The 57,671-nt window shown below is 34.8% G+C and carries 44 protein-coding genes and 1 tRNA gene (2 of these 45 running past the window's edge); 22 read left to right on the top strand and 23 right to left on the bottom strand.

Features of this window, described 5'->3' with window-relative positions:
* The 5 genes in view from BLV35_RS04030 to BLV35_RS04050 are tightly spaced (at most 44 nt apart) and all read right to left on the bottom strand, a layout consistent with a single transcriptional unit that may run on beyond the window.
* Nucleotides 1-448, bottom strand: the beginning of a protein-coding gene (locus tag BLV35_RS04030) for a mannitol dehydrogenase family protein (protein ID WP_091085128.1). The gene continues 1,049 nt to the left of window position 1, outside the view; only the first 448 of its 1,497 coding nucleotides appear in the window; its start codon is at nt 446-448; its stop codon lies beyond the left edge, outside the window.
* A 5-nt stretch (nt 449-453) separates the two neighbouring features.
* Entirely contained in the window at nt 454-1,425 is a 972-nt protein-coding gene (locus BLV35_RS04035) for an ABC transporter permease (protein WP_091085131.1), read from the bottom strand.
* A gap of 27 nt (nt 1,426-1,452) precedes the next feature.
* Entirely contained in the window at nt 1,453-2,970 is a 1,518-nt protein-coding gene (locus BLV35_RS04040; protein WP_091085133.1) for a sugar ABC transporter ATP-binding protein, read from the bottom strand.
* A 44-nt stretch (nt 2,971-3,014) separates the two neighbouring features.
* On the bottom strand, nt 3,015-4,064 hold the full coding sequence (locus BLV35_RS04045; RefSeq protein ID WP_091085136.1) for a substrate-binding domain-containing protein: 1,050 nt from the start codon (nt 4,062-4,064) through the stop codon (nt 3,015-3,017).
* A gap of 39 nt (nt 4,065-4,103) precedes the next feature.
* Nucleotides 4,104-4,985, bottom strand: a complete 882-nt coding sequence (locus tag BLV35_RS04050) for a hypothetical protein (RefSeq protein WP_176980568.1) — start codon at nt 4,983-4,985, stop codon at nt 4,104-4,106.
* Between the two features lie 500 nt (nt 4,986-5,485).
* Between BLV35_RS04050 and BLV35_RS04055 the strand changes: the two genes are divergently transcribed.
* Both BLV35_RS04055 and BLV35_RS04060 read left to right on the top strand, forming a co-directional pair.
* A complete protein-coding gene (locus tag BLV35_RS04055; protein ID WP_245712008.1) occupies nt 5,486-6,214 on the top strand; it encodes a DsbA family oxidoreductase in 729 nt (242 codons plus the stop codon).
* Between the two features lie 405 nt (nt 6,215-6,619).
* A complete protein-coding gene (locus BLV35_RS04060) occupies nt 6,620-7,522 on the top strand; it encodes a Gfo/Idh/MocA family protein (protein WP_317040158.1) in 903 nt (300 codons plus the stop codon).
* Nucleotides 7,523-7,666: 144 nt separating this feature from the next.
* On the opposite strand, the gene BLV35_RS04065 is transcribed toward BLV35_RS04060, so the two are convergent.
* Entirely contained in the window at nt 7,667-8,260 is a 594-nt protein-coding gene (locus tag BLV35_RS04065) for a T9SS type A sorting domain-containing protein (protein WP_143031832.1), read from the bottom strand.
* A gap of 187 nt (nt 8,261-8,447) precedes the next feature.
* Between BLV35_RS04065 and BLV35_RS04070 the strand changes: the two genes are divergently transcribed.
* The gene (locus BLV35_RS04070; protein WP_091085143.1) at nt 8,448-9,320 is read left to right on the top strand and encodes an AraC family transcriptional regulator; all 873 of its coding nucleotides are present in this window, start codon (nt 8,448-8,450) and stop codon (nt 9,318-9,320) included.
* Nucleotides 9,321-9,439: 119 nt separating this feature from the next.
* Here the strand turns inward: BLV35_RS04070 and BLV35_RS04075 are convergent.
* Nucleotides 9,440-9,519, bottom strand: a tRNA-Leu gene (locus BLV35_RS04075).
* A gap of 219 nt (nt 9,520-9,738) precedes the next feature.
* On the opposite strand from BLV35_RS04075, the gene BLV35_RS04080 reads away from it, so the two are divergent.
* The 3 genes from BLV35_RS04080 to pth all read left to right on the top strand — a co-directional run bounded on the left by BLV35_RS04080 (nt 9,739) and on the right by pth (nt 12,333).
* Nucleotides 9,739-10,680 carry a ribose-phosphate pyrophosphokinase gene (locus BLV35_RS04080; RefSeq protein ID WP_091085145.1) on the top strand — a complete coding sequence of 314 codons (942 nt, stop codon included), beginning with the start codon at nt 9,739-9,741 and terminating at the stop codon, nt 10,678-10,680.
* Between the two features lie 42 nt (nt 10,681-10,722).
* A complete protein-coding gene (locus BLV35_RS04085; protein ID WP_091085148.1) occupies nt 10,723-11,337 on the top strand; it encodes a 50S ribosomal protein L25/general stress protein Ctc in 615 nt (204 codons plus the stop codon).
* Nucleotides 11,338-11,658: 321 nt separating this feature from the next.
* Nucleotides 11,659-12,333 carry an aminoacyl-tRNA hydrolase gene (gene pth, locus BLV35_RS04090; protein WP_091085150.1) on the top strand — a complete coding sequence of 225 codons (675 nt, stop codon included), beginning with the start codon at nt 11,659-11,661 and terminating at the stop codon, nt 12,331-12,333.
* Between the two features lie 55 nt (nt 12,334-12,388).
* On the opposite strand, the gene BLV35_RS04095 is transcribed toward pth, so the two are convergent.
* Nucleotides 12,389-15,067: a zinc-dependent metalloprotease gene (locus tag BLV35_RS04095; protein ID WP_091085153.1), complete on the bottom strand. Its 2,679-nt coding sequence runs from the start codon at nt 15,065-15,067 to the stop codon at nt 12,389-12,391.
* 150 nt (nt 15,068-15,217) lie between these two features.
* On the opposite strand from BLV35_RS04095, the gene BLV35_RS04100 reads away from it, so the two are divergent.
* The 4 genes from BLV35_RS04100 (at nt 15,218) to bioB (ending at nt 18,432) form a co-directional block, all read left to right on the top strand.
* Nucleotides 15,218-16,150, top strand: coding sequence for a bifunctional riboflavin kinase/FAD synthetase (locus tag BLV35_RS04100; RefSeq protein ID WP_091085155.1), 933 nt, complete (start codon nt 15,218-15,220; stop codon nt 16,148-16,150).
* Between the two features lie 115 nt (nt 16,151-16,265).
* The gene (locus BLV35_RS04105) at nt 16,266-16,703 is read left to right on the top strand and encodes a hypothetical protein (RefSeq protein ID WP_091085780.1); all 438 of its coding nucleotides are present in this window, start codon (nt 16,266-16,268) and stop codon (nt 16,701-16,703) included.
* A 105-nt stretch (nt 16,704-16,808) separates the two neighbouring features.
* Entirely contained in the window at nt 16,809-17,246 is a 438-nt protein-coding gene (locus tag BLV35_RS04110; RefSeq protein WP_091085158.1) for a hypothetical protein, read from the top strand.
* Nucleotides 17,247-17,346: 100 nt separating this feature from the next.
* Nucleotides 17,347-18,432: a biotin synthase BioB gene (gene bioB, locus BLV35_RS04115; protein WP_091085161.1), complete on the top strand. Its 1,086-nt coding sequence runs from the start codon at nt 17,347-17,349 to the stop codon at nt 18,430-18,432.
* 72 nt (nt 18,433-18,504) lie between these two features.
* Here bioB and BLV35_RS04120 read toward each other — a convergent pair whose 3' ends face one another.
* Both BLV35_RS04120 and BLV35_RS04125 read right to left on the bottom strand, forming a co-directional pair.
* A complete protein-coding gene (locus BLV35_RS04120; protein WP_091085165.1) occupies nt 18,505-23,601 on the bottom strand; it encodes a PA14 domain-containing protein in 5,097 nt (1,698 codons plus the stop codon).
* Nucleotides 23,602-23,903: 302 nt separating this feature from the next.
* A complete protein-coding gene (locus tag BLV35_RS04125) occupies nt 23,904-27,752 on the bottom strand; it encodes a T9SS sorting signal type C domain-containing protein (RefSeq protein ID WP_091085168.1) in 3,849 nt (1,282 codons plus the stop codon).
* A gap of 288 nt (nt 27,753-28,040) precedes the next feature.
* Here BLV35_RS04125 and BLV35_RS04130 point away from each other — a divergent pair, with 288 nt between their 5' ends.
* The gene (locus BLV35_RS04130; RefSeq protein WP_091085172.1) at nt 28,041-28,511 is read left to right on the top strand and encodes a regulatory protein RecX; all 471 of its coding nucleotides are present in this window, start codon (nt 28,041-28,043) and stop codon (nt 28,509-28,511) included.
* A 44-nt stretch (nt 28,512-28,555) separates the two neighbouring features.
* On the opposite strand, the gene BLV35_RS04135 is transcribed toward BLV35_RS04130, so the two are convergent.
* Together BLV35_RS04135 and BLV35_RS04140 are read right to left on the bottom strand one after the other, a co-directional pair.
* Nucleotides 28,556-29,707: an aminotransferase class I/II-fold pyridoxal phosphate-dependent enzyme gene (locus BLV35_RS04135; protein WP_091085176.1), complete on the bottom strand. Its 1,152-nt coding sequence runs from the start codon at nt 29,705-29,707 to the stop codon at nt 28,556-28,558.
* Between the two features lie 60 nt (nt 29,708-29,767).
* Entirely contained in the window at nt 29,768-31,588 is a 1,821-nt protein-coding gene (locus tag BLV35_RS04140) for a TonB-dependent receptor plug domain-containing protein (RefSeq protein WP_091085180.1), read from the bottom strand.
* A gap of 77 nt (nt 31,589-31,665) precedes the next feature.
* Here BLV35_RS04140 and BLV35_RS04145 point away from each other — a divergent pair, with 77 nt between their 5' ends.
* The gene (locus tag BLV35_RS04145; RefSeq protein WP_091085184.1) at nt 31,666-33,162 is read left to right on the top strand and encodes an aminotransferase-like domain-containing protein; all 1,497 of its coding nucleotides are present in this window, start codon (nt 31,666-31,668) and stop codon (nt 33,160-33,162) included.
* 134 nt (nt 33,163-33,296) lie between these two features.
* Here the strand turns inward: BLV35_RS04145 and BLV35_RS04150 are convergent, their stop codons facing one another.
* Complete coding sequence (locus tag BLV35_RS04150) at nt 33,297-33,836, bottom strand: aminotransferase class I/II-fold pyridoxal phosphate-dependent enzyme (protein ID WP_317040160.1); 540 nt, start codon at nt 33,834-33,836, stop codon at nt 33,297-33,299.
* Between the two features lie 227 nt (nt 33,837-34,063).
* Between BLV35_RS04150 and BLV35_RS04155 the strand changes: the two genes are divergently transcribed.
* The 3 genes from BLV35_RS04155 (at nt 34,064) to BLV35_RS04165 (ending at nt 35,326) form a co-directional block, all read left to right on the top strand.
* Entirely contained in the window at nt 34,064-34,576 is a 513-nt protein-coding gene (locus BLV35_RS04155) for a DUF2975 domain-containing protein (protein WP_091085186.1), read from the top strand.
* A 61-nt stretch (nt 34,577-34,637) separates the two neighbouring features.
* Entirely contained in the window at nt 34,638-35,111 is a 474-nt protein-coding gene (locus BLV35_RS04160; RefSeq protein WP_091085189.1) for a DUF2975 domain-containing protein, read from the top strand.
* 2 nt (nt 35,112-35,113) lie between these two features.
* Nucleotides 35,114-35,326 carry a helix-turn-helix domain-containing protein gene (locus tag BLV35_RS04165; protein ID WP_091085192.1) on the top strand — a complete coding sequence of 71 codons (213 nt, stop codon included), beginning with the start codon at nt 35,114-35,116 and terminating at the stop codon, nt 35,324-35,326.
* A gap of 301 nt (nt 35,327-35,627) precedes the next feature.
* On the opposite strand, the gene BLV35_RS04170 is transcribed toward BLV35_RS04165, so the two are convergent.
* From BLV35_RS04170 to BLV35_RS04200, 7 genes are all read right to left on the bottom strand, one after another.
* Nucleotides 35,628-35,909 carry a FoF1 ATP synthase subunit delta/epsilon gene (locus BLV35_RS04170; RefSeq protein ID WP_091085194.1) on the bottom strand — a complete coding sequence of 94 codons (282 nt, stop codon included), beginning with the start codon at nt 35,907-35,909 and terminating at the stop codon, nt 35,628-35,630.
* 78 nt (nt 35,910-35,987) lie between these two features.
* The gene (atpD, locus tag BLV35_RS04175; protein WP_073204939.1) at nt 35,988-37,499 is read right to left on the bottom strand and encodes a F0F1 ATP synthase subunit beta; all 1,512 of its coding nucleotides are present in this window, start codon (nt 37,497-37,499) and stop codon (nt 35,988-35,990) included.
* Between the two features lie 245 nt (nt 37,500-37,744).
* Nucleotides 37,745-39,271, bottom strand: coding sequence for an SGNH/GDSL hydrolase family protein (locus tag BLV35_RS04180; protein WP_091085197.1), 1,527 nt, complete (start codon nt 39,269-39,271; stop codon nt 37,745-37,747).
* A gap of 31 nt (nt 39,272-39,302) precedes the next feature.
* Nucleotides 39,303-42,128 carry a TonB-dependent receptor gene (locus BLV35_RS04185; protein WP_091085199.1) on the bottom strand — a complete coding sequence of 942 codons (2,826 nt, stop codon included), beginning with the start codon at nt 42,126-42,128 and terminating at the stop codon, nt 39,303-39,305.
* A 296-nt stretch (nt 42,129-42,424) separates the two neighbouring features.
* Nucleotides 42,425-44,272 (bottom strand): glutamine--fructose-6-phosphate transaminase (isomerizing), encoded by a 1,848-nt coding sequence (gene glmS / locus BLV35_RS04190; RefSeq protein WP_091085202.1) that lies wholly within the window; start codon nt 44,270-44,272, stop codon nt 42,425-42,427.
* Nucleotides 44,273-44,279: 7 nt separating this feature from the next.
* Entirely contained in the window at nt 44,280-45,842 is a 1,563-nt protein-coding gene (locus BLV35_RS04195) for a BamH family beta-barrel-assembly machinery protein (RefSeq protein WP_091085204.1), read from the bottom strand.
* A gap of 16 nt (nt 45,843-45,858) precedes the next feature.
* On the bottom strand, nt 45,859-46,671 hold the full coding sequence (locus BLV35_RS04200; protein ID WP_091085210.1) for a glycogen/starch synthase: 813 nt from the start codon (nt 46,669-46,671) through the stop codon (nt 45,859-45,861).
* A gap of 78 nt (nt 46,672-46,749) precedes the next feature.
* On the opposite strand from BLV35_RS04200, the gene panC reads away from it, so the two are divergent.
* The 6 genes from panC (at nt 46,750) to BLV35_RS04230 (ending at nt 53,559) form a co-directional block, all read left to right on the top strand.
* A complete protein-coding gene (gene panC / locus BLV35_RS04205) occupies nt 46,750-47,628 on the top strand; it encodes a pantoate--beta-alanine ligase (RefSeq protein ID WP_091085213.1) in 879 nt (292 codons plus the stop codon).
* Nucleotides 47,629-47,642: 14 nt separating this feature from the next.
* The gene (gene panD / locus BLV35_RS04210) at nt 47,643-47,993 is read left to right on the top strand and encodes an aspartate 1-decarboxylase (protein WP_091085215.1); all 351 of its coding nucleotides are present in this window, start codon (nt 47,643-47,645) and stop codon (nt 47,991-47,993) included.
* A 192-nt stretch (nt 47,994-48,185) separates the two neighbouring features.
* A complete protein-coding gene (locus BLV35_RS04215; protein WP_091085218.1) occupies nt 48,186-49,328 on the top strand; it encodes an alpha/beta hydrolase in 1,143 nt (380 codons plus the stop codon).
* Entirely contained in the window at nt 49,328-50,689 is a 1,362-nt protein-coding gene (radA, locus tag BLV35_RS04220; RefSeq protein WP_091085221.1) for a DNA repair protein RadA, read from the top strand. Before BLV35_RS04215 ends, radA begins: the two co-directional genes overlap by 1 nt.
* Before the next feature lie 292 nt (nt 50,690-50,981).
* Nucleotides 50,982-51,395 carry a hypothetical protein gene (locus BLV35_RS04225; RefSeq protein WP_091085223.1) on the top strand — a complete coding sequence of 138 codons (414 nt, stop codon included), beginning with the start codon at nt 50,982-50,984 and terminating at the stop codon, nt 51,393-51,395.
* A gap of 202 nt (nt 51,396-51,597) precedes the next feature.
* The gene (locus BLV35_RS04230; RefSeq protein WP_091085226.1) at nt 51,598-53,559 is read left to right on the top strand and encodes a transglycosylase domain-containing protein; all 1,962 of its coding nucleotides are present in this window, start codon (nt 51,598-51,600) and stop codon (nt 53,557-53,559) included.
* An 82-nt stretch (nt 53,560-53,641) separates the two neighbouring features.
* On the opposite strand, the gene BLV35_RS04235 is transcribed toward BLV35_RS04230, so the two are convergent.
* The 3 genes from BLV35_RS04235 to BLV35_RS04245 form a co-directional block, all read right to left on the bottom strand.
* Nucleotides 53,642-54,682: an aldo/keto reductase gene (locus BLV35_RS04235; protein ID WP_091085229.1), complete on the bottom strand. Its 1,041-nt coding sequence runs from the start codon at nt 54,680-54,682 to the stop codon at nt 53,642-53,644.
* A gap of 170 nt (nt 54,683-54,852) precedes the next feature.
* Nucleotides 54,853-55,794, bottom strand: a complete 942-nt coding sequence (locus tag BLV35_RS04240) for an OmpA/MotB family protein (RefSeq protein WP_091085231.1) — start codon at nt 55,792-55,794, stop codon at nt 54,853-54,855.
* Nucleotides 55,795-55,834: 40 nt separating this feature from the next.
* A complete protein-coding gene (locus BLV35_RS04245) occupies nt 55,835-56,599 on the bottom strand; it encodes an exodeoxyribonuclease III (protein ID WP_091085233.1) in 765 nt (254 codons plus the stop codon).
* 137 nt (nt 56,600-56,736) lie between these two features.
* Here BLV35_RS04245 and BLV35_RS04250 point away from each other — a divergent pair, with 137 nt between their 5' ends.
* A protein-coding gene (locus BLV35_RS04250; RefSeq protein WP_091085235.1) for a GNAT family N-acyltransferase crosses the window boundary here: on the top strand, nt 56,737-57,671 show its 5' portion. 868 nt of this gene lie beyond the right edge of the window; 935 of the gene's 1,803 nt are visible here — the first part of the coding sequence; the start codon lies at nt 56,737-56,739; its stop codon lies beyond the right edge, outside the window.

A 57,671-nucleotide genomic window follows, 5' to 3' on the forward strand; every position in this document is an offset into this window, starting at 1 on the left:
AATTGAATTCTCCCGTCGCTTCGTTCAAATTATAACCGCCTTCAGTAATCGTAAGGGTTATAATTTTGACATCAGGATGTGCCATTTTTTCAATCACTGCTTTTGGACTATCGGGAGCGAATAAATACTCTACAATTGACCCTATAATTCTTTTAGTCAAAGTCCCATCTAATTCTTTTACAACTAGTGTATATAAACCATCCTGATCTTTAAGCGTATTGTATATTTTTTGATTGAAAGATAATAAAGCTACCCCACAAATCCCCCAATTTGAGTTGGATTCATCATGTAATAATTGGTCTAAATACATGGCTTCGTGCGCTCTATGAAAACCTCCTACACCAACGTGAACAATTCCTGCTTTAACATTTCCTCTATTATAACTGGGTATAGAAACCCCTGCAGTTAGCTCTTTTAAACTACTGTTTTTTAATTTATGATTTGACATGATTCCTATTTTTTGCTTTCGATTTTTTGAAATAATACGGCTAAGATGATGATCGCACCTTTTACAACTTGTTGTGGATAAGATGGCACATTTAGAAGATTTAAAATATTTCCAATCAATCCCAAGATTAGAACTCCCATAAGTGTATTTACTGCATTTCCTTTTCCACCATTTAAACTAGCACCACCAATTACAACGGCTGCAATGGCATCCAGTTCCCAAGCTACACCCATATTTGGAGAACCAAGGTTAGTTCTTGAAGCGGTAACAATAGCGGCAATAGCGGCTAAAGAACCTGAAATTGCATACACCAAGAACTTATATTTACTTACTTTAATTCCTGATAAACGTGAAGCTTCTTCGTTACTTCCCATTGCGATTACTAATCTTCCAAAAACGTTATATTTTAACATTACCGCAGCCACAGCAACGATAATAAAAAATACAATAGCGATATTAGGAACAAATAAAGTGGAATTATTTGCAAAATCAGACATAAAAGTACCACCTGGAGAGTCAAAAGTTACTGGAGAACCTTTAGAATATATAAATCCTAAACCTCTAGCGATTGTCATTAATGCCAAGGTTGCTATAAATGGTGCCATTTTTTTATAAGCTACCAAATATCCGGAGAAACTCCCTAAAGCGAATCCCATTACAATAGTTATTAAAATAGCAAGCGGCAAAACTACCATGTTTACCAAAATGGCAAATGCAACTGCTAATAATGCTACAATTGAACCTACAGACAAATCAATACCGCCTGTTAGAATTACTATTAACATTCCAATACTTACTATTCCAATTCCAGATACTTGTTTTAATAAATTAGAAAGGTTGGTTTCTGTAAAAAATACGTCTGATATTAATGCTGAAAAGATAACCAGCAAGACAAAAATAAAGATGGTGTTGTGTTTAAGCACGAACTTTAATATTCCGCCCAGACCATTTCCTTGTTTATTTATAGCTGTATTCATTTTATTTAAATTTAGTGTTATTAATGTTTATGCTTTTAATTCTTCGCCAATGGAATATCTTAAAATATTTTCTTCTGTGAATTTTTCTTTTGGCAATTCTCCAAATATAGTTCCTTTGTACATGACTAGAATTCGATCTGCAATTCCCATAATCTCCGGCATATCTGAAGAAATAACAATAACACCAACTCCTTTTTTTGCAACTTCATTGATGAGGTGATAAATTTCTATTTTGGCACCAACATCTACACCTCTTGTTGGTTCATCAATAATAATCAACTTACTATCAATACTTAACCATTTAGCTAAAGCGACTTTTTGTTGATTTCCACCAGATAAATTATTAACATTCATTTCACTACTTGGCGTTTTAATATTAAGCTTAGCAATTAAAGCACTTACATTATCACATTCTTTTTGATAATTTATAAAGCCAAACTTATCAGAAATAGGTTTAAAACTAGTAATACTTATATTACGTCTAATCGAAAGTGGTAAAAACACTCCCTCTTCCTTTCTATCTTCGGACACAAACCCTATTTCATGTTTAACGGCATCAAAAGGGGAATCGGTCTTAATCACTTTTCCGTTTAGAATTAGAGTTCCCGATTTCTTTTTATCGGCCCCAAAAATAAGTTTTGCCATTTCTGTTCTTCCACTTCCTCCCAAACCTGCAATTCCAACAACTTCACCTGGAAGTACAGAGAAAGAAATATCCTTTACAAAACCGTCACTACCGTATAGATTTCTGACTTCAAAAACAGGAGTATTATTTACTATTGCATCACGAATTGGGAATAAATCATCCAACTCACGACCAATCATTAATTTAATAACATTGTCCTTGTTAATGTCTTTGGTAGCCATACTACCAGTATCAATTCCATCCTTAAGCACTGTAATACTATCTGCTATCTTAAATATTTCATCTAAATGATGCGATATGTAAATGATAGACATTCCTTCATTTTTCAACCTCAGAAGGTTTGTAAATAATTTTTGTGCATCATGTGGGTCAAAAACAGTTGTTGGCTCATCTAAAATTAAAACTTTGGTATCTTCAGACAATGCTTTCGCAATCTCAACTACTTGTTTTTGAACAATACTTAAATCTCTAACAATTGCTGATGCATCAATTACAAATCCCAATGAATCAATTAATTCTTGAGCGTCTTTGGTGATTTTTTTCCAATTCATCCAAAATTTACTTGCTCCCAATTTGTGCAAATAAATATTTTCGGCTACTGATAAATCATTAACTAATGATAACTCTTGATACACAACACTAATTCCTAATACTTGACCGTCGTGGGTGTTTTTTGGATTAATTTCTTTACCATTCAGCAAAATTTTTCCATCATCTTTTTGATGTACCCCACTCAGAATTTTAACTAAAGTAGATTTTCCTGCTCCATTTTCCCCGAGTAAAGCATGGATTTCGCCATGTTTAACTTTTAAATTAACTCCTTCAAGAACAGAAACAACACCAAAACTTTTGGTTATTCCAGTCATCTCAACTCGGTATTCACTTTCTATTTTTTCCATACTACTTTAGTTTTATTAATTATACCCAAAGGGTTTTTATTAGATTAAAACAATGCTTTTGGGTTGTAATATTTAGCAGCGTTTTCTTTTGTAATTAACAATGGAGCTGTAAATGATATTTTAGAAAAATCTCTTTTACCATTGATATACTGAATTGCAGCTTCTACTGAATTTTTTCCAATTTGAACTGGACTATTCATTGCAGTACAACCGTACCAATCAGTATCCATAATGTATTTTATAGCTTCTTTTTGACCATCTGCACCTGCAACAATCAAGATATCCTTTGTTTTTCCTGCTTTTGCAATCGCTTTAATCGCTCCTAATACACATACATCAGATTCTGTAATAACAACATTCACGTCTGGGTGTGCTACTAATACATCCTCCATTGCTTTTTGACCACCAGCATACGTCCAATCTGTGTACGCTTGGGTAACTACATTAAGATTGATGTACCCTAAAGTTCTTAACTGCTCTTCTGTAATCCCTTGTAATAAACCTTGTTTACGTGTTCTACCTACTGGGTTACCAGCATTACCACTCAACAAAGCAATAGTCATTTTTTTAGTTCCAAATTTCTTAGCAGCCCATTCTCCAGCTAATTCACCGTTTGCTAAATTGTTTGACTGAATAGTAGTCACAAATTCTGCAGCAGGATTAATAGAACTATCGATAATAAAAACTGGAATCCCAGCTTTGTTAGCTACTTTAGTTACTTCAACCAATGCGTCTGGATCTTTTGGGTTTAACAATAAAGCATCAACACCTTTGGTAATCAAATCTTCACAAGCAGCAATTTGCTTACTGATATCACCTTGACCATCTGCAGACAAAAATTCCATTCCGTTTGCCTCTGTCGTTTCTTTAATACTTGTCAAAAGCGCTTGGTAATAAGGTGCATCCAAAGACGGAGTACAATATCCAATTTTCAATCCTTTCAAATCTTTTGCGCTTTCAATTTTTTCTCCTGTACTTGCTGCATCAGGAGTACTTCCTGCAGCATTTTTGTCTTTATCAATACAACTTGTAGCACTTGCTACGATTGCCAACATCAATAGTGGCTTAACCATTTTTTTCAATAATGTTTTCATAATTTCTTAATTTAGTTTGTTTGTATATTTTTGTTTTTATTAAAATACTTTAAAGTCAACTTGCAAAACAGTTTTTTGCTTTTCTGGATTCCACATTGCAGTAACGTCAACTGGTAAAACATAACTTCCTAATTTTACGTTTTTAGACAACGTAGCTCCAATATTGATAAAGTTACCTTTCCCTTCAGTATAAAAAGTTTTATCATTTACAAAAGACCAAGCACCACCTGCAAAAAGCGAAAGATGACTATCTCCTTTTTCCCAAACTTTGCTTTTAACTTCTAGATAATGAGTGTATGAATCTCTCAATGAACCGTCTGTTTGTACTTCATAATCACCAGAACCACCACCTACAATTGTTGCTAAGTACAACAAAGTGTTTTTTGAAACTTGGTAACCGAAGTTTAAATCTACAAAATTATATCCTTGTGTTTTATCATAACTCCAATAATGTAATACATCTCCTCTTTCTTCTACACCAGTGTAGTTATTATGAGTAACTGCTTCCATGAAAAATTTATTTGAGAAACGATACACAGTATAGATAGAAAATTCTTTGTAATGAGCACCTACTTGTTGCCCTGTTTTATTAGTAACATCTGAAGCAGCACCAGTACCACCCCAAAAACCAAATGTAAACTTTTTGTCTCTTGTATTATACTCTAGATTAGTCGCTGCCATTGGACCAGGAGTTACGGTAAATCCATGCCAAAGGTGCATGTTTTTCAAATGAAGTCCGAAAGTAAAAGGTTGATAGTTATCTACAGCTTTAACGGTATCTTTATCTCTCTTAACTCTTTCTCCTTGAGCCTGCATAGCAGTTGCTCCAAAAAGCATCCCTAAAGCCAGTACTTGTAACGTTAATTTTTTCCTCAGTTTAACTCCCGTTAAAACTGATGTGATTTTGAATCCTTGTTTCATAATTAATTAAATCTTGTTGATTTTGGTTGTTTGGTTGTTGTTGTTTTATTAAACGTATTTAATACGTTTAATAAAACAAAGATATAATTAAATTTGACATATGTAAAAAATAAATACTTTAAAAAAACAATTACTGCAATTAAAAAGCACTATTTATACTATTATATCATATAAATCAAGGTATAAGTACCAATAACATATTACGTAATAAATACGTTTATATATTATAAAAAGTAAGAAAATTAAACTATTACGATATCGCTATGTACATAAACACGACTTGTTTAGTATAAAAAAAAGTCTCGAGTTCACAAAAAAATGCCAAAAAGAGACCCCATATTAAATTGAACTTCTATAGTTCATAACCTCATCTTAAACATACCTAAATAAAAACAACCCGAAAAAACCTCAAATTCAACCAGAAATAAAAAATAAATCCTAATAAAAACCTAAACTCCACTAGTTTCCAAAAACACTTTAATACATTTGTATATACAAACATGAAAAAGAAAATGGAAAACACACTTAAAATACAAATCTGGTCGGATATTATGTGTCCGTATTGTTATATAGGAAAAAGAAGGATTGAAGGAGCCTTAGCACAGTTTCCGAATTCAGCCAATGTAGAAATTGAATGGAAAAGCTTCATGCTTGATGCTAACTTTATCGCATCAGAAGATGATAATATGGCCGAACATCTAGCCAAAAAATACCAAAAAGACAAAGAATGGGCTCAAGAAATGATGGACAATATGACTCAGAATGCTAAAAACTCAGGATTGGACTTCCATTTTGAAAAAGCCATCATGGCAAATTCTTTCAATGCACACCGCCTTTTACATTTGGCTAAGAAGCATAATAAATCAAATGAATTAGAGGAACTATTGTTCAAAGCCTATTTAACAGATGGTCAAAACGTAAACGATATAGCAATATTAAGTACTCTGGGAATCGAAGCGGGAATCGACAAAACTGAAATCGACTCCGTACTACACTCCGATGCATATTCAGAAGCCGTAAAACAAGATATCGAAATGGCACAGAACATCGGAGTTCAAGGAGTTCCTTTCTTTGTTTTTGATAATAAATATGCTGTTTCTGGCGCTCAACATGTGGAAACATTCGTAAACACTCTAGAGAAAGCATGGGAAGAAGGCGATTTCAAATCAAAAGTGTCTATAATAGAAACGAATGATGGAAACAGCTGCGGCATTGATGGTTGCGATTAATCATTCGATACAAATCACATTTAATTTTATAAAATATCACTAAAAGTGGGTATTGAAAAACCTAATCCTTTTTTGTTGCTTTACTAAAATTCAGCTAACTTACAACAACTTAGCATTTTAAAAGCTAATTTATGAAGCAAAAAAGGCATTCAAAAAGAATAAAAACCAACAAAACGTCTAAAGAACAAAAGAAAATTCTTTACTACTATATTGGTGGCTTTTTCCTAGTCATCATTGGACTATCACTATTAGCATTGTTGTTAAAGCTGTATGTGGAATAAATTTAAATGAATGAATGTCAATTAAATACTAGAGGCTGTTTCTAATTAGATTTAAAACAGCCTCTTTTTTTTACTTTAGCCCTTTATAAAAAGTATTGGGGACCAAAAACTAATTAAAAAAACGATGTCCGATATAAATAAAGAAACAGCTACTGTTCGTTGGGGAATATTAGGTTGTGGCAATGTAACCGAGAAAAAAAGCGGACCCGCTTATCAAAAAACAGCCGGATTTGAAATTGCTGCAGTGATGAGAAGAGACGGTGAAAAAGCAAAAGATTACGCTACAAGACACGGAATAAAAAAATATTATACTGACGCAGATGCATTAATCAACGACCCTGAAATTGATGCCATTTATATTGCGACACCGCCTGACACCCATAAATTATACGGACTAAAAGTAGCCGAAGCGGGTAAGATATGTTGTATCGAAAAACCATTAACTCCAAACTACGAAGACAGCAATACCATATATGAAGCCTTTAGAGATAAAGACCTCCCCCTTTTTGTTGCTTATTACAGAAGAACTTTACCCCGCTTTTCACAAATAAAAGACTGGCTAGACACAAACAGCATTGGCAAAGTCAGACATATCAATTGGCACCTGAGCAAACCCGCATCTGAACAAGATCTATCAGAAGATTATAACTGGCGTACCGATTCAAAAGTGGCTACTGCTGGCTATTTTGATGATTTAGCGAGTCATGGCTTGGATTTGTTCACGTATCTATTAGGAGACATTAAAGAAGTTTCAGGAATTAGCCTTAACCAACAAGGATTGTATTCGGCCAAAGATGCTACTACAGCTTGCTGGCTTCATGAAAAGGGAATAACTGGATCAGGAAGCTGGAACTTTGGGTGTTTCACCAGAGAAGACAAGGTGACCATTTACGGAAGTAAAGGTAAAATTGAATTTTCTGTTTTTGACGAGCAATCTATAGCACTTTCAAATGAAGATGGAAAATCAGAGCTCTTTATCGAGCATCCAGAAAACGTACAATTCAATCATGTACAAGCAATTAAATAACAATTATTAGGAAATACTCCACACCCTTCAAATGGAAAAACAGCCGCACACACCAGCTGGGTGATGGGTCAAATTACAGCTAAGATGTAACAAAAAGAAGCAGCTCAAGTAATTGAGCTGCTTCTTATCTAAAGAATACCTTATTTATTCTACCGCCGAAATGGTTTTAATCATTGTGTTATTAGCATAGGAAACCACAAAGGTGAACTTGTCATTTGGCAACATTTTAATATCAAAAAACCTTCCGACATACTCTTCACTAGTTGTTTCACTGAACAATTCAACTTCGTCTTCATTGTAGATTTTAATCGTAACAGCTTTTTTCTCAAAATTAAAAACACTTAACGAAACCAATCCTTTATCGTTTACAAATACAGGTTTGTAAACTACAGATACCGCAGCTTCCTCTAAAGTAGCTGTTTCTCCAATGACAGCAATTTTATATGTCGCTATTTTCAACTCAGATTCTGCTTCTAGAAAGTAAGTACCCTCCGGCAAACTGTTCAAATCATATGTTCTGTTAATACTTTCTTTTGACTTAACCTTTTCTGAGTAAATCAACACTTTGTTTGCATCATAAATAGACAATTCAATATTATCCATCTTATCTAAAACAAAAGTCACCATCTTTCCTTGCCCTTTTTTCACATTTAGCGCAAAATCCACCTCTGCGGCTTGTACATTCATAGCTGTTAACACTAAGACCAATACTAAACCAAATTTTAAAATCTTTTTCATAATTAAAGTTTTTAGATTTATAATCCTTTTAACTATTACAAAACTACACCATCCATTTCGTTGAATATAATGCAGAGTTTTCATGATTATACGGTATTTTACCTTTTACGAAATCGATAAAGGTTAAAAAAGATGACAAATTCGCAACGATTGACTAAATTCGCACAAACAATAAACAACATAGAATATGAGACCTATAGTACCCAACTTAGAAATCATAGTTCCTTCTTTTGGAAGCTCATTCTCTATATCCAATCATGAAGAAAAAGCCAACATACATACCAACCACTGGCATTATCACCCAGAAATAGAATTGGTCTATATTAATGGTGGTTCTGGTAAACGACAAGTAGGCAGCCATGTTTCTTATTACAACGATGGCGATCTAATACTTATCGGCAGTAATTTACCTCATTGCGGCTTTACTGATGAAGAGACCGGAAACAAAAAAGAAACCGTTATACAAATGAAACCAGACTTTTTGGGAAGTGCTTTCTTCGAAATTTCCGAAATGACAAATATTAAAAACTTGTTCAGTCAAGCCAAACAAGGTATTTCGTTTACTGGAAAAACAAAAAAATTAATAGGCGAAAGAATTGAAGTATTAAATAAACAAACCCAACTACAGCGACTACTAAGCATATTATCCATCTTAAACGAATTAGAACTATCGAAAGACAGCGTGCTTTTGAATGCAGAAGGATTTTCGATGGAAATGCAAATGCAAGATAATGACCGAATGAATGTAATCTATAATTTTGTCAAGGACCATTTTCAGGAAAACATTAGCTTAGAAGTAATTTCAGCGCTCGTAGCCATGACCGTCCCTTCCTTTTGCAGGTATTTTAAAAAGATAACCAATAAAACATTTACAAAATTCGTCAATGACTATAGATTAGTTCATGCTTCAAAACTACTAGCAGAGAAACCAATCAGCATTTCTGAAATCTCTTATGAAAGTGGATTTAACAACTTTGGACATTTTAACAAATCGTTTAAAGAGTTCACAGGAAAAAGTCCTTACCAATACCGCCAAGAGTTAAAATCATTTTTGGAATAACAAAAACTCCTGTTGATCAAGCATATAGCCACCACATAAAGCATGTCTTTTGAAGAAAGACTAAGCATTCATTATAGTGTAAAACTAAAAAAACCGCTTCTTTCGAAGCGGTTTTTACGTACCCGGAGCCGGAGTCGAACCGGCACGGTTTCCCACAGGTGTTTGAGACCAGCGCGTCTACCAATTCCGCCATCCGGGCTTAGCAGACATGAAATAACAACAGTTATTTCAACGCAATAAAAGAGGAGATTGTAATAAAATCAACCATCGATTCCTTTAACACGGTGCAAATGTAAAAAATAATATTAAAAATTCTACTAAAAATACTTAAAATTTTTCTTTCACAGTTGAATAAATTTCATAAATTTGCACCTCCGTAAAACGGGACACACTAACTAACTACAAAACAACAAATTAAATGTCACACCAAGAACCAGAAGCTAAAATTTTTGCTTGTTCACAAAGTGTCTATCTAGCTGAAAAGATTTCCGCAGAATACGGAATCCCATTAGGTAAAGTTACCATGTCAACCTATAGTGACGGTGAGTTTCAGCCTTCTTACGAAGAGTCTATCAGAGGGTTACGTGTATTTATTGTTTGTTCCACTTTTCCAAATTCAGACAATCTGATGGAATTGCTACTTATGATTGATGCTGCAAAACGTGCTTCAGCAAGACATATTACAGCTGTAATACCTTACTTCGGTTGGGCGAGACAAGATAGAAAAGACAAGCCTAGAGTTCCGATAGGAGCAAAACTAACAGCGAAATTGTTAGAAACTGCTGGAGCAACTAGAGTAATGACAATGGATTTGCATGCAGATCAAATTCAAGGGTTCTTTGAAAAGCCAGTGGATCACCTTTTTGCCTCAACTATCTTTTTACCCTATGTAAAAAGCTTAGGACTTGACAATTTGACGATTGCTTCTCCAGATATGGGAGGTTCAAAAAGAGCGTACGCTTATTCTAAATTTTTAGAATCAGATGTAGTTATTTGTTACAAACAAAGAAAAGCTGCAAACGTTATTGGCACCATGGAATTGATTGGTGAAGTTAGAGGTAAAAATGTAATCTTAGTAGATGACATGATTGATACCGGAGGAACTTTGGCGAAAGCCGCTGATTTAATGATGGAAAAAGGAGCATTGAGCGTAAGAGCAATTTGTACTCACGCCATCTTATCAGGAGATGCCTACGAAAAAATAGAAAAATCTCAACTATTAGAATTGATAGTTACTGATTCTATTCCGTTAAAGAAAGAATCAAAAAAAATAAGAGTGTTGAGTTGTGCCCCACTTTTTGCCGAAGTTATGCACATGGTACATCATAATAATTCCATCAGCGGAAAGTTTATAATGTAACCACAAACAAGTAGAATATTTAATAACTATATAATTTTTACAATGAAATCGATTACAATTAAAGGATCAGAAAGAGAAAGCGTGGGAAAAGTTGCGACTAAAGCCTTACGTAATGCTGGAGCGGTTCCTTGCGTGTTATACGGAGGAGATCAACCAGTACATTTTTCAGCAGAAGAAAAAGCATTCAAAAGCTTGGTTTACACTCCAAACGCTCACACAGTTGTGATTGAATTGGAAAATGGTAAATCATTCAATGCAATTCTACAAGACATTCAGGTTCACCCTGTGTCTGACAAAATTTTACATATTGACTTCTTTCAATTATTTGATGACAAAGAAATCACTATGGAAGTTCCTGTGAAAGTTGTAGGTACATCTAAAGGTGTTCTTGCAGGTGGTGTTTTACGTTTGAACACTCGTAAACTTAAAGTAAAAGCTTTACCAAAAAATCTTCCAGATTTTATTGAAGCTGATATTACTCCACTTATGATGGGGAACAAATTGTACGTTACGAAACTTGCTTCTGATAACTACAAATTGATTCACCAAGACAACACAGTTGTTGCTCAAGTAAGAATCTCTCGTGCAGCGATGAAAGCAGCGCAAGAAGCAGCAAAAGCAGCAAAAGGAGCTCCTGCAAAAGGAAAGAAAAAATAATATTTTTTCACTCATATTTAAAAGCATCAGTTGTAAAACTGGTGCTTTTTTTATTTAATTTGAACTCGTTTCTCATTACCAACTTTATCTCTCCTACCATTTTTCAGAATTAGGAGAATAAGCAACTACTTTCCACATCAGTTGTCCCGCTATTCGCTTCAATCTTTTTGTCCGCTAAAAAAGACGAACAAAAAGGATTTTCACTACTATCGGGTCTATTTTACAACGTTTTTCCATCCTTAGAAAACTCCTTCAGCCTACTCCACTAAATTATCTAATTATCTCATTGACAAATTATCTAATTAAGTTTACTTTTGCAGCATGCTTAAATGGATATCAGATATATTTTCATCAAAACAAAAAGAAGACACTACCGATTGTATGAAACCGGAGGTTCACGAACACCAAAAAAACAATATAAAAAACGTGAGTAATAAATTTTTAATAGTCGGACTAGGAAACATAGGCGCTGAATATGTCAATACACGCCACAACATAGGGTTCAAAATATTGGATCATTTTGCCAAAAAAGAACAACTCTCTTTTCAAACCGTCAAACTGGGAGCACTTGCAGAGTACAAATTTAAAGGAAGGACCTTTTTTCTTTTAAAGCCAAACACCTACATGAACTTAAGCGGGAAGGCCGTGCAATACTGGATGGACAAAGAAAATATTCCGCTTGAAAACATCATGGCCATTACTGATGATTTGAATCTGTCTTTTGGAACGATTCGCATCAAACCAAAAGGAAGTGACGGAGGTCATAACGGCTTAAAAAACATTAATCTAATTCTGAACACTAACCAATATACGAGATTCCGCTTTGGAATTAGCGATGAGTTTAAAAAAGGAAAACAAGTAGATTACGTCCTTGGAGACTGGGATGACGCTGAGAAAACGGCACTTCCAGAACGATTAGAAACGGCATATGAAATTATCAAATCTTTTGGAACCGCCGGTCTGGAAAATACAATGACCACATTTAATGGAAAATAAAAAAAAGGGAAACATGATTACACGTTTCCCTTTTTTTATTTTCGAACCTATAAAATTATTCGATCACTAGTTTTTTAACTTCTTTTCGATCACCGTCAATAACAGTTAACAAATAAATCCCTGTTTGCAATTGCTGTAACTGAATGTTTTTATTGAAGTCGCTATTATTTTCATAATTTTTATCAAACAATTTCCTTCCTAACAAGTCGTGAACCAAAACTTGTACTCCAGTTTCAGATTGACTCGTAAATTGAATAGTAAAATTTCCCTTATTCGGATTTGGATACAAGACAAAGTCATCAATTTTAAAATCTTCTGCTGACAATGTGTATGACTTTGTACAAATAGCAATAGAAGCAGAGTTCAATGTTCCCTTATCCCCCGTGTAAGCGTCCCGAATCCTAAACGTCCAATTCCCCGATGGATTTTCCCCGTTAAAAGCTGCTAATGGTTGAAAAGGAGCAACATTTTGCAAAGTGGTTGTACCACAAACAATATCTCCACCCAAATCATCGTATTTCAATAACAACGTACTACTTGTACTCGCACAGCTTCTATCAAATAACTTTACCGTTGTACCTTGCGGACTAACGATTTCCATCTCTACATCTGACAAATATGTATGGGTAAAATCTACGTTAAAATCTACATCAGCCACAGAAGCACTCGTAGAAGGAACATTTATAACTCTTGTTGTATAAGCTGCTTGCTCTGGAATAGCAAAGGGAGCTATAAATGCATACGTATTACAGCCAGACACAACGGAATATCCTATCGCAAAAGCGGTACTGTTTACTGCATAATAAATATTAGCTACCGGCTCTATTAAAATCCTGCAGTTCTTTGCGATAATATTTGGAACGGTGATTACTTCAGAACCATCATTTAGTGTATTTGAAGCCAGTCTAGTAAGAAATGTCACACCTCCATCTACAGAAAGTTTTATGTTAACACTAGATGAACCTGCTAACGCATTGGAACCATTTACACTCCATGTTATCGTTTGTGAAGTCCCTTGAATCCAGCTTATATTATCAGTATTTTGGGATGTAACAGCAAATGGACCTATTGTTCCACTCACATTTACAATCATTTCGTCTGAATTTGTCTGAGCAGTACCTTGTGCCGCATTATCCCTTCCAGTCAACACAAAATGAAGTGCTCTTGCCACAGTTGATACAGACTCCCATTTACTGGTCAATTTATTCGACAACACGTTACTATACAATGGCATGTACCTTATAGGACTAATTCCTGGATACAAAGATCGAAACAGCGGGCCGTCAGGCTTTGTGGATACGGCTAAACTATTACTCCCGCTAGTCGTTATTGCACTATCATTTTGCTCCCAGGTATAGCTGATCGTATCCCCTTCTGGATCTGATCCCGTTCCTTTTAAAATAAATGCCGTCCCATTAGGAATAACATAATCTATACCCGCATTTATCGCTGGAGGATTATTAGTGATAGTTGTACTTACAGGGCAGGTTTTTGTCGCAAGATTAGTTTGAATTTGTAGAATACTGGCGTACGCAAAATAATCATCAGAGGCAGCTTGAACATCATAATCAGACGTAATACCAGCATACCCCATGATTGTTGAACCACTTCCGGGCTCCACATTTACCCCCGTACCTTCTAATTCATAAGAAAACGTATGATTAGCACCTAATTGATGTCCTAATTCGTGTACAACAAAATCAATATCAAAAGCATCTCCTTGCGGGATGCCATCTCCAGGAGAGGTATACGCACTTCCCTTCCCTATAGGATTCGCCGTTGTGGGGTTTACACATACGCAACCGATACATCCTGCATTTCCACCGCCACCTGTAGCACCAAACAGGTGACCAATGTCATAATTACTGTTCCCAATCACATTCGTTAAATTAGTTTGAAGCTCTTGGCTCCAGTCGCCAGCTGCACCCGCAGTAGCGTCTGAATAAGGATCAGTAATTGCATTAGTATATATTATAGCATCATTATTCGTGATAAGAATCAATTTAACCGCCAAATCTTTATTAAAGATACCATTTACTCTTGTCAAGGTAGCGTTCATCGCAGCAAGAGCCTTGACTTTAGTACCTCCATGATAGGCTGTATATTCCCCAGTACAGGACAACGCCAATCGTAATGTTTTAAAACTTTTGTTATTTGCAGTTATCTTAGCAGTTTTGCTTAATAATTGCTTGTTTAAAGCAACATCATCCGTTTTACAAACAAATGGTAAACTTCCTCTGTCCCTATCCTTAGAAGAAAAAACAACATACAAAGAAGAATCCTCCTGGTCTGCCTCTATAAACTCTGAACCGCTATCAGCCCGCAGAATCATAGTTTGAATACCTTTTGGCGACAAACTAAAATTAATTGAAGCACTAGGATCTGTAATCCCAACACCTGCGTACCCTTTAATATCAGGATGTTTCGCTTGAAGTTCCGGTTCGAAATTAGAAGACTCCCAAACCAAAAACTTTTCTAAAACCCCGCTTACATTTGGAATTGTGATTTCGACTCCGCTTCTTTTTGACGTATTATTTTTAGTTAAAACCAATTCTTTTTTTAATTCATCCGCGTCTAGTTGAAACAATAATTGTTTAGCTAAATTAGATTTACCGCTATTTTCAGCACCACTGGACACCGTCCTTTGACCTACCTTTTTCCAAGGCGATTCATTTTGAGCGTGGATTGGCAAACACCACACAAAAATTAATAGAATTAGAGCAGTTTTTTTCATGGTTAAATAATATTAATGTTTCAAAAATAAAGTATTTAAATTTAATTTTAGATAATTTCCTTATTTTTAGATTTTTCTTAAAAATCGATTCTTGATACTGTCACATTTAAAATAGATAGTATAAATTTGCATAACCATAAAATAATTCCATTGAAGATTTTTCATTCTATAAAAGATTTCAGCACCACAAAAAAAACGATTCTTACATTAGGTACTTTTGACGGTGTCCATATAGGACATCAAAAAATTCTGGAAAGAGTTATAGACAATACGGCAAACGACAAATACGAAAGCCTTGTTCTTACTTTCTTTCCTCATCCTCGAATGGTTTTACAGGAACAATCAGAAATCAAGTTACTGAACACGATTGATGAAAAAATTCATTTATTGGAAATGATAGGGATTCAAAATCTTGTTATCCATCCTTTTGATGAAGCTTTCTCTAAATTAACTGCCGAAGATTTTGTACAAACTGTTTTGGTGAATCAATTTGACATCCATAAAATTATCATTGGTCATGACCACAGATTTGGGAGAAATCGAACAGCAAATATTGATGATCTAATTGGCTTTGGAAAAAAATATGGATTTGAAGTCGAACAAATATCTGTGCAAGAAATAAACGACCTTTCTGTAAGCTCTACAAAAATAAGGAAGGCCTTATTAGCCGGAGATATGGCTCTAGCAAACGCATACTTAGGCTATGACTATTTCTTGACTGGAACTGTTTTTAAAGGAAAACAACTGGGACGAACCATTGGATTCCCTACAGCAAACATAAAAATAAAAGAAGACTACAAGCTGATTCCGCTTAATGGCGTCTATGTAGTTAAAAGTATCATCAATCAAAAAACTGTTTTTGGAATGATGAACATTGGGTTCAACCCCACCGTATCTGGAGAAAAATTATCGATTGAAATCCATTTTTTAGATTTCGATGCCGATTTGTACAATCAAAAATTAACCATTTCAGTACTCAAACACCTCCGCCCTGAACAAAAATTTGATTCCATTGATTTACTGACTAAACAATTGGAGATAGATAAAAATACTGCAATAGCGTACCTGAGTGAACTTAGATAATTAATAAAAAATTTATTAGTATTTTTCATAAAATATATCAAGATTTTACGTAAATTTGATATGTACTGCCCTGTTTGTCAAAGAAGTGATTTTAAACTTTTTAAAAATCAAGGATATGAAACTACCAAAAGAACTATACAACGGAATTATTATTTTTATCGGAATAGGCCTTTATTTCTTATTGATGGAAGTATTAAATCTTTCTAATTTGTTTTACCTAAGGTTGCTTAATATTGTTTTCGTGTATTATGGAGCAAACAAAACTTTAAAATCAAATTTTCTAGAAGGGAAAAACCTTTTTTCCCATAATGCCATTTCTGCATTTCTAACCTCAATAATAGGTATTTTTTTAAGCATCGCTGGACTGTTAGCATATATCTATGCAAAAGGAGGTGACAGCTATATTCAAAATTTATCAGAAACCTTTCTATTTGTAGGAACACCAACTGCAGTTACCTATACTATAACATTGCTAATTGAAGGAATTGTTTCTGCTCTGATTGTCGCTTTTTCATTAATGCTTTACTGGAAAGAAAAATATCCAGCTGACTAACGGCAGATGTAAATCAACAATGCCATCTCACTTTATGGAGTCTAAAGAAAGGGACCACAAACAAAATTTTAGTATCACTGATCTTCATTTTTAACAGCTGACAACATGAAATTACCAAAAGAATTTTTGAATGGTTGTATTATTTTTGCTGCAACTGGAGTCTTTTTTTTACTAATGAATGCTGTAGGTTTAGGCCATCTGTTCTATTTGCGCTTAATTAATGTGTTTTTTGTATTTTATGGCGTTAACAGAACCATTAAAATGAATCTAGCTGAAGGCGAAAAAAATTTCGTCCCTAATAGCGTCGCCGCACTACTTACTTCGCTAGTTGGGGTGTTTTTAAGTATTCTGGGACTAATAATATATAGTTATTTGCAAGGTGGTGATTCTTATGTTCAATCGCTTTCAGAAACATTTCTTTTTGGGGGAAACCCTTCAATTTTTGCTTATTCTATTTCTCTGCTATTTGAAGGAATAGCATCTTCAGTGATTGTTACAATGCTACTAATGCTATATTGGAACAACCGGCTAACTTCTGACTAACATTAAATTCTAAAATTATCTACCGCTGCCTATTTAAAGTATATTGCATTGCTTCATTAGAACAATTTGGCTATTTTTGAGCCACTAAAAAATCGCATCTATGAGCATTACTAAACACAATTGGACAAAAGAAGAGATTATTGCAATATATAATAAACCGATGATGGATTTGCTTTATGAAGCAGCCTCCATCCATAGAGAACATCATGATCCAAACGTGGTTCAGGTATCGACTTTATTGTCTATCAAAACTGGTGGTTGTCCAGAAGATTGTGGTTACTGTCCTCAAGCAGCGAGGTACCACACTTCAGTTGAAGGGAATGATCTAATGTCAGTAAACCAAGTAAAAGCGCAAGCTTTAAGAGCTAAAGAAAGTGGTTCTTCCAGAGTTTGTATGGGAGCAGCTTGGAGAAATGTAAAAGACGGTCCTGAATTTGATCAAGTCTTGGAAATGGTTCGAACGATCAATAAACTAGAAATGGAAGTTTGCTGCACGCTTGGAATGATTACTGAAAACCAAGCCCATCGTTTAGCAGAAGCTGGTTTATATGCTTACAATCACAATTTAGATACCTCAGAAGAATACTATAAAGAAGTCATTTCAACTCGTGGATTTGAAGACCGTTTACAAACAATAGAGAATGTTCGTAAAACGAATGTTACAGTTTGTAGCGGTGGGATAATAGGTATGGGAGAAAGTATCGAAGACAGAGCCGGAATGCTAGTTGCTCTTTCAACTTTGAACCCTCAGCCGGAATCAGTGCCTATTAATGCATTAGTTGCCGTTGAAGGAACTCCAATGGAAGAAGAAAAACCAGTTGAAATTTGGGAAATGATTCGTATGGTAGCCACTACACGTATCATAATGCCTGAAACTCAAGTTCGTTTATCAGCTGGAAGAATGAATATGAGTCGCGAAGGTCAGGCGATGTGCTTTTTTGCTGGTGCAAATTCTATTTTTGCTGGAGACAAATTATTGACTACTCCAAATCCAGATGTAAATGAGGACATGAAGATGTTTGAGATGTTGGGTTTAAACCCACAAAAACCATTTACTAAAGTATCACAACCGGCTACCGTTGAAGCTGAAAACTCGCAATTTCTTCCTCTTGGAGAAAAACCAAAATGGTCAAGACCAGGACACGCTATTGAGAAGAACCTAGAAGCATCGGCTAAAGGAAAGTAATCTTTTTCTTTTTATATAAAAAAACCATCTTGATTTTCAAGATGGTTTTTTTTATGCTCTTACTTTTATATTCTAGAAAATAATTTTCTTACTTACTATTTGCCCGTTTTGTAAAACAACTTTTACGATTAGCCCTTGATCAGTACGAATTAAAGTTTGAATTTTATAATCGCTAGCAGCAATCTTTGTCTTACTGTACAATTGTCTACCAGAAAAATCAAATACGACTACTTTATCAATAAGCTCATTTGAAGATTTTATTTGGATTTCTTTATTTTTACTAGAAACTAATACTCCATTTTTCACATCGTCAAAATCATCGATGGTTAATGTTTTATTAGTATATTTTATAATGAAACGATTATTAAACACTCCACTTTCAGTTTTAAATAAATAAGGATCCATTTTTAAATTATGTGTCGTATTAAGTAATTTATCCTCTAAAAAAACATCTTTATCGACAAATGATCCATCCACCTGACCTATCCCAATTTGAAAGTCACCCACAATAGTGGAGCTATAACCTAGTGGAACCTGATCGGCTTGGTCAAATGGCAACGCTCTTCCCTGAATAACTAAATTCTTATCTTGATTAATACTGTAGAAATCCAAAAACTCATTAGAATCAAAGCTTTCTCCGTCAAAAGCTGAATCGTATTCATTTGTAGCTCCAGTTACATACCCTACCAAGGTTTGTTTAAAAGCATCTTGCATGTTATATAAATTTAACCATAATCTATCTTTTTCAACTGTGGTAACAGCTTTCGTATTTGAAGCATTTTTAAAAAATTGAGAATTATTCCCCGGTGCCGTCCCTCCTCCAACTCTCATGCTATTATTGAAAACAGCATTACCAGATGCAATACTTGTAGTAAAAAAAGCTTGGCCAGAAGCAATTTTTCCGGAAGGAGCATTACTATTTACTGCCCCAGCATTTGATGAACTTGGTGCTTGAGTTGCAACGCCGCCAGTTAAATTATAGCTTGCATAGTCATCCGAAGAATAAGCATATGTTCCTGAACCTGGATTAGACACTCCTATTCCTATATTTGTATTATGAGTCCAGAAATAAATTGTCCCTTCTATTACTCCATTATTTGCCGTCAAAAAGGAGTCGGCATCTAAAGCAGATGGATAGGGATTGCCTATCAAATTAGAATTCCCCGCTACTCCAATAGCCGTATTTTTCACCCCATTATTTGGTACCCCAATAAAACTGGCTAAATAAACACTAGGAGGTGTAGGAGCTGAATAATTTTGAGGTCCTCTTACAATATAACCAGTTCCAATTGCCATTGTACTAGCTGAATTTTCTTGTCTCCAATTATCTATTCCAGAATCAAAAGAATAAAATTTATCTCCAAGAGTATTAGGCGAAAGATTATATAATGTTTGTGATGCTACTGGAGACGACCAGTAAGTATAATCAAAATTACTAATAGAAGTTGTCTCTCTTTTATAGATAATATCTCCTGAATTAGGAGTCGAAGGAGTATCATTAATTTGAACTAAACTTGCTCCACTTTCAAAAGTCAATGTACCTGATGGTTGAACATCTATTTCATTTTTTATTTTCAAGGTGCGACCTGCTTTAAAAACAACAGTAGTACTTCCTGTAACCTTACAAGAACATCCTTCAATATCCACATTGGGATCTGATGCAAGTGGATAATTTCCTGAAAAAACAATTTTATCACTCAGAGTTGGCGTTCCGTTAGACCAAACAGTTCCGTTCCATGTATTTGTAACAGCTGAATTCATCACTACATTTCCTGTAGCCACAGAAGCACAAGAACCGTTCGACGCCGAAAACTTATAGGTTCCCGTAGCTAATCCTGAAATAGTCATTACTGTTCCAGTGATTGCATAACTACTAGTTGAGGTTCCTGTTTGTGTTATTGTTCCAGAAGTTGGCAGTCCACTTAAAACTACACTTCCTTTAGAAATTACACAATCTGGTTGAGTAACCGTACCAACTGATGGGACTGCAGGAATTGGATTAGTTATAAATGCTCCTGAAATCAAACTGGTAACTGATGATCCGCATGTTCCAGTTATAATACAATAATAATATAATGTTCCAGAAACTGTAGATTGTGGTGTATAACTATTGGTTTGAGCACCGTTTGCTAATGCCAATGATGTTCCTCCTGTATTACTATTTGACGCATTACTATACCACTGATAAGTTAATCCAGTTCCGCTTGCCGTTACTGTAATTGCTAAAAATGCTGAACCTATACATTTTGTTTGTGTAGCAGTAGATTCTGAACTAATCCCCGTATTTCCATTTGTAATAAACGCTCCCGAAACTAAACTGGTAACTGACGATCCGCATGTTCCAGTTATAATACAATAATAATATAATGTTCCAGAAACTGTTGATTGTGGTGTATAACTATTTGTTTGAGCACCGTTTACTGATGACAATGATGCTCCTCCTGAATTGCTATTTGATGTATTACTGTACCATTGATAAGTTAATCCAGTTCCGCTTGCCGTTACTGTAATTGGAGAAAATACTGAACCTATACATTTTGTTTGTGCAGCAGTCGATTGTGAAGTTATACTAGTTACAGGAGAGCTAGCGTAAATAATTGTTCCCGAACTTACACTGGTACCACATGTGTTGTATGCTCGGACTCTATAATAGTATGTTGTACCTGCAGTAAGTCCTGTAACATTTTTGATCGTCACATTGCTAACATCTAAGTTGCTATATCCAGTTACTAATGTAGCAAAGGTGCTTACGGTTGAAACATCTAAATAATATCCCGTGGCGTTTGCACTTGCCGACCAGTTAGCTGTAATCTGTGTACATGTTGCTGCTGTGCCCGCACTTGCTATTGGAGCGGATGGCGCTGCCGCTGGCTTAGCATTAATAACCACATTTGATGAAGTTACTGGGCTACAACCTGCACTAGGAAACAACTGTGATTGCGGAATAATTTGTAATCCTTGACCTGGATAACTCCATGATAAAGTTGACACTGCCTGACCTCCATTTTCAAAAAATTCTAATACAATATTATATTTTACTCCCTCAGTAAGGGTTATTGAACCTGTGTCAGTTGTTGAAGCATGATTAGTCCAATTGTTAATGACTTGTACTCCATTTACCCATAGCCTAATCCCATCATCACTAACAGTTGAAAAGGTATAAGAACCAGTAGTAGGTGCTTGTATCAATCCCCACCATCTAACTGAAAAACCATCAATGGGAATGGACGGGTCTGGGCTTCCATTTCCCCAATTAAAATTAACTGTAGCATCAGTACGTGTTAATGTAGGGGAACCGGAGAGGTTCATATTGTTAAAATAATCTCCAATTAATCCAGTACCATTATTTGTACTAGTAACTGCATAGGTATAAGTCCCTGTAGAAAGTCCTGATACTGTTGTACTTGTTCCAGACCCTGTCGTTGTAGTACTTCCAGGACTTTGCGTCAATAGCCATGAACCTGAAGGCAATCCACTTAATGCCACACTTCCTGTTGCTACACTACATGTTGGCTGCGTTATTGTTCCAACTGTTGGTGCTGTTGTTGCAGTCACTGCAATAGGATAATTGGGAGAAATAGTACCACTACCACAAGCATTCACACCATAAACCGTAAGATTCCCTGAAGTTGCATTTGTAGCAAATGTTATTGTTGGATTATTTGTTGTACCTGAAATCGTAGCTCCGGCGCCAGAATATGCCCATGAATAACTAGTAGCATTAGTAATCACTGGAACTGAATAGCTTACACTAGATTGTCCTTGACATACGGTTGCTGTACCTGAAATTGTACCTGCTGCTACTGGCAAAGGACTGATTGTCACAGTACAAACATTTGAATAAGCAATGTTCGTACACGGTGAATTTTGTACTACAGCTCTATAATAAGTAGTTTGTGTCAAATTACTAACATTTATATTGTTTGCAGTAGTCGCTATTGTTGTTGGTGTAGAAACAAAGTTATTAGTTGATGACTCCCAGCGTATCGGGTTTCCTGTTTGACCAGTCAATCCTAGGTTAGTAATATAAGAATTAGCACAACCGCTCGCTGTGGACGGGATATTTCCTCCAAAACTAGACTGACTTATAAAAACATACGGAGATGTAACTGGTGACCCTGAAGCTCCTGTAGTATCACATCCATTTGTAGATTTAACAGAAAAATTCCCACTAACAGCATTTGACCCAAAAGTTATAACTGCCGACAACCCATCTGACGCAGGAACTATTGTCCATCCTGTTGCACTTGTAGACCATACATAACCTGAAGCACCTGCTAATGCATTTATAGTATAAGTAGCCGTACTACTTTGACATTGTGCCGTAGAAGGAGTGCCTGAAATTGTAGGTGCTCCACTTGGCGAATTTGCTACATAAACTAATCTTGTAACAGTTCTAGTTGTACAACTTGTACTTGTAATTGTATAGCTAATTGTTGCTGTTCCTACTCCTACTGCATTTATGACTCCCGTAGTTGAATTTACTGTGGCTATACTATTGTTGCTACTAGACCAAGTCCCTCCCGATACAGTTGATGTTAAAGTAGTCGTTTTAGTTCCGTATGTACAGATATATTGATTCCCAGAAAGGTTACCTGCACTAGTTGGACAACCTTTTAAAGTAACATTATCAATATAAAAAACTCTGTTGTTATTGTCAGAGTTATTAGTTTTATAAATTAATATCCAAACTTCAGAATTATCGCTTGAAGAAGCTGGGAATTGTGTACTAGTTTTCGTACTACCTGTTGTTGCTGCTGTATAATTGTTAATAACTGAACTAAATGAATTGCCTTTATCAGGACTTACATAAACTTGAAAGTCACCTATCCTTGTATTACTTGCATCATTACAATAGGAAAACTCTAAATTTTCATATCCTGTTGTATTGACAACAAATAAATAATAATCATTAGTTCTCCAACTTGTGCTAGACAAAGAACTAGAGTTTCCTGTATTACAAGTGTTATTAGTTGAGAATTGTATATTGGTAAGGCCATTACTAGCAGCTATCGAAGGTGTACCAACAGTATTATTTATATTTGGATTCGCAGAACCTTCAAAGTCATATTGAAAAAGAGTAGTTTGCCCGAAAGAAACTGAAGATATTATCAAACATAGAATACAAAAAAGCATTCTTTTATTTACTAAAAGTAAAATTTTATTCATGTGGTATTTTTAAAAAATTGGGGGCGAATTTTAAATATAATTCTTTCTAAATAGAGCATTTTATTTTTCTAAAAAAAAAAAAATGAAACTAAACAGACTTGCACAATATCGCTTTTCATTTTATGACTAATGAAATTTAATCGACAAAATGCATTTAAATCCGATTAAACACCCATGTTAAACAGCTTGAGATCTAAACAACACAAAAAGACTATAGGAAAAAATTAACTTAAAAAAACAAAACCCCCATTACGTCAAAACATAATGGGGGTTTTCGAAATTGATTATCTTTTTTTTTAATTCTAATAAACGATTTTTTGTGTTACTGATTGTCCATTTTGTAACTCTACTTTTACAATCAATATTTGTTTTTCCGATTGTATATTACGTATGACCAAAACTTTATTATTGACAGTTGTATTTTTATAAACTTGCCTTCCTGACATATCAAAAATTAAAACCTTATCAATATTTTCAACTGATGAATTTACTTTTACCTCCTTATTTTTATTAGAAATCAATACCCCGTATTCAGCCAATTCAAAATCTTCTTTTGCTAGAGTCTTATTGGCATTTGTATATCGCAAGGTGAAACGATTGTTAAAAGTACCAATTTCAGTTTTATAATCGTAAGCAGATTTATTCAAATTATGGATGCTATTTGTCATATTATCTTTTAAATAAATTTCTTTACCTGTAAACAGGCCATCAACCTGATCAATACTTATAGTAAAATCTCCCGCAATAGTAGAACTGTATCCTAGGGGCACCTCATCTGTGTCTACAAAAGGTAAGGCTCTACCTTGAATTACTAGGTTTTTATCACTATTAATACTGTAAAAATCAATAAATTCATTCCCATCAAAACTTTCCCCATCATATCTACTATCAAAATCATTTGTTGCGCCTGATACATACCCTATTAATGTTTGTTTAAATGCACCTTGAGTATTTGTCAAGTTCAGCCAAACTCTGTTTTTTTCGACAACGGTCGCTTTCTGGCCTGATTTTGTTTTGAAAAATTGAGAATTATCCAATGTGATCAATCCCACACCTACACGCATCGTATTAGTGAAATTTATTGATCCAGAATTAGTTGTATTTACAAAAAAACCCTGTCCTGACCCGATTTTCCCCAAAGGAATAGAACTTCCTGATCCGGCAGCTGCTCCTCCTGTTAAATTATACGACGCATAGTCGTCTGAAGTATAAGCATACAATCCTGAACCCAAGTTAGTAGTTCCTGCTCCAATAGCTGTCTTGTGCGTCCAAAAATAAAGTGTCCCTTCCAATATAGCATTACTTTTAATGAAAGTATCGGCATCTAAAGCGGAAGGATATGGATTCCCTAATAAATAAGACGCTTCTACAGAAGTACTTATCGCAATACTAACATTCCCATTATTTGGAACTCCAACAAAAGAAGCTTCATAAAAACCTGGAGGTTTTGGAGCAGCAAAATTTTGTGGTCCTCTGATGATGTAACCAATTCCCTTTGCCATTAAAGCTGATGAAGGTTCCTGCACCCAGTTATCGGTAGCGCCGTTAAAGGAATAAAACTTATCTCCAAGAGTTTGAGGCGAAACACTATACAGCGTTTGAGGTGAAACAGGAGATGACCAATAGGTATAATCAAAATTAGTTACTACACCTGGAGTGATTCTTTTGTATGTTATATTTCCTGAATTAGTAACTCCACTATTTACTTGTACTAAACTAGCTTTATCTTCAAAAGTAAGCGATCCGCCAGAAACTGTTAATCCATTTGTTATTTTCAAGGCATGTCCGGAATTAATCGTAACAGATCCGGAATTCACTTGGCAAGAACAAGCTACAATATCTCCAATTGAATTATAAGTTCCATTAAAAATAAGTGCTTGAGCACTTGTTGGAGGCCCATTTGTCCATCCGCTACCATTCCAAATTGCAGCAGCCGGAACAGTCATTGTAACGATATTCGAATTGGATGGACTAGTTGTTGCACAAGTTCCATTTGAAGTCATTATTACTTTTATCGAATCTCCATTTGCTAAGGAAGTTGATGTATAGGTTGATGCTATTGCTCCACTGATTATTGTTGCCCCGTTATACCATTGATACGCTGGAGTTGCTCCACCATTAGTTGGTGTCGCTGTAAATGTTACTGAGGTACCTGAGCAAATCGCTCCCGAAGGAGAAGCTACAATATTTACACTCGCTGGTAAGTTTGGATTCACTGCCATTGAAACAGTATTTGAAGTGGCTGGACTACCTGTTGCACAAGTTGCATTTGAAGTCATTATTACCTTTATAGCATCACCATTAACTAAGGAAGTTGACGTATAAGTTGACGCTGTTGCACCGCTAATTATTGTTGCTCCGTTATACCATTGGTACGCTGGAGTTATTCCACCATTAGTTGGTGTCGCTGCAAATGTTACTGAAGTACCTGAGCAAATCGCTCCTGACGGAGAAGCCGCAATATTTACACTCGCTGGTAAGTTTGGATTAACAGTAACCGTAGCACTTCCTGAAATTGTATTGGAACAGAAATCCGTACTTTGATAGGTCGCACTAACCAAGCTATAAACAAAAGTACCTGCAGCACTTGTTACAACCGGTACATTTGTAGTTCCTGATACAGTTCCACTTTTAGCAACAATATCTACAGTTTGAAGCCCCCCATTATTAATAGTATAAGTTACAGTTATAGCAACAGTCTGTGGATTAGTAAAAGTTATATTTGGAGAAGAAGCCCCAACACATACACTTGTAGTACCACTAATCGTAGCTGTAGGCATTGGGCGAACATTTAAATTAGCGCCTGCATTTACAAAACCGTTCGTTCTTGTACACGTAGCATTAGATATAGAAACTAAAGTATAACCTGTATTAGATGTAGGATTATCTGCCGGCTTAAAACTGTAGGGAGCGGCAGATTGTATTGCAACTGTGTATTCTACAGAAGTAGAATTGTTCTTATACGTTATGCTATAAGGAGCAGAATACGTAGTATCATCAGCATCAAAAGTCAATTGTGGACTTCCACCAGTACAAATGGTAGTTGCAAAAAAACCATTGGTAACATTATTAGGTAAAGCATTAACTGAAACAACAGTTGCTATTGACGATGCACTTAGACAACCACTTGAATTTGTTATTTGAACAGTATAACTACCCGCTGTAGTAGCGTTTACGCTCTGTGTAGTTGCACCTGTTGACCATAAATAACTTGTTCCTACACTAGATGTCAATGTGACACTTCCACCTGAGCAAATTGCAATTGGACCTCCCGCTGTTATTGTTGGAGTCGAAGGTTTAGAATTGACAACTAAAGAAATAGTTTTAGAATTAGAATACAAATTACTCCCATAATAAGTAGAATAATTTATTGTGGCTACATAAGTACCAGACTGACTCGCTATAAAGCTTGGATTTAAAGCGCTAAATATTGAAATAGTATTATCGGGCGCCTTTATTGACCATGAATAATTTACTCCAGAAATAGAACCGTTTGAAGTAGTTGCGCCAAACGTTCCTGATACATTCCCAAATAAATTAATTGTTCCGTTTTGACATATTGGTGTATTTGAACTTGGATTTGCTACGATTGTACCACCACCTTGATTTACTTGATCAAAAGTAAATTCTGAATTTCCAGAACCTTTACATACAGCAAATTTTACAGTTCCAATATAAACAGCAACATTATTATTACATGTCCCTCCGTCATCAAATTTTCCAGGAGAATTAATTTTAATAGTTGTATTTTCAGGGAAATAAATAAAATTATTCCCTGAAAATTTCACTAAAGCCGAAGCGTTTATCGTTACATTTAAAGTTTTCACATCAATGTCAGCTCCCACAATTAAAACACCCGAAACACCTTCACCAATTACCAATGCACCAAAAGTATTTGGCGTACTACTACTAATTGTAATTGCTTGATTATCAAGAATAGTTACCGTTCCTGTTCCTGTAAATTGCCCTGGATAACCTTGTGGAGAAGTACCTGATGGAGTGACCCATACAATACCGTTATAATATTTCCAGCTTGAAAGCGCAGTCCAGTTTCCTGCAGTTACATTAGACTTGTAATCCCCAAGACTTTGAGATAAGACCATAAATGGCAACAAAAATAAAACAACGTAGAATAGTAATTTTTTTATCATATTTTTCTTAAATGATTTTTATTTAAAGCAGGTCATCTCTAAAAAAAGAAAAACCCTACATTACAAAATAAATTAAAAATAAATTAAACAATACAACAAAGTCGTTAACTTGCATATTAATCCGATATACTACCATTTCACAGTCACAAAACACTTAAACGTTTTACTTCCAACTTATTAAAAGCCTATTTATTAATAAAAAAAGCCTATCAAGACAATTAAACTAAATAATATTCAGCCCCTATTTTAAATTTAGAATGTCAATTTTAAAATCTTTAAAAAACCAAAATGAAAGAAGTGTACTCCATAAACGACGCAACGAACAAAATAGAACACTACTGCGCTTATCAAGAACGCTGTCATACTGAAGTGGAGCAGAAATTGAGAAGCATGAAAATGGATTCTGAAGAAATAAGTGTCATTATATCCCATCTTATCAACGATAATTTCCTTAACGAGGAACGTTTTGCTTGTAGTTTTGCCAGAGGAAAACACCGGATTAAACATTGGGGGACGATCCGGATTACAAATGAGCTAAAATTCAGAAAAATAAATTCTCGCCTAATTACTACAGCACTGAAAGAAATCACTCCTGAAGAATACTTAGATACTTTTGAGAAACTTGCAGACAGAACTTGGGAAAATATCTCAGAGACAAATGCATTGAAAAAGAGAAAGAAATTTTGTGATAATTTGCTGCGAAAAGGTTTTGAGAGCGATATAGTGTATGAAAAAGTCAAAGAATTAGAAGCGATGTAACAAGATGATAAAGCTTTTTTATTTTTATCAGCTATGAGAATCTTTTAAATCTGTGGCGAAAAAATAAAAACACTCAACAATTGCAACAGTTCACTAATTTCTTCTGGAGAATTAAAACTGTGCAAACAAAAACGAAGTCGCTCCTGCCCTTCGGGAACCGTTGGCGAAAGTATCGCTTTCACATTAAATCCTTTTTCTTGTAGTTTTTGAGCTATGGATGTAACATTTTCATTTCCCGGAATAATAGCCGATTGTATTGCTGATTTACTGTGTACAAAAAGTGGCTTTAAACTTAAAAGGTTTTTCTGCTGATTGAAAAAGACACTGCTTTCTCTTAGTTTTAAAATTGGAGTTGAATCCTTTTGCAAATGTTGATATCCAATCAAAATTGCGGCAACGGAACGGAGCGAAAGCGCTGTGGTATGCTTAAAACTTTGGTCAAAACTTACTAAACAATCCCTCAATTCAACCGAACCTAAAATCGCTGCTCCCTGACATCCTAAAGCATTTTCGAAAGTCAGAATACGAGCAAAAATAGCGTCTTGCAAACCTAGCATTTGAACAAATCCTTCGCCTTTAGAACCAAAAACGCCCAAAGCATGTGCTTCATCAACTACTAAATAACAATGGTACTTCCCCGTAAGCCGCACTAATTCCTCTAGATTCGGACAATCGCCATCCATAGAAAAAACAGATTCGGTTACGATATAAATAATCGTGTTTGGATTTAGTAAAATCAATTTTTCTAAATCTTCAAAATCATTATGATTGAATTTATAGGCTTTGGCATTCGACTGTGGAATTCCATCACAAATAGAGGCGTGACATAATTCATCGTATAAAATCAAATCTCCTTTTTGAGGAACTGCACTAAAAAAACCAATTGTAGCATCGCAACCTGAGTTGAAAATTAAAGCGGTTTCCGTTTGATGGAAATTAGCAATAACAGCTTCTGCTTCTTGATACAGTTTGTGGTTCCCAGATGAAAATTGGGAACCAGTCGCTGCTTCTTCAATGAATTTATTTTTAATTAAATACTGCTGCCTGTCCTTAATAATAATTTCTGACTGAGAAAAACCTAAGTAATCATTCGATGCAAAATCAATTAAATCATTGAGCAAAACGAGTTTTCGTAAAGTATCGTTTTCTTGCTGTTGATCTAGTTCCGGCTGTACTGATTTTGTAAAACATTTCATATCCCGAAAATATAAAAAGTCTGCCGATAATCTCGAACTTTAGGGTTAGATTGTGATTGCCTATCTAAAATTATATTGTACGCCAAACAATAAATTACCTTTTGGCATAGGAACTAAATTCGTTTCTGTATACTCCGTGTTGAAAATATTGTTAGCAAACAATGACAACTCAAAAGCATGTAAAGTATAGGAAGCACCCAAATCTACAACTGAATATGAATCTCCCGCAGTTCGCTCCGCATAACGATATGAGATCGTATTACTGAAATTTTTCAAGAATTGCATATTGTAACTCCCCACAAACTGATGCTTTAATGAATTTAATGAATACTGTGAGAAAGCATAGGTACTTTCTTCTATATCATTCTGAATAAAAGAGTAACCAAATTGTAATTTTTGAGCAAATGAATTAAGATTAAAGCTATAAAGTAGTTGTGTTTCAAAACCTTTGGTAGTAACATCTTGAATGTTTTGTGCTTGCCAACGATCTGTAAGCTGCATTTTTACGTAATCAATTAAATGATCCGATTTGCGATTAAATACCGCCGCAGATACATTAAAATTAGATGTATTCCATTTCAAACCAATTTCTTGCGAAAATGCTTTCTCCGGTTCTAAATTAGCATTCCCTATCGTAGTTGGAGATTTATAATTCAAATCGGTAAAAGTTGGAATTCTGTAAGTATAACCCAAGTTACCATATACCTTCAGATTATCAAGCAATTCATATCCAACATCTATACCTGGAAAAGCAAAAAATTTGAAGTCAGAAAAATAAGTCACAGCTACTCCGGGAGTAATATCTAATTTTTTATTGAAAAATTCCATACGATGCTCTAAAAACAAAGTGCTTAGAAAACGGTTATTATCCCCAAGATTATTACTCGAAAGGAACACTTTAGCCGTTTCTATACCAAAGCCGGTAACACCGATATTTGACGTATACGATCCATTTAATTCTGCAGCAATTTTGTTTGAAATATGCAAATTCCTGTAAATAGACGGATTCTTTCTAATATAAATATATTCGTCTTGATTACGTCTCCAATATACCTTTGGCTTCCAAGTAAAATTACCTTTTTTAATAACCGTTGAAAAACCAACTAAACTAGCATTTGTTTCTTCATATTGATCAATAGCTGCTGGCGAAGCATAAAAACCATTTGCCCCAAAGTTCTTTTCCGAAAGAGCAACCAACATCGTTATTGGCAATTTATTTTTATTAAAAACACTCTTCAACACAAAATTCTGATTGTCAAAATCTGTATTATAGCGATATCCGTTCGATATGTTTTTCGAAAAATGCAAAATATGACTGCTTTCTTTCAAGCTAACTCCAGCGGTAACAGCGGCACTAAATTGACCATAAGAACCCGCCTGGAGACGTAATGAAGCATCATTATCAAGCGAATCCTTTGTAATGATATTTACAGCACCGGTAAAAGCATTTTGACCAAATACACGACTTGCTGGCCCTTTTATAATTTCAATTCTTTTAATAACTTCAATCGGCAAAGCTAAATTCATCGAGTGATGTCCCGTTTGAGCATCATCTACCTTGAATCCATCTATAAGAAGCAGCGTTTGATCAAAACTTCCGCCTCGTATATATAAATCAGATTGCATACCACTAGTCCCACGACGTCTTACATCAATTCCTGCAATTTGCTGTAAAGCATCGGCAACATTTGTCACTCCGGATTTTTTTATATCCTCGGCAGTAATTAACTGAATGGTTCTGGAATTTTCTTTGAAAGGCAAATCAATCCTACTGGATGTAATAACGACTTCTTGTAAGGAATCTATCTTTTGTGTATTTTCCTGTGCACTTACTATCAAAGAACCGATAAAAAAGAAAGCTGAAAAGTATTTATTTTTCATTTATTAAAGTGTTGAATTATTTTAAAACGCTGCAAAAGTATTAACTTTCCGGACTACTAAAATAGTCCAGTTTTAAAATGATAGATAGTCCGGTTAATACGTTGTTAAAAAGCCTTATCCAATTTGATAAATCAAGTGCCAGCCCTGTGTATATACAAATCTCCCAACAAATCATCAACGCCATTCAGCGTAGCTATTTAGCAGGAGGCTCTTTATTGCCAGGAACTAGAATCTTTAGCCAATTAATAAATGTGCACCGAAACACAGCCGTTGCAGTATATGATGAATTAGCTTCTCAAGGTTGGGTTGAAATAATTGCAAACAAAGGGACTTTTATATCAGTTCCTGAACAGAGAACAGCCACAATAAAAGCGGGTTCGAACCAATTAGGAGACATTTATAACTTTGCAGAAACAACTGGATTTCCCTTTCAGCCCTCTTTTCATTTATCATCAACGCAAGAATATTCAGAAGCAAAGTACGAACTAAATGATGGGCAACCCGACTTAAGACTTCATCCCATTCATGAATTTTCAAAATGGTATGGCGCTTCTATGGGACGTAAATCATTAATTTCGAAATGGAATCAAAATAAAAAAACAAAGTATTCTGTATTTGAAAACCAACTCTGTAATTACTTAAACGCTACAAGGGGACTTCACATAAAACCAAAAAACGTCATCAGCACAAGAAGTACAGAAATGAGTTTGTACATCATATCGCAACTTCTAATTCGCCCAAAAGATGTGGTTTTGGTTGGGGATTTGAGCAATTATGCTGCCAACATGATTTTTCAACAGTCGGGCTCCATTATCAAAACAATCCCTATTGACGAACAAGGCTTAAATGTTGATTATATTAAAACACATTTTGTAAAAGGCGCGATTCGCTGCGTTTATATTTGTGCCAATCGCGACTACCCAACAACTGTTTCACTAACAGCAGAACGTCGCTTAAAACTGTTGCAACTTGCAAAGGAATACCAGTTTGCCATTATAGAAGATGATTATGACTATGATTTTCAGTTTGAAGGCTTGGCTATGCTACCTATGGCTAGCTCGGATGCAAATGGAATGGTGATCTATTTGGGAAAACTTGGACAATCTTTATTTCCGAGTTTTCAAACAGGATTTGTAGTAGCACCAGAAAATTTAATTTCAGAAGCCAAGAACTATTTGCAAATGCTAGACCGCCAAGGCGATTTAACACAAGAACAAATGCTATCCGAATTGATTTATGAAGGTGAAATTCATCGATTACTCAAAAAAAACATACTGATCTATAAGCAAAGACGGGATTTTTTATACCAATGTCTTGAAGAAAATTTTAAAGATGCTATCCGTTTTAAAAAACCAACGGGTGGTTTAGCAATATGGTTACAGTTTAATACCGTAATTCCCTTGGTTCAACTTTCAGAACAAGCGCTACGCTATGATTTGTTTTTGCCAAAAACCATACTTTATCAAGACAAAGACACTTGCGCTATTCGTCTAGGCTTTGGACATTTGAATGAAGAAGAAATTGAAATTATAGTAAAAAAATTGAAACAGGCTTATGATTCGACTTTAAAATAAAAAATCATCAATTGCTTTATTGACTTTCCATTCTAAAGTTCCTAAACAGACCGCTAAAGTATAGTTCTCCGCTATTACTCCTGTAAACAATCCTAATGTCACGCTGTTAAAATCAAAACTTCAGGCTGTAAATCCTACATTTGAATCATTCCTTCGCCATTATCTCCAAAAACACCTAATGCATGTGCTTCATCAATAACCAAAAAGCAATTGTATTTATTAGAAACAGCAATTAATTCTTCTAGATTAGGCGTATCACCATCCATGGAGAAAACACTTTCAGTAACAATATAAATAGTCGCGTCCTGATTGCGCTGAATTAACTTTTCGAGCGCTTCAAAGTCATTATGAGCAAACTTATAGGCTTTAGCGTTAGAAAGGTTAATTCCATCTCTAATAGAAGCATGACAGAGTTCGTCATATACTATCAAATCCCCTTTTTGAGGAACTGAACTGAAAAACCCCACATTAGCATCGTAACCAGAATTAAATAGCAAAGCAGCTTCTGATTGCTGAAACTGGGCAATATAATTTTCGGTGGTTTGGTACAACGGATGATTTCCTGAAATTAACCTCGAACCTGTTGCTTCATTTTGAGTAAACCTACTATCAACTAAATACTGATGTGTAGCATTGAAAAACAACTTACGATTGCGATAATCCAAGATAATCATTGGATGCAAAATCAATTAAATTTGGACTTAAAGGTAATTCACGCAATGAATTGAATTCAATACGCTGTGCCAACTTATTGGATAATAAATCTGGAAATCGTTTCCAAACTACAAAAATACACAACTATATTGGTTAATAAACTTGATAAAATTATCGTTTAGGATACTTTAATTATTGTTTATCAATAATTTTCATATATTTGTCGAAACTTATAATTTCAAAAAAAATGAAAAAATTACAATTCTTAAAAGCTACATTAGACTTTTTTTGGTTTTTCTCGCTGATTGGCGCCATTGGGATTCTGATATTCTCAACTTTTTATTTATTTGTTTCAGATATAGACATTCCTATAAAAATACAAGGTCAACAAATCACAGCTAATGATTTACCATCTAAACTAATTATCATCGCAAATATCATAACCGGATTACTCTTTCTATTTAGTATCCACTTATTAAGAAAAGTGGTTGTACATTTTCAAAAAAGAGAAATTTTTAATCCTGATGTCATAAAATATTTTAATTTAATAGGAAAAATTATTATTATCTCTTCGCTCATTAGCAACTTAACCGAGCTTATTTTCGATCTACTTAAACAAGAACATATTTCGTTATCCTTAGATTTCGGAAGCTATGATTCCTTCTTAATTTCTATCAGTTTAGGATTATTTTTTATGGTTATTAGCGAGATTTTCAAAATCGCAAAGAATATGAAAGAAGAAAACGAATTAACAATTTAGTACTGCCAATCATTATACTCATCGACATAAAGTTTACAAACCTTATTATTTAAAAAAGAAAATGAAAAAAATTATTATTTTAAACTGGATATTAAAAATCTTTATAGCAATATTAATATTAGCAATCCCAGTAGATCAATGTTTACGCTATAACATGTCTAACGAAGCACTAACTTTACTATATAAAGGTTCAGTTTTTGGAAATTATAGTCCATATATTATGCTACTAAGAATAGCTGTGGTAATAATTGCCGTATTTAACATCCAAAAAGGTCTACAAGCATTTATAAAAAACGGTTACTTTAATTTAAAAAGCTCAGTAAGGTTAAAAAGAAGCGGATACCTATTGCTAACTATAAGTATTCTAGGTATAGTTATTAGCTTAGTAGGTATGAGACAATCAACAGAAAGAGATCTATTATCAGATATTATAATGTATTTATTACTAATAGCCATAGGCGTTGGCTTATTAGCCTTTTCAGATGTGATCAAAAAGGGAAATATCATAGAGAGCGAAAACAATCTAACAATATAGCTATGCCTATTATCATCAACTTAGACATAATGCTCGCCAAACGAAAAATGAGATCCAATGAATTAGCGGAACAAATGGGTATTACTACAGCTAATCTCTCGATCTTGAAAACTGGCAAAGCAAAAGCCATACGATTTTCAACTTTAGAGGCTATCTGTGAAATTCTAGACTGCCAACCTGGCGATATTATAGAATATATAAAAGAGACCCAATAAAGAAGAGGGCACTGAAAAAGTCCCTTCAAGACTAGAAATAGTAAAAACCAAAAAAGAGCATAAACAGTAGTGTTTATCTTTTCTCTTGTTCTAAAAACCTTGAGCTATCAGAAAATCAAATTTGAGTAAAAAATAGAGATTAAATCAAATCAAACCCTTATTTGATCGATTTTTTAATAACTTTTTAAAAAGAAAGATTTTTTCAGTGCCCTCATAAAGAACTTAGCCCTTTTAATCAATATATAAACCAAAAAAAAGCCAAACATCACTGTTTGGCTTTCCTAATTTATTTAGGATTGTCTTAGTCTACTAAAACAATTACTTTATTGTCTTTCATTTCTAACGTTCCAGAAGAAATAAGTAAAGTGTAATTCTGATCATCTACTTTCGTAAACAAAGCAGCCCCTTCCTTACTAAACTCTAAACTTGGAGCGGTAATACTAACCGTTCCTTTTTGTAGTAACGAAACTATTGGCGCGTGATTATTTAAAATTTGGAAACTTCCATCAACACCAGGTACAGATATTGAAGTTATTTCTCCTTTGAATAATGATGCTTCCGGTGATACTATTTCTAATAACATATTTTTATAGTTAAAGGTTTAAAAGTTTAAAGTTTAAGGTTGCAATTGAACCTTAAACTTTAAACCCTAAACTATTTTTTAAGCTTCCGCCAACATTTTTTCTCCAGCCTCGATAGCTTCTTCAATTGTACCTTTAAGGTTAAATGCTGATTCCGGTAAGTGATCTAATTCACCATCGATAATCATATTAAATCCTTTAATAGTGTCTTTGATATCAACTAAAACTCCTTTTAAACCTGTAAATTGCTCTGCAACGTGGAATGGTTGAGATAAGAAACGTTGAACACGACGTGCTCTAGAAACCGCTAATTTATCTTCTTCAGATAATTCTTCCATACCTAAAATCGCAATAATATCTTGCAATTGTTTGTATTTTTGAAGAATCTCTTTTACTCTTTGTGCACAGTCATAATGCTCATCACCAAGAATTTGTGGTGTTAAGATACGAGAAGTAGAATCTAACGGGTCAACCGCAGGATAAATACCTAGCTCAGCAATCTTACGAGACAATACTGTAGTTGCATCAAGGTGAGCAAACGTTGTTGCTGGTGCTGGATCTGTTAAATCATCTGCAGGTACGTAAACCGCTTGTACAGATGTAATAGAACCTTTGTTTGTAGATGTGATACGTTCTTGCATCGCTCCCATTTCTGTAGCTAATGTTGGTTGGTACCCTACTGCAGATGGCATACGACCTAAAAGTGCCGAAACCTCAGAACCTGCTTGTGTAAAACGGAAAATGTTATCTACGAAGAATAATACATCTTTACCTTGATCAGTTCCTGCTCCATCACGGAAATATTCAGCAATAGATAATCCAGAAAGCGCTACACGAGCACGAGCTCCCGGTGGCTCATTCATTTGACCGAAAACGAAAGTAGCTTTAGACTCTCTCATTCCTGGCATATCCACTTTAGATAAATCCCATCCTCCATTTTCCATAGAGTGCATGAATTCATCACCGTATTTTATAATTCCTGACTCTAACATCTCACGAAGTAAGTCATTTCCTTCACGTGTTCTTTCTCCTACTCCTGCGAATACTGAAAGTCCACCGTGACCTTTTGCGATATTGTTAATCAACTCTTGGATCAATACTGTTTTACCAACACCTGCACCACCGAACAATCCAATTTTACCACCTTTTGAGTAAGGCTCAATTAAATCGATTACTTTAATACCTGTGAATAAAACTTCAGATGAAGTTGATAAATCCTCGAATTTAGGAGCTTGACGGTGAATTGACATTCCGTTTTCTCCTGTTTTTGGCAAGTTTCCTAGACCATCGATTGCATCTCCAATTACGTTGAATAAACGACCGTAAACATCAGCTCCAATCGGCATTTGGATAGGATTCCCTGTTCCAACTACTTCATAACCTCTACTCAAACCATCTGTTGAGTCCATCGAAATGGTACGAACTGTGTTTTCACCAATGTGAGATTGCACTTCAAGTACTAATAAAGTACCGTCTTTTTTTGTGATTTCTAATGAATCATAAATTTTTGGAAGTTCAACATCTTTACCGTTGAAAACTACATCAACTACTGGGCCAATGATTTGGGCAACTTTTCCTATTACTTTTGACATTACTTATGTATTTATTAAATAGCTATTTAGGTTTATGAAATAGAACTAACCGAAACATATCGATTAGACCCTTTTCTCAGGGTGCAAAGATAATTTTTTAAAATAAAAAATCAATATTTTTTTTGATAAAAAACATAGCCTTTTGTAAATATCCCATTTTCAAATGACAAACATGAAAATGAAAAGGGTAAAAACTCAAAACCATCCCCGTTTAGGGATGGTTTTATATAACTTAACTTTAAACTTTAAAGAGCTTTAGGAAATAATATTCTATAATTTCCCAGATCAACTCCTTTTAGATTTGAACCATAGGTCGTATTAATTGCTTGAGTAAATTTATTTGCAATCATTGCGTAGCCTCTTGGAGAAGGATGCACCCCATCTGTAGAAAATCCACCACCTGTAATGAACGCAGATGTTACTGTAAATCCATTAGCCGAAAATCCAGGACCTGCTACTTGTGTCATTAAAGCATTAATATCAACAAAAGCTAATCCTTTAGCCGTTGCAACCGCTTTGATTTTTGCATTATAAGCGTCTGTAGCTGTTTTTACCAAAGCCGCCTCAGTCGCTGTTAAAATTCCTTTGTCCGCCATTGGATAGGTTACCCCAATTGTACTATTATTTGCTGGAAATCCTGCCTGAGTCGTCCCAATTGTACCAGCCGCAGATAACAACACATAATCTCTCGTTGCTGGCGCATTACTAGCGTGACGCGCTTTACCATAAAGGTTTCCTAAAAACCCAGCAGTTGCTGCTGGATAATTAAATGGAGCGCCTTGAAAAGCAGCAGTAAATAAGGCCGTAGCATCATAACTTAAGGTTTTATCAGCAATTAAAAGTGGATTTGCAGAACTTACAGTTAATGTTTGGAAACGAGCAGGCTGTGAAACTGAAGCTAACATACTGTTCATTGCCCCAAATAAAGGGTTTAATGACGCAATTTGCGCCGCAGCTAACGGAACTGGATTTGTCGCGACGTACGTGAAAAATGGAGTTGTAGTTACGTAAGGAAGATTTGCAACAGCTCCTTTAGCCCCTCCAGAGGTCAATGTATTTATCAAAGCATCATAAGTAGCATCAAAACCTGCACCTGCAGGACCTGCAGAAGGTGTAATTGGATTTGTTCCATCTCCACCACTAACTGCATAACCCAAGACATCATTGTTTCCTATCCAAAGTGAAAAGAAAGTTGGCGCTTGAGACATTGCATAAGCCAAAACGGAAGTAGTACCATTTGGAGCAAAACGAACATAATACGGATTAGCTGTTCCTAAAGAAATACCTGCTGCACTACCGTAACTCGGTGACAGCAAATGAAAACTTTTCGCACCCGGAACACCACAATTATTGTAAGGACCTCCCGAAACTATTGAAGTTAAAATCTCTGTTGTAGGAGTTCCTGCGACTGCAGTTGGAGCTCCACCACCTGTCGAAGCCATTCTTGCCCCAGCGAAAACAGTTCCATTAATTTTAAATCCACCTATATTGTCTGACATAAACGGAATTTTAAAATCCCCGCCGCCAACTGCTTTAAATTGCGTAGCAATTATATTTGTATATGACGCTTTTTGACCTTCAATAAACAAGGCCCCATCAGAATAACCAGCGGTCAATGAATTCCCTAATGCAACATATTTTGAAAAATTAGCAGTCCCAGCTGTTAAAGGCAATCCGTCAGATGAATTAGAATCTACCATTACGGCGTCATCACTATTACACGCTACGAAGGTTAAAGAAACCAATAGTAGCCATTTGAAATTTTTTATCATGGTTGTATGTTTTTTAAAAATTTTATAAGTATTACGGGTTAATTGTCCAAGAAGCAAAATATTGTTGCCCTATCAATCCAGCACCTAATACTTGCGCATATTCTTTACCACCTATATTCGAAGCCCCTAACTTAAGTGTTGATTTTAATTTAGGAAGTTCATAATTGATTTGAGCATCAATTACAGTAGCAGCATCGATTATACCATCTACCATAGTAGATTGCCATAAGTATGCACTACTATATCTTCCACTTACATTAAAACCAAAGTTTTTAAATAATTTTTCGTTTCCGAAAGACGCTTTTACTTTGTGCTTAGGAGTGTTAAAACCAGCCTCAAAACTTGGGTCTTTTGCTTGATCATATTTAAACTCAGCAAAATTATAATTAACACCTACTTCAAAATCTTTGTATACTTTTCTAGACAAACCTAAACCAAAACCAAGAGATTCAATCTCAACTTTAGTATTTGTGTACAATTGAAAAGCTCTAAAATTACTAGTTGAAAGCGCGTGTACCGATTGAAATCCAGGGTCTGTACCTGGAGTAGCACTTGGCGCATCTTGAGTAGTACCGTATAAAGGTGCAACCACATTAAGATTCCCAATAAAGTCATTGTAAATATTATAATATCCATTAACATCTACTGAAAAACCTGATATAAATGAACGATACCCTAGTTCAAAAGCTTTTACCTGTTCTGGTTTAACATAATCAATATTAGTTTTTCTTAACAATGCAGGATTACCAGATGCTGAAAATGCAGCTACTGATGATGCTGTATATGAATTATTATAAGCATTCAATCCATTAATCGTAACAGATGAACCACCAGCAAAAGCTTGTCCTGTAACTGTCGAAACCGGTAGCACTTCGCTATATCTCGTTAAGTTATCCGGAGCTGATCCTAATAAAATTGCGCTACCTACGTTAAAACCGATGTATTGATCTTGAGTAGATGGATTTCTAAAGCCCGTTTGAAATGACGCTCTAAAATTATGTCTTCTACTTTCACCACCAGAATATACTAAAGATACTCTTGGAGAAACATTCCCGTCAAAATTTTGTGCTTTATCATAACGCATAGATCCTGTAAATTTTAATCTGTCGTCTATGAATTTTTTTGTCAACTGCGTATAAACACCATATTCGTTATAATAAATTGGCCCATCTTTATCCGTATATATTCTTCCATGAGAATTCAACTGATACTCTCTGTAAGAACCCCCTACTTGAATTTCAGCAAATTTGATAAGATCTTTAAAATTATAATTAGCATCTGAATGGTAGATTTTAGAATTATCAACCAATTTAGACCCTGAAAGCACACTAGCTTCATTAGTCACTTGACTAAAAGCCGATTTAAATCCAGCACTACCAGGCAATAACCTACCTGTATCTGCTACATTTCTCGCTGCAATATGTGCGTTTTCAGGTGTTGCCCCATTCAAAGTAGCACCAGCATACGTTGCTGCATACTGACCAAACCAGGTTTTGTCATCTTTCCACACTCTATTAATATTAATACCAGTAAAAAGCATGTCATAAGAGTTTCCACCATCTTCTGTAGTAGTATATCCTCTTACAAAGAAGTTTTTCCCTTTAATCTCTAATTTATGTTGTTGCATAAAAAAGTTATTCAAGTAATACCTATTCGCACCTTGATAAACTGCATTACCATAACCAAATTTACTTTGCCAAATAACTTCTAAATTTTCGCTTCCAAACGGTCTATAATGAACAGAGAAGTCAATCTTAGTATTACTAGCTTTATTATCCGTTAGATCCGTTTCATTATACCCTGTTCTACTTACATTATAGTTAGGAAGGATATTATTAAAAGCTGCATATTGAGCCTGAGTAATAGCTCCCGCACCCAAAAGTCCCGCAGCAACTCCTTTTATATTTGTAGTAACCTCATCACCATAAACATTGATACCATCATAATTTACATGACTTCTATCTCTTCCCGCAACAGTCTTGTCATCATAATTTGTAGCATACCAGTCCGTACCACGCATATAGGTAAAGTTAGCTTTTGCAGCTAGCTTTGAACTAAATGCATGTGCCATTCTAATTCCGTAATCAACATAGTCGTTTGAACCAGCTGCTTTTTGGCTTGTTTGTCCAAATTTTGCGTAAGCAGTAATTCCTGGACTTGTAAATGGGCTCTTGCTATTCATAAACAAAATACCATTAAATGCATTTGCACCGTATAAAGCAGAAGATGCTCCTGGAAGCAACTCAACACTTTGAACGTCTATTTCTGACACCCCGATCATATTTCCAAGCACAAAGTTCAACAAAGGAGAAGAGTTATCCATTCCGTCAACCAACTGCATGAAACGCGTATTTGCAACAGTTGCAAAACCACGAGTGTTGATAGACTTGAAAGACAAACTACTTGTATTCATCTGCACTTCTTTTAAATTTTCCAATCCGTCATAAAAAGTAGCAGATGCTGACTTTTTAATATCAGCAACTCCCATTCTTTCGATAGTAACTGGAGACTCTAAAACTCTTTCGGGAGTTCTTGAAGCCGACACCACAATCTCATTAAGTAAGTTCGCCTCATCTTTTAAAGTGACATTTACCTTTTGGTTTTTTGTCGTAATAGTAACTTTAGTCGAAATAAACCCAACACTTGAAATCTCAATTACATAAGGCAATTGACTCGAGGACGTTAAAGTAAATTTCCCTTCACCGTCAGTAACCGTGCCGGCGCTTTCTCCAACGATTTTAATGTTAGCTCCAATAACTGATTGAGCATCACTGTCAGTAACGGTACCTGAAATCGAATTTTGAGCAAAACTTAAGCTGCAAAAAAACAATGACAAAAAAAGTAAATACATTTTCATTTGGTTGAATTTTATTGATTTAGATGACCAAAGTACAATTATTTTTAATATTAATAAAAAAACGTTAAAAATTTTCCATTATTGTTAGCTTTTTAAAGCGGTTTTAACATTTTCAACATTGCTATTTTATCAATTAAAATTAAAATTTTAGTTCAAATTCATCAAAATACTATGCATACATATAAAATTTGTTAAAAAAATGCATTTATCATAAAAATTGAGCTTTTTAAATATTTTAAACAAAAAAAAAGCAAGATTTACATCTTGCTTTTTTTTGTATGAATTTATTGAATTCCTTATTCTACCGTTACTGATTTCGCCAAATTCCTCGGCTGATCCACATTACACTCTCTCATTACCGCTATATGGTACGATAAAAGTTGTAATGGTATTGTTGTGATTAATGGAGACAACGCATCTGAAGTTTCAGGGATTTCAATAACATAATCTGCTAATTCCCTAACTTGAGTATCGCCCTTAGTCACTACAGCAATAATCCTTCCGCTTCTCGATTTAATTTCCTGTATATTACTTACAATCTTATCATAATGACCTTGCTTTGGAGCAATAACCACTACAGGCATTTGCTCATCAATCAAAGCAATTGGACCGTGCTTCATTTCTGCAGCAGGATAACCTTCAGCATGAATATAAGATATCTCTTTAAGCTTTAAAGCTCCTTCTAGTGCAACTGGAAAATTATAACCACGTCCTAAATACAAGCAATTAGGCGCATCTTTAAAAGTAGCCGCAATTTCTTTGGCACGATCATTAGTTTCCAAAGCTTCTCTTACTTTCTCAGGTATTAATTCTAATTCTTGTAAATACATATGAAAGTCCGAAAGAGACAATGTCCCTTTGGCTTTAGCCAAACGCAAAGCGATCATCGTTAACACAGTAATTTGAGTCGTAAAAGCTTTAGTAGATGCAACACCTATTTCTGGCCCAGCGTGTGTATAAGCACCTGCATGAGTCTCTCTCGAAATAGAAGAACCTACTACATTACAAACTCCAAAAACAAAAGCTCCATTCTCTTTTGCTAATTTAATAGCAGCCATTGTATCAGCCGTTTCTCCAGATTGTGATATCGCAATTACTACATCATTACTGTTTATTATTGGGTTTCTGTATCTAAATTCTGAAGCGTATTCCACTTCTACAGATATCCTTGCAAATTCTTCAAAAATATACTCAGCAACTAATCCTGCATGCCATGATGTACCACAAGCAACAATAATAATTCTATCTGCATTTAAGAACTTTTCTAAATTGTCCTCAACTCCAGCCATTTGAATTATCCCTTCATTAGCATGAAGTCTTCCTCTGTAGGTATCTTTTATTACACTAGGTTGTTCGTATATCTCTTTCAACATAAAGTGATCATAACCTCCTTTTTCAATTTGCTCCAAATTCATTTGAAGTTCTTGAATATAAGGATCAACCAAAGAATCATCTTTGATTTTTCTTACTTTCATCTTTTTATGTAATCTAATAACAGCCATTTCACCGTCCTCTAAATACACCGCATTTGAGGTATATTCTATAAACGGAGATGCATCTGAAGCAATAAAATATTCTCCTTCCCCAATACCAATTGCCAACGGACTACCTAAGCGCGCCGCAACAATTTCATTTGGGTTTTTTTTATCAAAAACAGCAATCGCGTACGCTCCTACCACTTGATTAAGGGCAATTTGAACTGCTTTTCCTAATTTAATATTTTCATTCTTTTGAACTTCTTCAATAAGATTCACAAGCACTTCAGTATCTGTATCAGAATGGAAAACATACCCCCTTTTAATTAATTCTACTTTTAAAGGAGCGTAATTTTCAATAATTCCATTGTGAATTATTACTAAATCCCCAGAATTAGAAAGGTGAGGATGTGAATTTACATCATTAGGAACACCATGTGTTGCCCAACGAGTATGTCCAATACCTATTGTTCCATTAGTCGTGATTTCTTTTGAAGCTCGTTCTTCAAGATCGACAACCTTACCTTTTGTCTTACATAATTTAATGGCATCGCCATCATATATCATAACACCTGCACTATCATACCCTCTGTACTCAAGTCTTTTTAATCCTTTTATTACTATAGGATAAGCTTCTCTATGACCTATATATCCAACAATTCCACACATACTTTATCTAATTAGGTTTTGTATAAAAAATTTCAAGTTTCAATCTTTTGTCATCAGCAACCGCTGCAGTACTACCGTAAAAAACTGTACCTAACGGACTCATAACAGAAGCTTTAGGGAATTGAGAAATAACACCGTTTGTAGCTTTTAACTTAGATGAAGTTATAGTATTTATATCTTCCGTGATTACTACGCCTAATTTAACATTAGTAGAATCAGCATTTTTAATTAAATTCCTAATATGATTTGTAATTCTTACTTTATAAGTATTGTCTTCTGTTTTAACAGTATTTAAAAGACCACCAAAAACAATTTTTCCGTTTTTTTCATTTGTTCCAGCACTTCCATCATTATAATAATCTACAATTGGACGATTATTATTTAAATCATAAAGATAAATACGGTTAGGCTTAGATGCAGTTCCTAAAGCCGTTGCATCCACATGAAAAACAAGACTAGCTTCATTTATTAACCATCCGCTTTCTCTAATTGTCTTTAGTTCATTTGTATTAAAAAGCTCTAAAATTGCCATAGAACCTTCACCACCTTTTAGATATAATTTTGAATCTCCAACAGTTGTATTAATGTTTGCTGTATTTGTCGCATTAGCATAAGAAGTATTGATATTACTTTGGTCTAATAAACTAACCGTGTTTCCCGTAAGGTTAAGTACAATAGACTTATCAATTCTCGTAGCATCAGTATCAGATGTGTTTTCTTTATACTTAATAGTAATCTTACCCTTTTTAAAGTCTAACAAAGCCATATTAGAAGAACTACTTCCTGATTTTTCTACTTTAAAGTACAATCCTCTAAAATAATCTTTAAAAATATCATTAGTAGCCAACTTCCCTGAAGCTGAAGCATCAATTATTTTAGTTTTAAAATAACTCGTATTCAAATCCAAACGCATTCCAGGAGCGACGCGAGTAATTACATCTTTTCCATCTGTAGTTACTGTAGTTTTATATTGCACATTACTAAAGAAAAAAGCATCATTCTGACTTGCATCCGAAGAATTATTCAAACGGTTACCAATCTTAGCATTATTGAAATCTGAATTTTGATTCGTGTAATATTTTTGAGCTTCCTGAAAACTGGCAGCAGGATCAAGATCCCTCATAAAATAACCAGACTCATAAACACTCAACATAATTTTAGCATCTGAAGGACCTTGAATTGAATCCAACTTATACGTTCCATCTCCATTAGCATCCGTAGATACTAAGGTACTGAAATATGGAACTGTTAAAACAACACTTTCAATTACTGGATTAATACCGATCGTTGGATTAACAGACTCTAAAACTATTTGCGTTGCAAAATTTGCTGTGGTTGTCCCAAAAGCAGAATTATCATAAATCCCTAATGAATTTACGTTAAGATTATTTGATTGTATGGGCCCTACTTTTTGATTATAAGACACAACACTTGATGTGTATTTTACAAAATCAAAATGATTGTCTCCTATCAGACCATCTCCAATTGAATTATAATCTTTATCACAAGAATAAAGAAAAACAACACACGCAACTAATAGAATTTTCTTAAAAAAAGAATTATTGTACATATTCGATAATAAAAGTTTAAATTGATAGAACCTCGTCTTTATAAAAATTGGTATACGCTTCCGCGAATTCATCTTTAGGGACGAAAGGTAAAAAAGGTTTTCCTGAAGATTCTATAAATTTTGTTAAACTTGGAGACAGACTCTCCGAAGCAATAATAACAGCATCAGAATGCTTAATTGTTGCTTTGATAATACTCTCATAATCTGGGTTTTCTAAATCAGCAATTGCATCTAAAGGAACCCCGTCAAGCTTTATTTTATTAATCATTTCCGCATCTAAAGTTCCTTCAAACGACTGACTGTAAACCGATGTTACAATTTTCGTGTCAGAAAACAAAGCTTCATTTTTATAATAATGCTTCATATAAATTGGTAACATTGCTGCCATCCAGCCATGAACATGAATAATATCCGGAACCCAATTCAGTTTTTTAACTGTCTCAACTACTCCTTTTGCAAAGAAAATAGCACGCTCATCATTATCAGCATACATTACTCCTTCTTCATCAGCAAATGTCGCTTTCCTTTTAAAGTATTCATCATTGTCAATAAAGTACACTTGTATCCTTTCTTTAGGTATACTAGCCACCTTAATTATCAAAGGCATATCCAAGTCATTCACAACTAAATTCATCCCTGAAAGCCTAATTACCTCATGTAACTGGTGTCTTCTCTCATTAATATTCCCATATCTCGGCATAAAAATTCTGATTTGCCCACCTTGATCATTAATCATCTTTGGTACGTCATATGACATTAAAGACACCTCATTCTCAGCCAGGTAAGGCACCACTTCAGATGATACATATAATATCCTCTTATCTTTCATATTGTAATTTGCTAAATTTATTGGTAATAAAAACCACGCAAAATTACAAAAATTTATGCAGTTATTAACTAATATATTATGTTTGCACTAAATTTAAACAAAATACCCATGCCTATTTTCTATGGAAAAGCAGCTTTGATAGACTATTTGAAATCTATTAAGACTCAAAATTCTACCATTGGTTTCGTTCCCACAATGGGTGCATTACATCAAGGACATCTTTCCTTAATGCAACAGTCACTGGCAGAAAACGACACTACTGTGGTTAGTATTTTTGTAAATCCGACGCAATTTAACAATCCTGAGGACTTATTAAAATACCCAAGAACATTAGAAGCAGATATAGAAAAAATAAGAGGATTAAACACTGATATCGTTTTATACGCTCCTGCAGTTGACGATATTTACGAAGGAAAAGTACTGTCCCAGGCTTTCGATTTTGATGGATTAGAAAATCAAATGGAAGGAAAATTCAGACCCGGTCACTTTGACGGCGTAGGAACGATCGTAAAACGTCTTTTCGAAATTGTAACCCCTACAAATGCTTATTTTGGAGAAAAAGATTTCCAACAATTGCAAATTGTAAAAAAAATGGTCTCGAAAAATAAGCTGAAGGTCAACGTAATTGGCTGCGATATTTACAGAGAATCAAATGGTCTCGCCATGAGCTCTAGAAATGAGCGATTGACAGAGCAAGAGCGATCAGACGCATCTATAATTTTCACAACTTTAAATCTCGCAAAAGAAAAATTCAAAACAAATAGCGCGACTGACGTAACAAAATGGGTAGAAAAATCATTCGACAAAAACCCTTCTTTTGACTTAGAGTATTTTCAAATTGCAGATGAAACAACACTTACACCTTGTTTAAGAAAAAGTGACAATAAAAACTACCGCGCTTTCATAGCAGTTACCATTAATAACATAAGATTGATTGACACCATTTCATTAAATTAATTTACTTTTGTAGCATGCAAATTCAAGTATTAAAATCAAAAATTCATCGAGTAAAAGTAACCGGAGCCGATTTAAATTATATCGGTAGTATTACTATAGATGAAAACCTGTTAGACGCCTCAAATATTATTGAAGGCGAAAAAGTTTCCATTGTAAACATCAACAACGGCGAACGCTTTGAAACCTACGCCATAAAAGGAGAGCGTAATTCAGGTGAAATAACTCTCAATGGTCCAGCGGCAAGAAAGGTCCAAAAAGATGACATTATCATTATTATCTCCTACGCTACCTTAGAGTTTGAAGAAGCAAAAACGTTCAAGCCTTGGATTATTTTTCCAAATGAAAACGACAACTCTCTAACTTAAGTCATTTAAAATCAATTCCTCTCTTCAATTTACCACTGTACTTTGAACAGTATTATTATTGTATATTCATGCTGAAACATCCTTTCAGCATGAAACTATTTTACGGATTCTATTTTTTTATTAAAGTAATTAAAGTCTTATATTGCTACTCCATTTAGAATAAAATTAATTTTTTTTAAACACCTCTAAATCATGAAACAGCTATTTGTATTGCTATTCTTTACTTTTTCTATGTTTTCTCAAAAAACTACAGAATCATTTACCTCAAACAAATTAGGAACAACGCGAGAAATAACCGTGGGTTTACCTTCTACCTATGAGCTAAATCCAACTAAGAAATACCCTTTACTAATTTTACTTGATGGCGAATACTTATTCGACCCTTTTTATGGAGCTCTAGATTATGGAACCTACTGGGATGACTTACCGGAAACTATTGTTATTGGTATAAATCAACGAAATAGCCGAATGGAGGATTGCCGCTTTAATAATGACAACGGCTTACCTTCTGGAAAAGGAGCTGACTTTTTTGAATTTATTGGCGGAGAATTACTACCCTATATTGAAAAAAAATACCGCATTGCCCCGTTTAAAATAATTGCAGGTCACGATACTACCGCCGGTTTTTTGAATTTTTTTCTTTACAAAGACAACCCTCTTTTTGACGCCTATATCTCATTAAGCCCCGAATTTGCTCCAGAAATGGAATCTCGAATTCCGGAAAAACTTGCGCAATCAAAAAAAGCCATATTCTACTATCAATCGTCAGCTGACGGCGATATTAGACAACTTCGCGAGCCGATAAAAAATTTAGATGCAAACCTAAAAACCATTGCTAATTCAAATATTGATTATAAGTATGATGAGTTTCAAAATGCTTCACATTACTCTTTGGTTCTTTACTCGATTCCCAGCGCATTATATCAAATTTTTGACTCCTACAAACCCATTTCTTCATCTGAATTTACAGAAAAAATCGTGACCCTTCAAAGCGGGTATGTTGATTATCTGACAAATAAATATGATTTAATCTCAAATAAATTAGGGCTAAAGATTCCGGTCAGACTAAATGATTTTAAAGCAATTGAAGCTGCTATTTTAAAAAACAACGCTTATAATGAACTAGATAAATTAGCTGAAATTGCCGATAAAAACTACCCAAAATCAATGTTAGCCTCCTATCAATTGGGTTTAATGTATGAGAAAAAGGGCGATGCAAAAAGAGCAGCTAATAAATACCAACAAGCATCTCAACTAGAAGAGATTGGTAACTTAACAAAAGACATGATGTTTGATAAATATGACAGCATGAAAAGTTTAACACAAAAAAAATAATGTCGAAAGTAAAAACTTCTTTTTTCTGTCAGAATTGTGGCGCCCAATATGCAAAATGGCAAGGGCAGTGTAACTCCTGCAAAGAATGGAATACCATAGCCGAGGAAATTATCCAAAAACAAGAAAAAGTAGCCTGGAAAAGTGAAACAACCATAACAAGTAAAGCACCCAAGCCTTTAAAAATAAATGAAATCGATTCTACACAGGAAATCCGCATGGATACTAATGACTCGGAATTAAACCGAGTACTTGGAGGAGGAATCGTTCCTGGATCTCTCATATTACTAGGTGGCGAACCCGGAATAGGAAAAAGTACATTGTTGCTTCAAATTTCACTAAAATTACCGTACAAAACTTTATATGTTTCTGGCGAAGAAAGCCAAAAACAAATAAAAATGAGAGCAGAAAGAATTACAACATCGAGTGACAACTGTTATATCCTTACCGAAACAAAAACGCAAAATATCTTTAAGCAAATTGAAGCTATTGCCCCCGAAATTGTAATTATTGATTCAATTCAAACATTGCACACCGACTACATTGAATCCACGGCAGGAAGTATTTCTCAAATACGAGAAACAACAGCTGAACTAATCAAATTTGCCAAAGAAACCAACATTCCCGTTATACTGATTGGCCATATTACCAAAGACGGAAACATTGCTGGACCAAAAATATTGGAACACATGGTTGATACTGTTTTACAATTTGAAGGAGATCGCAACCACGTCTACCGCATTTTACGCTCATTAAAAAATCGTTTTGGTTCGACAGCTGAAATTGGAATTTATGAAATGCTGGGAAGCGGACTACGCGAAGTCTCCAATCCATCCGAGATATTAATTTCGCATAAAGACGAAGAACTATCCGGTACAGCGATTGCCTCTACCTTAGAAGGTATGCGACCATTAATGATTGAAATACAATCATTAGTCAGCACTGCAGTTTACGGAACACCGCAGCGAAGCACAACGGGCTACAACGCCAAGAGACTGAATATGATTTTGGCCGTTCTGGAAAAAAGAGCTGGTTTCCGTTTAGGAGCCAAGGATGTATTTCTAAACATTACCGGCGGAATCAGCGTAGATGACCCAGCTATTGATTTAGCGGTCGTAGCGGCCATTTTATCCTCCAATGAGGACATTCCGGTGAATAAAGATTTTTGTTTTGCTGGCGAAGTCGGTCTATCAGGAGAAATTCGTCCTGTGAACCGCGTAGATCAACGTATTCAAGAAGCTGAAAAACTGGGATTCTCGACTATTTTCGTATCCAAATACAATAAAATCACATTAAAAAATACCGGAATAAAAATTCAACTTGTAGCAAAAATCGAAGATGTAGCCAGTATGTTGTTTGGATAAAAATTAATTGCAATTTCAAACCAGAAATCCAATACAGTTAAAGCAGCGCATATTATTAACATGATCTTTAGTTATTTACATGTTAATTTTTATGCTATCGCTAATTAATTTCGTATTTTTATAAAACGAATCTTTTTTTCCTTTTAAAGGCTACTATAGCGTTGACTTTTGACAAATCACTGATTCGAAACCATCAATCTAAAAGCAATTTTAGACTACGCATTCAATATCACTTTCCTATTAAAATTAGAACTGTCTACTATAATTAATAACATTATTAAACGTATAAAAGATGAAAAAGCAAACAGGTATTTGGATTGACTCAACAAAAGCAATCATTGTAACTCTCGAAGATGGAAAAGAAGCAGTTAGTGAAATCCAATCTGATCTTGAGAATAGAGTATATCATGATAAAGAAGGTGACAAAGGAAGCTTTTTTGGCGGTCAGCATATTGATTCTCAAAAATCCTTTGACGAAAGAAAGAAGCATCAAATTAACAGCTATTTTAAGGACATCATATCCACTGTTAATGAATCTGATGAACTTTACATTTTTGGGCCTGCAGAAACAAAAACAAAACTTCAACAAAAAATCAATGGTGAAAAATCGACGATTGCTAGTAAATTAAAGTCAGTTGAAACGGCGGATAGTATGACCTCTAACCAGATTATTGCCAAAGTAAAAAAATTCTACAATCAAAAATAACGTCATTTACCACTTAGATTTGGCATTATTTTAATCATAAAATATCCTACTAGAAAACTACAATACGCAATTATTGTAGTTTTTTTTATGACCAAAATAAATAATTATGCCCTATTTCATAATTATTCCAGTTTAAAAAAGAGATTAGCATATATTCTTTTAAATTTGTTTCTCAATCGATTCTTAAAATAGCCTACAATTTATGAAAACCGGAAAACAGAAGATAATTTTACTCCTGAAAGTGTTTGTGGCATTCCTACTCCTAATCGCTATCGGTTTTTTTGTTTTTAGAGATTCTATTCTACAACAAGCAATTGAAAAAGCTTCGACCAAAATTGAACAAAAGTACAATAGCAATTTATCGATAAAAAAAGCAGCTTTCGACGGCTTTTCAGGAATCAGTTTGACTGAAATTACCTTGACCCCTAAAAATGCAGACACACTATTTAGCATACAAAAAATGAAAACCAGCATTAATTTCTGGCATTTGCTATTAGGTGATGTACAACTGGGCACTTTGGAAATTAAAAACGGAATGGTACAGCTTGTACAGAAAGGAAATGTGAAAAATTTTGCCGCATTCCTCAAGAAAGACAATGCGGAATCAAGTACTAATGATAAAAGAGATTATGCCGCTTTTGCATACAGAATTATTTCGAAAGCATTAAACTTGGTTCCAACGGATATGAGCGTCGAAAATCTGAAATTTAAACTAGATGATAATGGTAAAAAAGCAACTATCGATATTAAAAAATTGGTGCTTTTTGATAAAGAGCTTGAAACTTCCATAGATGTCCAAACTAATACCTTTGCTCAACGTTGGAAAATTAGCGGTTTTGCCGATCCAAGAAATAAAAAAGCAGATATTAGAATCTTCAACAAAGACACCGGAGCCATCAAAGTACCGTATTTTGACGAACGGTATAACCTAAAGTCTAGCTTTGATTCGATTCGGTTAAACATCCAAAACATTGATAAAAGCGGTGGTGAATTGCATATTGATGGTTTCACTTCAATCACCAACTTTAGAATAAACCACCCTAAAATAGCAAGTAAAGATGTTGTAATTAAAAATGCACGATTTGACTATCGTTTCTTGCTAGGCTCTAATTTTATATCAGTAGACAGCAGTTCCACAGCCCAATTCAATCAGGTTAAATTCCGTCCCTACATCTCCTATGATACCGAAGCCGATACTATTTATAAGCTGAAAGTGACTATTCCTAAAATGAAAGCCCAGGATTTTATATCCTCTCTCCCTGATGGCTTGTTTACTAATTTTCAAGGAATGCAGGCCGAAGGCACTTTCGATTATAAATTGGATTTTAAATTCAACAAAAACAAACCTGACCAACTGGTTTTTGACAGCAATTTGAAAAAGGAAAAATTAAAAATAACGAAATACGGAGAAGCAAACCTCACCAAACTGAACGGAGAGTTTGTGTACAGAGCAATTATAAAAGAGGTACCGCAACGACCGATTTTAGTAGGTGCAGCCAATCCAAATTACACCCCGACAGACCAAATATCATCGTACTTAAGAAAATGTGTTTTAACAACCGAAGACCCTTCTTTCTTCTCCCATCATGGATTTATAAATGAAGCGTTCAAACAGTCTATCGTCAAAAACATAAAAACCAAAAAATTCTCTCGCGGTGCCAGCACCATCAGCATGCAATTGATAAAAAATGTTTTCCTTACACGAGAGAAAACGGTGTCTAGAAAACTGGAAGAAATTCTACTAGTTTACATTCTAGAAAACAACCGCATCGTAAGCAAAGAACGTATGCTTGAAGTTTATTTTAATATTATAGAATGGGGACCTAATGTCTATGGAATAGGCGAAGCAAGTCGTTTCTATTTCCAGAAAAATCCTTCTGAATTAACCTTCAACGAATGCTTGTTTCTGGCTCGAATTATACCGAGCCCGAAAAAATTTATGTATCAGTTTAATGATCAAGGCAAACTAAGAGATTTTGCTGCTAAACAGGAATCCTTTTTAACGAACATAATGACCACAAGAGGGCTACTAAGTATTGATGATACTATTTACAAATCGCAGCCCCTACTTATTTCAGGAGCAGCAAAATCATACCTTCGATTAAAGGTACAAGATTCCATACCGATTGATTCGCTGTCAGTGAATGAAGAATTTGAATTTTAAAATTTAAAAAACTTTAAAAGCAAAAACCCAATAAGCGTTGTTACCTATTGGGTTTTTATAATGATTACTTCATTACGACTCATTACGGTGCAGGATCAGGAATTATAGCCTGTACTTCATCAATTGCTTTCAATATTTCATCAGATAATGAGACTTGAATAGTATCTATGTTTTCTTTCAATTGTTCCATCGTTGTAGCTCCAATAATCGTACTAGTCACAAAAGGCTGCTGTTCGATAAAAGCCAATGACAATTCCGTTAAGCTTAACCCATTTTTTCGAGCAATCTCCTGATAGAGTTTTGTTGCTTCGGTACACTGGGCGCTGTTGTATCTTGAATATTGAGGAAACAAATTAATCCTTGCTTTAGGATGTTTTTCTCCCGTTAGGAATTTTCCTGATAGCACCCCAAAAGCCATTGGAGAATAAGCTAGCAATCCCACGTTTTCTCGATAACCAATTTCAGCTGACCCAGTTTCATAAAGCCTATTCAATAATGAATAAGGATTTTGAACTGTTTTTATCCTCGGCAAATTATGGTGTTTACTTTCTTCCAGAAAACGCATGATTCCCCATGGAGTTTCGTTCGAAAGTCCGATTTGCTTAATTTTACCTTCCTTTATAAAGTCTCCTAATGTGTCTAAAACGGCGTGAATATTATCTACCCAAGCATCCTCTTCTTGCACCTTAAACCCTCTTTGACCAAAATAATTTGTTTTTCTTTCTGGCCAATGCAATTGATACAAATCAATATAATCAGTTTGAAGGCGTTGTAAACTATTATCTAACGCATATTTTATACTTGCAGCTGAGAAGTCAGTGGTATCGCGCATATAAGCGAAATTAGGGTTAGGACCTCCAATTTTTGATGCCAAAACAACTTCTTCCCTTCTTCCTGTTTTTTTAAACCAGGTTCCAAGAATTCTTTCCGTACTACCGTAGGTTTCCTCACGTGCCGGAACAGAATACATCTCAGCTGTATCAAAAAAGTTAACTCCTTGTTCAAGCGCATAGTCCATTTGCTCATGTCCCTCTGCTTCAGTATTTTGTTCGCCAAAAGTCATGGTACCTAGGCATATTTTGCTAACTTTTATTTCAGTATTGGGTAGGGTTGTATATTTCATATATTACATTAAAAGTTTAAAAAAAAATCAAAAGCATGTAGCTACAAATGTACCTTTTATTGACAGTTCATAGTAGAGCGTTAACAGATTTTTTAGAAACGTTCACTATATTAAACACAAAAAGGTTCAGCGTCTAACGGCTGAACCTTTTAAATTTAAAACTACACAGTTTAGTTTATTTCATTCAACATTTCAGCGATTTCATCTAATCTTGGCGTTAAGATAATCTCAATTCTTCTGTTTTTTGCTTTTCCTTCTGCTGAAGCATTACTAGCTAATGGCGAAAATTCTCCGCGTCCTGCAGCCGTTAAGTTTTGCTTATTAATGTTTTTGTTTTCGCTTAAAATTGCAACTATAGCAGTGGCTCTTTTAGTAGATAAATCCCAGTTATCAGCTATAGGACCTGATGCACTGAAACGATCATCATCAGTATGCCCTTCGATTAAAACTGAAATATCAGGATTGTCTCCCAAGACTTTTCCTAGTTCTACTACCGCTTTCTTTCCTTCGGAACCTACAGCCCAACTACCAGAATTGAATAATAATTTATTTTCCATGGAAACGTAAACTTTACCGTTTTTTTGCTCCACGGTCAAGCCTTTTCCTTCAAAGCTATTCAATGCGTTTGAAAGTGTTTCTTTCAATTTTTTCATCGTCGCTTCTTTGGCAGCAATCAATGATTCTAATTCTTGCAATCTTTGGGCACTTTTACTTAATCGCTCTTGCTCAATTGCCAAAGCTTTTCCTTTAGCATCTAATTGAGAAAGCAAATCACGATTCTTACTCATATTAATTTGCAATGCTTCGTTGCTATTTTTCTCCAATGCTTTGTAGGATTCTTGCATCACATCCATTTTATTGCTTAAAGCACCATAATCAGCCAACCATTTGTCGCGTTCTGATTTTACTTTACTTAGCTCCGTGTTCAAAGCATCTCGATCCAACTCTAGTTGATTCTTTGCCTGCAAAAGATCTGAGTTTTCATCAGCTAAAGTTCTGTTTTCTTTCTTTAAATCTGTGAACTTATTTTCTAAATCATTGTAGATTTTCTTGGAAACACAAGAAGTTGAAAGTGCTACAATTAACAATCCTAGTGAAATTCTTTTTATCATTTTTTATACTTTAAAAATTATGTTGCATTTTATTAAAAGTCTACTCTATCTCCACTAAAACGGGACAATGGTCAGAATGTTTTGCTTCGGGCAAAATAAGAGCTCTTTTTATTCTTTCTTTTAAAGGCTCACTTACTAAACAATAGTCGATACGCCATCCTTTATTATTGAGTCTAGCAGTGGGAACTCTCATGGTCCACCAAGTATAGTTATCTGGTTCTTTGTTTAAAAAACGAAAACTATCAATAAATCCATTATTCAAAAATGTATCAAGCCAAGCTCTTTCTTCCGGTAAAAAACCAGATACTTTTTTATTTCGAATGGGATCATGTATATCTATAGCTTCGTGACATATGTTATAATCACCACAAATCACCAGATTAGGAATCTCTTTCTTTAAATCTGTAATGTAATTCTGGAAATCATCCATAAACATAAATTTATGATCTAATCTTTCACTATTTGTCCCTGAAGGCAGATACAAACTCATCACTGACAACTCATCAAAATCTACGCGGATATTCCTTCCTTCGAAATCCATGTGTTCAATTCCCGTCCCAAAAACGACATTATTCGGCTTTATTTTTGATAAAATAGCAACTCCGCTATACCCTTTTTTTGTAGCTGGAAACCAATAATGATACGGATATCCCGCTAATTCAAAATCCAATAATGGAAGTTGTTCCGGCGACGCCTTAATTTCTTGAAGACAAACCACATCAGGATTTGCCTGTTGTAACCAATCAATGAATCCTTTAGAAATTGCAGAACGAATTCCGTTAACGTTATAAGATATAATCTTCATTTTGATATAATTTTGAATTTCAAAAGTAATGAAAATACAAATGAAACAGTGGAAAAAACAAGAAAATCCAATCCTGAAATAGCCTAATAATAGACTTTTTGTCTATCTTTGTTTTTCGCTCAAAAAACAATACGTAAATGGGTTTAGTTACCGCAAAAGAAGTTGCAAAAGCAATAAATGCTGAAAAATATGGAATTCTGGGAACTTTTTCCGGCTGGCTTTTAATGAAAGCATTAAAAATATCCAAGCTTAATGAATTTTATGACGGTAATAAACATTTAAAGGATGTTGATTTCTTAAATGCCATATTAGACGACTTACAAATAAAATTTGAAATTCCCGAAGAGGATTTTAAAAGACTACCAAAAGAAGGTGCTTACATAACCATTTCTAATCATCCTTTAGGTGGCATAGATGGTGTTTTGTTATTGAAATTAATGCTCGAAAGAGAACCAAATTTCAAAATAATTGCAAACTTCTTATTGCATAGAATTGAGCCTCTCAAAAAATACATCATGCCCGTCAATCCTTTTGAAAATCATAAGGATGCTAAATCAAGTGTGATAGGGATCAAGGAAACTTTACGTCACTTGAGTGATGGAAAGCCACTTGGAATGTTTCCTGCAGGAGAAGTTTCTAGCTACAAAGACGGAAAACTTATGGTTGACAAACCATGGGAAGAAGGAGCAATTAAAGTAATCCGTAAAGCGCAAGTTCCCGTTGTTCCTATTTATTTTCACGCTAAAAATAGTTGGTTATTTTACTTCCTTTCTAAAATTAGCGGAACCTTTCGTACTGCAAAATTACCCTCAGAAGTTTTTAGTCAGAAGCATCGTGTTATAAAAGTACGAATTGGAAAACCTATATCTGTCGCTGAACAAAACGAATACAAAACAACAGAGCTTTATTCGGAATTCTTGAGAAAGAAAACCTATATGTTAGCTAATCCATATGAGAAAGAGAGTAAGTTATTGACCACGCCACATTTAAAAATCCCCAGAAGCCCTAAGGAAATAGTAACTCCGGCAAATGGAGAAAAAATAATTGCAGAAGTCGACACCTTAAGAGATAA

This window comes from Flavobacterium gillisiae (genome assembly GCF_900107635.1).
Classification (GTDB): domain Bacteria; phylum Bacteroidota; class Bacteroidia; order Flavobacteriales; family Flavobacteriaceae; genus Flavobacterium; species Flavobacterium gillisiae.

Coding starts and splice junctions, on each gene's coding strand:
- atpD (WP_073204939.1), bottom strand. CDS start 37,499: ATGTCAAAAGTAATAGGAAAAGTTGCCCAAATCATTGGCCCAGTAGTT.
- BLV35_RS04225 (WP_091085223.1), top strand. CDS start 50,982: ATGAAAAAGCAAACAGGTATTTGGATTGACTCAACAAAAGCAATCATT.
- BLV35_RS04120 (WP_091085165.1), bottom strand. CDS start 23,601: ATGAATAAAATTTTACTTTTAGTAAATAAAAGAATGCTTTTTTGTATT.
- radA (WP_091085221.1), top strand. CDS start 49,328: ATGTCGAAAGTAAAAACTTCTTTTTTCTGTCAGAATTGTGGCGCCCAA.
- BLV35_RS04180 (WP_091085197.1), bottom strand. CDS start 39,271: ATGATAAAAAATTTCAAATGGCTACTATTGGTTTCTTTAACCTTCGTA.
- BLV35_RS04240 (WP_091085231.1), bottom strand. CDS start 55,794: ATGATAAAAAGAATTTCACTAGGATTGTTAATTGTAGCACTTTCAACT.
- BLV35_RS04065 (WP_143031832.1), bottom strand. CDS start 8,260: ATGAAAAAGATTTTAAAATTTGGTTTAGTATTGGTCTTAGTGTTAACA.
- BLV35_RS04155 (WP_091085186.1), top strand. CDS start 34,064: ATGAAAAAATTACAATTCTTAAAAGCTACATTAGACTTTTTTTGGTTT.
- BLV35_RS04125 (WP_091085168.1), bottom strand. CDS start 27,752: ATGATAAAAAAATTACTATTCTACGTTGTTTTATTTTTGTTGCCATTT.
- BLV35_RS04165 (WP_091085192.1), top strand. CDS start 35,114: ATGCCTATTATCATCAACTTAGACATAATGCTCGCCAAACGAAAAATG.
- BLV35_RS04080 (WP_091085145.1), top strand. CDS start 9,739: ATGTCACACCAAGAACCAGAAGCTAAAATTTTTGCTTGTTCACAAAGT.
- panD (WP_091085215.1), top strand. CDS start 47,643: ATGCAAATTCAAGTATTAAAATCAAAAATTCATCGAGTAAAAGTAACC.
- BLV35_RS04145 (WP_091085184.1), top strand. CDS start 31,666: ATGATAGATAGTCCGGTTAATACGTTGTTAAAAAGCCTTATCCAATTT.
- BLV35_RS04230 (WP_091085226.1), top strand. CDS start 51,598: ATGAAAACCGGAAAACAGAAGATAATTTTACTCCTGAAAGTGTTTGTG.
- BLV35_RS04245 (WP_091085233.1), bottom strand. CDS start 56,599: ATGAAGATTATATCTTATAACGTTAACGGAATTCGTTCTGCAATTTCT.
- BLV35_RS04060 (WP_317040158.1), top strand. CDS start 6,620: ATGTCCGATATAAATAAAGAAACAGCTACTGTTCGTTGGGGAATATTA.
- BLV35_RS04085 (WP_091085148.1), top strand. CDS start 10,723: ATGAAATCGATTACAATTAAAGGATCAGAAAGAGAAAGCGTGGGAAAA.
- BLV35_RS04110 (WP_091085158.1), top strand. CDS start 16,809: ATGAAATTACCAAAAGAATTTTTGAATGGTTGTATTATTTTTGCTGCA.
- BLV35_RS04070 (WP_091085143.1), top strand. CDS start 8,448: ATGAGACCTATAGTACCCAACTTAGAAATCATAGTTCCTTCTTTTGGA.
- BLV35_RS04105 (WP_091085780.1), top strand. CDS start 16,266: ATGAAACTACCAAAAGAACTATACAACGGAATTATTATTTTTATCGGA.
- BLV35_RS04095 (WP_091085153.1), bottom strand. CDS start 15,067: ATGAAAAAAACTGCTCTAATTCTATTAATTTTTGTGTGGTGTTTGCCA.
- BLV35_RS04185 (WP_091085199.1), bottom strand. CDS start 42,128: ATGAAAATGTATTTACTTTTTTTGTCATTGTTTTTTTGCAGCTTAAGT.
- glmS (WP_091085202.1), bottom strand. CDS start 44,272: ATGTGTGGAATTGTTGGATATATAGGTCATAGAGAAGCTTATCCTATA.
- BLV35_RS04170 (WP_091085194.1), bottom strand. CDS start 35,909: ATGTTATTAGAAATAGTATCACCGGAAGCATCATTATTCAAAGGAGAA.
- bioB (WP_091085161.1), top strand. CDS start 17,347: ATGAGCATTACTAAACACAATTGGACAAAAGAAGAGATTATTGCAATA.
- BLV35_RS04130 (WP_091085172.1), top strand. CDS start 28,041: ATGAAAGAAGTGTACTCCATAAACGACGCAACGAACAAAATAGAACAC.
- BLV35_RS04040 (WP_091085133.1), bottom strand. CDS start 2,970: ATGGAAAAAATAGAAAGTGAATACCGAGTTGAGATGACTGGAATAACC.
- BLV35_RS04235 (WP_091085229.1), bottom strand. CDS start 54,682: ATGAAATATACAACCCTACCCAATACTGAAATAAAAGTTAGCAAAATA.
- BLV35_RS04215 (WP_091085218.1), top strand. CDS start 48,186: ATGAAACAGCTATTTGTATTGCTATTCTTTACTTTTTCTATGTTTTCT.
- BLV35_RS04140 (WP_091085180.1), bottom strand. CDS start 31,588: ATGAAAAATAAATACTTTTCAGCTTTCTTTTTTATCGGTTCTTTGATA.
- BLV35_RS04055 (WP_245712008.1), top strand. CDS start 5,486: ATGAAAAAGAAAATGGAAAACACACTTAAAATACAAATCTGGTCGGAT.
- BLV35_RS04200 (WP_091085210.1), bottom strand. CDS start 46,671: ATGAAAGATAAGAGGATATTATATGTATCATCTGAAGTGGTGCCTTAC.
- BLV35_RS04035 (WP_091085131.1), bottom strand. CDS start 1,425: ATGAATACAGCTATAAATAAACAAGGAAATGGTCTGGGCGGAATATTA.
- pth (WP_091085150.1), top strand. CDS start 11,659: ATGCTTAAATGGATATCAGATATATTTTCATCAAAACAAAAAGAAGAC.
- panC (WP_091085213.1), top strand. CDS start 46,750: ATGTTTGCACTAAATTTAAACAAAATACCCATGCCTATTTTCTATGGA.
- BLV35_RS04135 (WP_091085176.1), bottom strand. CDS start 29,707: ATGAAATGTTTTACAAAATCAGTACAGCCGGAACTAGATCAACAGCAA.
- BLV35_RS04150 (WP_317040160.1), bottom strand. CDS start 33,836: ATGATTATCTTGGATTATCGCAATCGTAAGTTGTTTTTCAATGCTACA.
- BLV35_RS04160 (WP_091085189.1), top strand. CDS start 34,638: ATGAAAAAAATTATTATTTTAAACTGGATATTAAAAATCTTTATAGCA.
- BLV35_RS04050 (WP_176980568.1), bottom strand. CDS start 4,985: ATGAAACAAGGATTCAAAATCACATCAGTTTTAACGGGAGTTAAACTG.
- BLV35_RS04045 (WP_091085136.1), bottom strand. CDS start 4,064: ATGAAAACATTATTGAAAAAAATGGTTAAGCCACTATTGATGTTGGCA.
- BLV35_RS04195 (WP_091085204.1), bottom strand. CDS start 45,842: ATGTACAATAATTCTTTTTTTAAGAAAATTCTATTAGTTGCGTGTGTT.